Origin of the sequence: Streptomyces sp. NPDC058092, from assembly GCF_042884935.1 — a bacterium.
Taxonomy (GTDB): Bacteria; Actinomycetota; Actinomycetes; order Streptomycetales; family Streptomycetaceae; genus Streptomyces.
In genome coordinates, this window is the sequence record NZ_JBHVSY010000003.1 from 382,884 (window position 1) to 436,959 (window position 54,076).

Genomic DNA, 54,076 nt, shown 5'->3' on the forward strand with positions numbered 1-54,076 from the left:
GACGACCTCCTCCTGATCGCCTCCGAGTTGGTCACCAACGCCGTGACTGCAACAGGGACGCTCGAAAGCCACTCCCACTTGGGACGAGCTGGACCGGCTCCACCTCATTACGGTGCGCCTGGTTGGCCTGCGTGACAGCGTGGTCATCGAGGTGTGGGACGCATCGGGTGAATCGCCATCACTGAAAGACCCCGACGACGACGCGGAGACCGGACGCGGGCTGCATCTCGTCCAGCAGTTGGCGACGCACTGGGGCTCGTACGGCACGATGGGCGCCAAGGCAGTCTGGGCCGAGCTTCCGGTTTACTCAGTCGAACCGACACCCCTGCCCAAGCGTCGGAAGTCCGGACGATCCGCCGCTGGGCCGAGACCTGTACGGGGGCCGGATGCTGACCTCCTACGCCTCGTCCTGGCTGAGCTGCACACGCTGCAATACGCAACAGACCTGTTCGACATCGACCCAAGGGCCACGCCCGCCGGGGCTTCGGCCGTGAACGGGACGGATTCATGACGACTCACCAAGTACCGCCGGTGATCATGGAGTTCTACACCTCCACGATCATCGAGGCGGACCGGCTGTCCGTACCCGCCGACGGCGTCCTGGAGATGGTCCGCACCCAGGAACTCCTGCGCCGCTTCCGCGGCACTCTGCTCCAGACCGGCACCGAGTCCTACCGACTCCAGGCCACCTGCGACGAATGCGAAAACCACTGACTGATGGAGGACCCCTGTGACTTCGTGCCTGAGGGCGATCCCGACACTGTCACAACGACAGCGCCCGTGGTGAGTTACAGCCGCACGAAGCTCACCATGAGCACAGCCAAGGACAGCAGTAGCATGCCCAGGCAGTTGACCCAGAACACGGAGTTCAAGGCTCGCGCGCGAATGTGGGATGCGGCGGCCGCCAGGAAGTAGACAACGATCGCAGCAGTGGTCGTCATGGCGACGCCTGGCACCCAGAGCCCGACGATGAGCCCCACTACGGAGGCCGCCTTGAAGGTGATCAGCGCCCACCACCAGTCGCGCGGGAACCGTACGCCCTCCAGGCAGTCGACGATGAATCTCGGTGGACGGAGCATCATTGCGGCGTCGCCCGCCTGTATCCCGAGCAGGATCAGGATTGGCCAGACGGGAGACGGGAGTTCAGAGAGGGTCATCGGTCACTCTCTTCGTATACGGTGACGAATTCGGCGGTGCGCCGGATCCCGGTTGCCGTCTGCTGCCGGTCGGTGGATCCCGCGGCAAGCAGCATCAGCTCACCCAGGTAGCTGGTGAACATCACCTGCGCACCGTGCCGGGCGCGGGGGTCGGGTATTCCCGCCTTCACCATCGCGGCGGCGAGATTGTCCTCGGTCAGCGTGCGCAGCCCGCCGAGGGCCGCGTTCTCGGGTTGACCTCGGGTCAGGGTCCGGAAGTACGAGCGCGCGAGTTCGTCGTTCTCGGCGAACAAATCGAGGAACGGGTCGAAGTAATGGGCCAGGTAGTCGACTGCGGAGGCTGCGGACTCCGCCGCCGGTGGCGCGGGGATGCGGGCGGCGATGGCTTGGTCGTAGACAAGGCTCAACAGAGACTCCTTGTCCCCCACTGCCATGACGGCACCCACGGAAACACCCGCCTCCGCCGCGATCTGCCGCACCGTTGTGCCCTGGAAGCCACGCTCCTGGAAGAGTCTTTCGGCGGCCTCGATGATGCGGGTGGTGGTCCGCCGTTTTCGTTCGGCGCGAGTTGCCTGAACACGTTCAGTGAACATGTTCAGAAGATAGTCGGCGCGGCTACACCGACGCAATAGTGTCGGTCGGCACGGATTCAGAACGGAGGCCAGGGGCCGGGACGAACGCGGCGACGGCAGCACGGGGTGGTTCGCGAAGGCCCACTGTGCTACCCCACGGCTCTTTGTGGTTGGTGCCTGAACTGCGGATCCGGGCCTACCGCACGGACAACAGCCCCACCTGATCCACAAAGGAGCCGAGCCCTTCCGAACCGCGCCTGTCAGGGACGCGGGCCGACAGGGCCCGGTGACACACAAGCTATCGCCACCCACCCCACTTCATCGCGGACACTCCAACCAGCACGACCCCGATCAAGAAGTCACCCGATAGAGGTGGCTCTCATTCACTTTGACGATCACGGGCCTGTGTCGTTGTTCGTCCCCTTCACGGATGGAGCAACCCGGCCCCGGAACTGACCGATGCAGTGGCTCTCGTTCACCCCGATAAAAACACCCGCCGAGTGGTCCGGCCCGGCGGGCTCGTCGCCGCGGCGGGCATCAACCGGTACGCCTCACTGTTCGAGCACACCGCCTTCGCGCACCTCGACCGCCCGGCCCTTCAGGACGGCATCGGCCGCATCCTGGCCACCGGTTCGCACGACGGCAAGAAGGGCTTCACCGAGGCCTACTTCCACACCGGCCCCGAGCTGGAGGCCGAAATGCGCGAGGCGGGCCTCACCGACACCCGGGTGTACGGCGTCGAGGGCCCCGCCTGGGCCCTGCTGAAAGCGGCCGAGCAGCACACCGGGGAGTCCCTCACCGCATCGCGGATGTTCGCCTCCGCGCTGGCCGCGGCCCGCATGGCGGAGCCGTACCCCGACCTGCCGGCCGCCGGTTCCCACCTGCTCGCCGTGGGACGTCATTGACACCGGCTACTCTGGGCGCGTCACCGGGGCGGGACAAGCCCCGCCATCTCTCCGCGGGGGGACCTTTCCACCATGTTCCGGGCCCTGATCTATCTCCTGCCTCTGGCGCTGACGATCTACGCGTTCATCGACTGCCTGAACACCCCCGAGGACGAGGCCAAGCACCTGCCGAAGATCGCCTGGGTCTTCATCATCCTGCTGTTCTGGATCGTGGGCCCGCTCGTCTGGCTCGCCGCGGGCAAGCTGCGCCAGGCGCCCGCCGGGGGCCGTACGCCCTCCGAATGGCATCGCAATCACCGCTCGCAGTGGGTGGCGCCGGACGACAATCCGGAGTTCCTGAAGGCGCTGAAGGAAGAGAACAAGAAGGACGAGTCGCTCCTCAAGGACTGGGAGGCGGATCTGCGCCGCCGCGAGGAGGAGATCAAGCGCCGTGAGAGCGGGGCGGGGCCGGAGGAGTCGGCGCCACCCGCTTCGTAATCGCGAAGGGCCGGCCGGCCCTTGTCGGCGGCCCGTACATGTCGCTGGGCACGCTGCGGCCCTCGTGGGTGCCGGGAATCCGCTGTCCACACGGTGGAGAGTGGACGCGTGAACGACTACCGCGCCATGCTCGCCACCGCTCTCGCCGAGGCCCGGACCGGGCTCGCCGAGGGCGGCATCCCCATCGGCGCCGCGCTGTACGGGCCGGACGGCACGCTCCTCGGGCGAGGGCACAACCGCCGGGTGCAGGACGGCGATCCGTCCCTGCACGCGGAGACGGCGGCCTTCCGCGCGGCCGGGCGGCAGCGCTCGTACCGGGGCACGACGATGGTGACGACGCTCTCGCCGTGCTGGTACTGCTCCGGGCTGGTACGGCAGTTCGGGATCTCGCGGGTGGTGATCGGCGAGGCGCGGACGTTCCACGGCGGGCACGACTGGCTGGCCCGGCACGGGGTCGGGATCGTGGTGCTCGACGATCCCGAATGCATCGCGCTCATGCGGGACTTCGTACGGGATCGGCCCGGCCTGTGGAACGAGGACATCGGCGCCGGCTGATACACCCGGCCCCCATCCCGCGTCCCAATCGTTCGAAAATCTACACCTCGCTCCAACACCCTGCCGATATCCTGGTGTTGACGGTGTGACAGATCGGATGGGGCATCGGCGCTGGGGGTGCTGTGGAGAGAGATCTGTACGGGCGCGAGGCGATCTTCGGCGATGACGGACTTGCGGCGCGTCTGACCGGTCTCACTCCGTACGGCTCCGCCCGGGTCGCGTACGAGCATCGCGACGATCCGCCGGTCGCCGTGCTGACCGGTGGCCGCGGCATGGGCAAGACGGCCGTACTCAAGCAACTGCGCCATCTGTACCGGGAGATCACCCCGGTCGCCCTGGTCGACTGCGAGGCCGTCGTGCCGCCCGCGGACCCGGGGCCCGGCTGGACTCCGGTCACCGGGGCACTGCCGGAGCTCGCCACCCAGCTGACGGCGAAGGTGCATGCCGCGCGGCCGGTGCCGTTCCCCCGGCTGAGCCTGGGGCTCGTCGCCGTCGCCTCGATCTCCTGGACGCGGGAGGACGAGACGCAGGCGCAGCGGGATCTGCAGTCGCTCGGCCCGGTGCTGGCGACCGTCGACACCCGCGGCGACGCGGCGACGGGCTGGGTCACCAAGGTGCTGACGAAGCTGGCGGCCAGTGCCTTCGACTCGGTGGTGCCGCTGGCCGGGATGGTCGCGGAGGCGACGATCGAGACGGTGCTGGAGGAGTCGTTCAGCCGGTTCCAGCGGCGTGCGGCGGACTGGTACGGGAGCTATCCGCACGCGGGCGGCAACGGCAGGATCGGGCTGCGGCAGTTGGCGGTCGATTTCGAGCGCGGCGGTGATCCGCGCCGCCGGGCCGAGGATCATCTGGTGCTCGCGCTGGTCGCGGATCTGGTGCGGGCGTACGGGGGTCTGGCGCGGGGTGCGCGCCGGGGCCGTCCGGTGCTGCTGCTGGACAACGCGCACACGCTGCTGGGCCGGCAGCTCGTCGAGCCTGTGCTGCGGCAGCGGGCCACCGGGGTGCGCGATCAGATCGCCGTGTTCGCCTCCTCGCGGGCCCGTGGCCACGTGGGGCTGAGCCATGCGGTACGCAGGCGGCTGCCCGAGGTGGCGCACGGTTCGCACTGGGTGCGCGGTTCGGAGGTGACGTCCGGGATTCTGGCCGTGGAGCTCACCGCACTGAGCCCGGCGCATGTGCAGGCGGCGTTCGACCGGCACGATCCGGTGGGCCGCGCCCCGGCCGGGCTGGCCCGTGGGGTGCACCGGCTGACGGGCGGGCGCCCGCTGGGCGTGGCGCTGCTGGCGCAGGCGGCGGGCGAGGCGCTGCTGCCGGGGGCGGCGGGCGAGGCGCTGCTGCCGGGGGCGGCACAGTCGGGGGCGCCGCGGCCGGGGGCGCCGGCACCCGAGTCGCTGGTGCCGGGGGCATTGCTGGACCGGACGGTGGAGCTGCGTGAGGACCGGGCGCCGGTGCGGGTGGCGGACGAACTGCTGGCGCGGCTGCTGCCGGGGCAGCAGCTCGACGTGCTGAGCGTGCTGGCCGCCGCCCACGGTGAGGACTCGGCACGGCTGCTGGCCACGGCCCGGCTGCGCGGCCGGTCGCTGGACGGCGATGTCGCCCTGCGGGTACGGGATGTGCTGCGGGCGCAGGACTGGCCGGTCGGCCCCGAGTACTTCGTCGCCGACCCGCTGCTGCGGTCGCTGCTGCTGCACCGGCTGCGGTTCCAGGACAACGACCATCCGGACTACGCGGCGTGGCGTGCGGTGCATGGGACCCTGCGTGCGGAGTACGCGCCCGGGGGCCACTGCCGGAGCGTCCCGCATCAGCTGCACCAGGAGCTGGTGCTGGGCAGCACGGGGAACTGCGTGACGCATCTGCGGGAGCGGTTCACCGAGCGGAATGTGACGGCGTGGCTCGACTCGCTGCGGTTCATCGCCTCGGCACCGTATCCGCATCCGCCCGGCCATGCCGGTCCCGATCCGCGGCGGGCGGTCGCGCTCGGCCGGGAGGAGTCCGGTTCGCTGCCGGACGAGGAGACGGGGCTCCAGGGGCTCGGCGAGCAGGCCGTGGAGCTCCAGTTGCGGCTGCGCAGGCTGCTGCACGCCGTATGGCTGCTGTCCGATCCACTGGCTCTCCCGGACGAAGAGGTGATCGACAAGATGGCGCACGAACTGCGACAACTGTCCGGCAGGCATCCGACGGGCAACAGTGTGCTGTGGGACGCGGCGACGCACTGGCCGCGGGACATCAGGGCCTGGCACCCGCTGTCCATGCCGCCGGGCACGGGCGGAAGCCGGGACGGGCAGCGACGGGGGGACGGTGGCTCGGATGCGTAATCCGCTGCGGTATCGCGTCTGGTACACGGCGCGGCAGAAGGTCGTCACCACGGTGGTGGCCGGCGCCCTGCTCTTCACGTCCGGCTGGTACAGCATCGGCCGGCTCACCGAACCCGAGGACCGCTCCTGCGCGACGGGGGTCGAGCGGCCGCAGGGCAGCGACGAGTGCATCGGCATCTCCAGTGACGGCTACGACTTCGGGCGGTCGAAGCTGACCGAGGTCGCGGCGGCCATCGCCCGGGAGAACGCCACCCTGAAGCCGGGCCGGTACGCGACGGTCGCGCTGCTGCTGCCGCTGACGTCGACGGACGAGGCCATGCAGACGAAGATGCGGCGCGAACTGCAGGGCGCGTTCGCCGCCCAGTACCGGGCCAATCATCTGTCGAACGAGCAGGTGCCCAAGATCCGCATCGTGCTCGCGAACACGGGAAAGAACAACCTGCTGTGGAAGCCCGCGGTGGACCGGCTGAAGACGATGACCGGCGCCCCGGACCACCTGCGGGCCGTGTCGGGGGTCGCCACCAGCAGTACGCCGGTCAGAGCGGCGCTCAAGGAGCTGACCGCCGCGCACATCGCGGTCGTCGGCACCACCATCACCGCCGACGACATCGCCAACGGCCCGGGCGGCGACCCGTTCCCCGGGCTGGCCCGCGTATCGCCGACCAACCGGGACGAGGCGCGGGCGCTGGCGCACTTCGGGCAGGTGAAGGCCGACAAGGCGCTGCTGGTCCAGGACACCCGTACCGGGGACCACTACACGGACACGCTGCGGGCGGCGTTCACCTCGCTGGTGAAGGGCACGCAGTACGAGCCGGAACTGTTCACCTCGCGCGAGGACCCCAACGACGAGGGCACCACGGCCAATACGTTCCAGCAGATCACGCACATCATCTGTGACACGGACGCGGAGACGGTGTTCTTCGCCGGACGCCACACCCAGCTGCGGCAGTTCATCAACGCGCTGGGGGCCCGGGGCTGCCAGAGCCGCCCGTTCACCATCCTGACCGGCGACGAGGGCTCGTACCTCGGCAACGACAAGAAGCTCGACCGGGACGCGCTGCGCCGCAAGGTGACGGTCCGCTACGCCTCACTGGCACACCCGGACGCCTGGACGGCGGCGAAGGACAAGGGCGGCGCGGCGACCGGCGGCTCCGCGGCGGACTACCGGAGCTTCCTGGAACTGCTGGCCACGGTGGCGAAGAAGCCCGTGGGCCCGATCGGTCCGGCCCGTCACCAGGATCTGACCGACGGCCAGATCATCATCGCGCACGACGCGATGTCGCTGGCCGTGCACGCCGTCCGCCAGGCGACCCCGGAGGACAAGCGGCTGCCGCAGCCCGCGGACGTGGGTGAGCAGTGGCCGCGGGTGAAGGGTCCGTTGCGGGTGTCGGGGGCCGGCGGCTGGATCTGCCTGGACAACCACGGGAACCCGTACAACAAGGCGGTGCCGGTGGTGGAGCTGGCGCCCGAGGACGCCCGTCAGCGGTTCGTGGCGATCGCCTGGCCGGAGGGAACGCCGCCCGACCCGAGGTGCCTGCCGCCGTCCTCGGCGCCGTGACGCCGCGTCACGGCTCGGCCGCGTACTCCTCGCGCAGCTCCGCCCACCGGACCGGGGTCCATCTCGTCCAGTCGGCGGGGTAGCCGTCGAGCGCGTCCACGAGGTAGCGGAAGTGGTCGTGCCATTCGGCGAGGCGGTCCAGGCACAGCGCGTCGTCGCCCCGGAACTCGTGCCTGAAGCGCAGCAGCACATGGTCGCCGCGCGGTGGCTCCAGGTGGAAGCGGATGCGGCCGTGGGCCCCTTCGAGGGTGTATTCGGCGACCCGCTCGACGTCCCAGGCGGTGACGGTGCCGGAGGCGGCCGAGGCGTGCCCGTCCCGGTCGGTGGTCAGCCGGCGCAGTGTGATCGCGCCACCGATGCGCGGTTCGAACGGATCGGCGGCGCCGAGCCAGCCGGCCAGCCCCTCGGAACTGGCAACGGCTGCCCACACCCGTGGAACGGGGTGGGGCAGCCGGAGCAGGAACCGCAGAATGTTCAGGTCACCGTGGGTCTCGCTGGTGCCACGCTCGATGACGGGGGTCGCATCGGTCATGGTTCCAGCGTGGCCCGGTGGACCGGGATCCGCACCCGTACGGGGCGGGCGCCGGTCAGACCCCGGCGTAGGAGTGCTTGCCGGTGACGAAGATGTTCACGCCGTAGTAATTGAAGAGCCAGCAGCCGAAGGCGATGAGGGCCAGGTAGGCGGCCTTGCGGCCCTTCCAGCCGGCGGTGGCGCGGGCGTGCAGGTAGCAGGCGTACGCGACCCAGGTGATGAAGGACCAGACCTCCTTGGGGTCCCAGCCCCAGTAGCGGCCCCATGCGTCGCCCGCCCAGATGGCGCCCGCGATGATCGTGAACGTCCACAGCGGGAAGACGGCGGCGTTGATGCGGTACGAGAACTTGTCGAGCGTCGCGGCGGCGGGCAGCCGGGAGAGCACGGACTGCGCGAACGAACCGGGCTGCACGCCGTTGGCGAGCTTGCTCTCGTAGCTGTCACGGAAGAGGTAGAGCAGGGTGGCGACCGCGCCGATGTAGAAGACGGCGCCGCAGATGATGGCGGTGGAGACGTGGATCCACAGCCAGTACGAGTGCAGTGCGGGCACCAGCTGGTCGCTGGAGGTGTAGAGCACCGTGGTCGCGATGCCGAGGTCCAGCAGGACGGTGGTGACCAGGAGCAGCCCCATCCAGCGGACGTTCTTCTTCAGCGCGAGGAGGGTCAGGTACGCGCCGACCGCCACCGTGGAGAAGGTGATGGAGAACTCGTACATGTTGCCCCACGGGGCACGCTGCACGGACAGCGCGCGGGCGAGGACTCCGCCGGCCTGCACGAGGAAGGCGAGCACGGTCATGGAGACCGCCATGCGTCCGTACAGGTCGCCCTTGAACGTGCCACCGGCCGCGCCGGGCCCGTCCGGGACGTCGCGGGAACCGGCAGCGGAGCGCGTGATGATCTTCGGGCGGTCCAGTACGGCGGTGGCGCCGCCCTGCTGCGCGACCTGCACCTTCACCGAGGCCCCGGCGCCCTGGGCCTCGGCGTCGGTCAGGGCGGCGGCGGTGCGGCCGACCTTGCTGCGGCTGCCGAACACCCATTCCGCGATGTGCGCGAAGAAGGCCAGGGTGTAGACGGCCATCGACGAATAGATCAGCACATTGCTGGTGTGCGCCAGGTTCTCGTTGGTAGCGGCGGCGAGATTCACTTCTCAGCCCCTTCGGCAGGTTCTACGGAGGATTCTTCGACGGAGTCGGAGTCGGAAGCGGAGCCGGGGTCGGATCCGGGGTCGGTGTCGGGGCCGGGCGCGGTGGGCGCCACGGCGAATAGCGTGACCGCGAGATCGGCCAGCTCCTCGGGAAGCTTCGCGGACTCGCTGCGGCCGAGACCCGCCATTTCGACGACGGTGACGCCGTCCGCACCGCGTACGGCCCGCACCCAGACCCGGCGCCGCTGGATGAACAGGGAACCCGCGAGTCCGGCGATCGCGGCGACGGCCCCGGTGAGCGCCCAGCCGCTGGCGGGCTGCTCGGAGATCTGGAAGCTGGCCCACTCCTCGACGCCCTCGAAGGTGATCGAACCGGCGCCGTCGGGAAGCTTCATCGTGTCGCCGACCGCCAGCCGCTGCTTGAGCTGCTTGCCCTTGCTGTCCTTGAACTCCGTCATCTTGGACCTGTCCAGCTGGTACACGTTCTGCGGCAGTCCGGAGTCGACGCCGAGGCTGCCCTGGTAGCCGTTGAGGGCGAGCACCGGCATGTCGGCGGCCGGGAACTGCGAGAACATCGTGCCCTTGCCGTCGCCCGCGAAGGTCGGCACGAAGAAGGCCTGGAAGCCCAGCTGGGTCTTCTTGCCGTTCTTGTCGCGGTAGCCGTCCATGACCTTGATCGCGCCGGTCGAGGTGACGTTGTTGTCGATGGGCAGCAGCGGCACGGCGTTCCGGTAGACCTCCTTGCCGCTGCCGTCCTTGACAGAGACGACGGGCGCGTAGCCGTGCGCGTTCAGGTAGACCTTCGTGCCGTCGACGACCAGCGGTTCGTTGACCTTGATGACGGTCTTCCGCGGCTTGCCGTAGGCGCCCTTCGAGTACGTCACATGGGCCTCGTAGGTCCGGGGCGTACCGATCTGGGGGCCGTTGCGCTCGTACGTGCCGATGAACTTGTCGAGCTTGAAGCTGAACGGGGCGAGCTCGTCGGTGTCGAACAGCGAACCGGACTTGAAGTCGTCGTACTGGGGCAGCGTGTTGGAGAAGCCGTCGCCCTCGACGATCAGCTTGGCGCCCTCGAACTTGAAGAGCTGTCCGAAGGCGAAGGCCACCAGCATCACGATCAGCGCGATGTGGAAGATCAGGTTCCCGGCCTCGCGCAGATAGCCCTTCTCGGCGGCGACCGCGTCCCCCGCGGTGTGCGCGCGGTAGCGGCGCCTGCGCATCATGGCGAGCGCGGCCTCGCGGACCTGCTCGGGCTCGGCCTCGGTGCGCCACGTGGTGTACGCGGGCAGCCGGGTCAGGCGCTTGGGGGCGCCCGGCGGGCGGCTGCGCAGCTGGTCGATGAACTGGCCGGTGCGCGGCACGATGCAGCCGATGAGCGAGACGAACAGCAGGATGTAGATCGCGGAGAACCACACCGAGCTGTAGACGTCGAAGAACTGGAGCTTCTCGTAGATCGGCGTGACGGTGGTGTGGGCGTCCTTGAAGGTCTGCACCTTCGTTTCGTCCACGCTGTTCTGCGGGATCAGCGAGCCGGGGATGGCACCGAGCGACAGCAGGAAGAGCAGGATCAGCGCGACCCGCATCGAGGTGAGCTGCCGCCAGAACCAGCGGGCCCAGCCGATGACGCCCATGGCCGGCAGGGTGGCCGCGGCCTCCTCGCGCGGGGCGGTCGAGAGCTGGGAGCCGGCCGCGCCCAGTTCGCGGGCGTTCTCCCGGTCCTGCTCGTCCCGGATCTCCCGCTCGTCCCGGTGCTCGCGCTCCGGGGCCGGGTTGGACTTGGTGTCGCTCATGGAACTCAGATCCCCACAGTGAAGCCGTTGGACCAGCCCTGCAATTCCTGCATCATGGTGTCCCAGACGCCGGTCAGCAGGAGCAGCCCGGTCGCGATCATCATGACGCCGCCGATCCGCATGACCCATGCGTAGTGGCGCTTGACCCAGCCGAAGGCGCCGAGCGCCTTGCGGAAGGCGACCGCCGCGAGCACGAAGGGCAGACCGAGCCCGAGGCAGTACGCGACGGTCAGTATCGCCCCGCGTCCGGCGGTGCCCTGCTGCATCGCGAGGAAACTCACCGAGCTGAGCGTCGGGCCGAGGCACGGGGTCCAGCCGATCCCGAAGAGGGCGCCCAGCAGCGGTGCGCCCACCAGGCCGGTCACCGGTCTCTTGTGGATACGGAATTCGCGCTGCGTCATCCACGGCATCAGGCCCATGAAGAAGATCCCCATCAGGATCATCAGCACACCGAGGATTTTGGAGAGCGTCCCGCTGTGCTCCTGGAGGGTCTGGCCGAAGAAGCCGAAGAGCGCGCCGCCGGAGACGAACACGGCGGTGAAGCCGAGCACGAAGAGCGAGGCGCCCGCGACCATCCGCCCCCGCCTGGCCTGCGCCAGGTCCGTACCGGTGACGCCGGTGACGTACGAGAGATAGCCGGGCACGAGCGGCAGGACGCACGGCGAGAAGAACGAGACGAGTCCGCCGAGTACGGCGATGGGCAGGGCGACGACCAACGCCCCGTTCTGGACGGTCAGGTTCTCGCCCTGGAGCGCGGCAAGGGTGAGCACGGAATCACTTCTCCGCGATCAGCGGGTCGATCATCTTGTGCAGCTTGTCGGAGTCGAGCGCGGTCAGGGAACGAGCGGCGATCTTCCCGTCCCGGTCGAGCACCACGGTCGACGGAATGGCCTGCGGACGCAGCGTGCCCTTGGGGAAGCGGAGCATGAGCTTGCCGGTCGGATCGAAGAGGCTCGGGTAGGGGACCCCGTAATCCTTCTCGAAGCTCAGCGCGGGGCCCTTCTGGGCGTCGCGCGTGTTGATCCCGACGAACTGGACGCCCTTGTCCTTCGTCTCCTTCGCCACCCTCGCGAAGTACTGGGCCTCCAGACGGCAGGGCCCGCACCACGAGCCCCACATGTTCAGTACGACGACCTTGCCCTTGTAGTCGGCGACGTCGAGCTGCTTGCCGTCGAGGGTCTCACCGTCGAGCTTCGGGGCGGCCTTGCGGTCGCCCTTGGCCACGGTGGAGATTCCGCCACTGCCCGTGACGAAGTTCGTATTGCCGCCGCCACCCACCTTGTTGTCGTCGCCACCGCACGCCGTCAGCGTGAGTGCGAGTGCGACGACCGCTGCGGGGGCGGCGAGCAGGGTGAAGCGGCGTCGAGGTGCGCGGCCATAGCTCATGTGAAAAGTTTCGCATGGCGGTTGCGGCGATCTCGGGCACCCCCCTCGGTGCCCGTAAAGCCCGTTGTCAGGCCCGTTTAAAGAAAGCGTTCCAGCCGCCTTCGGGCGCCTGTCCGACGCTCAGCGTACGGAGCTTGTCGAGCACGGCCGGGGTCTGGACGTCGAGCCAGTCGACGAACTGTTTGAAGGAGACGAGCCGCACATCCGGCTTCCCCGCGATTTTCTTGAGCGCTTCCTCGACCGCATCCATATAGATGCCGCCGTTCCACTCCTCGAAGTGGTTTCCGACGTAGAAGGGCGCGCGATTCGTCGTGTACGCACGGCTGAAACCGGCGAGATACGACTGGGTGGCCTGCTTGCGCCAGCCCGGATAACGCGAGGGCATGCCCTTGGTCGAATTCAGCGACTGGTTGGCGAGGATGTTGTAGTCCATCGAAAGGACTTCGAAGGAGTGCCCCGGGAACGGCATGCCCTGCAGCGGCAGGTCCCAGAGGCCCTGACGCTTCTGGGGCCACACCTGAGTGCCACCGGGCGAGCTGGCGTCGTAGCGCCAGCCGAGCTTGCGCGCCGTGGGCAGCAGATTGTCCTGGCCGAGCAGGCAGGGAGTGCGGCCGCCGACCAGTTCCTTACGGTAGTCGAAAGGCAGCGGATCGAGGTCGGTCCAGCCGGTGTTGGTGCGCCATTCGGTGACGAAGGAGACCGCCTGATCGATTTCGCTCCGCCACTGGGAGGGCGACCAGTTCGCGACCGATCCGGAACCGCCGCAGAAATGTCCGTTGAAGTGGGTGCCGATCTCGTGCCCGTCGAGCCAGGCCTGCCGGACGTACTTCAGCGTCTGCTTGATGTGGTCATCGGTGAGATATCCGATGTCGGAAGCGCCGACCGGGTTGTTGGGCGGCCGGTAGACGGTCTTCTTGGACTCGGGCAGCAGATAGATGCCGGAGAGGAAGAAGGTCATCGCCGCGTTGTGATCCTTGGCGAGTTCCAGAAAGCGCGGGAAGAGCCCGTTGCCGACCTCGCCCGCCCCGTCCCAGGAAAAGATCACGAACTGCGGCGGCTTCTGCCCGGGTTCGAGCGGAACCGGCGCGGCGGGCTGGTGCGGCTGCTTCCCGGTGTCCGCGGTGGAACCGTCGCCGATCTCCCGGACGTCCTTCTTGGCGGGCCCGGTCCCCCGGGTGTGCCCGTCGGCGCCCTTCTCCCCCGTATCAGCGCCCGGCCGGCCCGTGCCGGAGGAACCGCACCCCGTCAGACCGATGGCGGCCGCGGCCCCAAGCCCGGCTCCGAGCAGACCCCTTCGGCTGATGTCGCGCATGAGTTCCCCATCTGCGGTCGCCTTGCCTCAAGTCCATACAAACTGACAAAGGCTTAGATGAGGGAAGCAGCGCAGAGGTTCCTCTGATTAGCATATTTTTCTTTGCGCGACCAGACCTCGGCCGTGACCGAACGTATGGCTGAGCGAGCCGGCCGCGGCGGGAGCAGGGCTCAACCGCCGACGAAGTGATCAACCGCTGAAGGGGACTCGGTCCCCGGTCCCGAGGCGGCAGCAGAATCGCCTGCCTCGGGACGGCAGCAAAAATCGCCGGACGGGCGGAAAATCAAGCCCGTCCGGCGATTGAGGACAGAACGGCAACCGGACGACCGGGAAGACCGGCAGGCCGGGGCCCGGCGCACCCCCACCGCCGGCCCCGGGCCGGCTACGCGCCGAACGCCTTCGACTTCCCCTTCACCGGCTTCGCCCCGGCCCGCAGATGAGCCGGCACCAGATCCCGCGCCGGCTCCGCGTACCCGACCGACACGATCTTGTCGCCCTGGTACGTGAAGCTGGTCAGCGACGCGAGCGTGCACTGCCGCTTGCGCGGGTCGTGCCACAGCCGCCGCCGCTCCACGAAGCTCCGCACGATCCAGATCGGCAGCTGATGGCTGACACACACCGCCTCGTGACCGCGCGCCGCGTCACGCGCGGCGTCCAGGGCGCCCATCATCCGTACGACCTGCTCGATGTACGGCTCGCCCCACGACGGCCGGAACGGATTCGTCAGGTGCTTCCAGTTGTCCGGCTTGCGCAGCGCCCCGTCACCGACCCCGAAGGTCTTGCCCTCGAAGACGTTGGCGGCCTCGATGAGCCGCTCGTCGGTGGCCAGGTCGAGGCCGTGCGTCTTGGCGATCGGCGTGGCGGTCTCCTGGGCCCGCTCCAGCGGGGAGGCGACGACATGGGTGATGTCGCGGTCCTTCAGGTGCTCGGCGACCCGGTCCGCCATCTGCCGGCCCAGCTCGGAGAGGTGGTAGCCGGGGCGGCGCCCGTACAGCACGCCCTCCGGGTTGTGCACCTCTCCGTGGCGCATCAGATGGACGACGGTGACGTCCTTGCGGGGTCCGTTCCCGCTCATGCGGTGGCCTCCGATGCGGCGCGGGCAGCGGCGGGCAGGGCGGCGGCGATGCGCTCGACGGCCTGCGTGTCGTGGGCCGTGGAGACGAACCAGGACTCGAAGGCGGACGGCGGCAGGTAGACGCCCTGCGACAGCAGCGAGTGGAAGAAGGCGGTGAAGCGGAAAGCTTCCTGCTGCTTCGCGTCCTCGTAGTTCCGCACCGGCCCGTCGGTGAAGAAGACGGAGAACATGTTGCTCGCCGTCTGCACGGTGTGCGCCACGCCTTCCTTGGCGAGCGCCTCGCTGACCAGGCCGCGGATCTCCGCGGAGACCGCGTCCACCTTGGCGTACGCCGCGTCGTCGAGCAGCCGCAGCTGCGCGAGACCGGCGGCGGTGGCGACCGGGTTCCCGGAGAGGGTGCCCGCCTGGTAGACGGGGCCGGCCGGGGCGAGGTGCGCCATCACGTCCGCACGCCCGCCGAAGGCCGCGGCCGGGAAGCCGCCGCCCATGACCTTGCCGAAGGTCATCAGGTCGGGCCGCACCCCGTCGACGCCGAACCAGCCGGCCTTCGAGGTACGGAATCCGGTCATGACCTCGTCGGAGATGTAGAGCGCACCGTTGGCGGCGCAGATCTCCTTGAGCCCGGCGTTGAAACCGTCCAGCGGCGGTACGACACCCATGTTGCCCGGCGACGCCTCGGTGATGACGCAGGCGATCTCGCCGGGCTGCGCGGCGAACGCCTCCCGCACGGCGTCCAGGTCGTTGTACGGCAGCACGATCGTGTCGCCGGCCTGGGCGCCGGTGACCCCCGGGGTGTCCGGAAGGCCGAAGGTCGCGACCCCGGACCCGGCGGCGGCGAGCAGCGCGTCGACGTGGCCGTGGTAGCAGCCGGCGAACTTCACCACCTTGGCCCGGCCGGTGAACCCGCGGGCGAGACGGATCGCGGACATGGTCGCCTCGGTGCCGGACGACACCAGCCGCAGCTGCTCCACGGGCTCGACCCGGGCCACGATCTCCTCGGCGAGCGCGACCTCGCCCTCCCCGGGCGTACCGAACGAGGTGCCGCGGCCGACCGCCTCCTGGACCGCGGCGATGACCTCGGGGTGGGCATGGCCGAGGATCATCGGCCCCCACGAGCACACGAGGTCGACATACTCACGGCCGTCGGCGTCGGTGAGGTACGGACCGGTACCGGACACCATGAAGCGGGGCGTACCGCCCACGGCCCGGAAGGCACGGACGGGAGAGTTGACGCCGCCGGGCGTCACGAGGGACGCGCGGTCGAAAAGCGTCTGCGAAACTGGGGCTTCATATTGATAAGGCAGTTCGGTCATGACCTGCGACTTCTCCGACTCCGGGGGGCTAGTGACCTCCCCAGGGTAGGACAGCGCCCGTACACGGCCGGGCGCGAAAGATTCCGGCCACCGAAAGCCCGGCGAGCACATCCGTCGCGCGACGACCGGGCATCGGCCCCCTCGCGTCTGCGAAACTGGGCGACACAGGGAAAGCTCACACAAGCCATGGTGTCCGAGCCACGGACGGTCTTGCGGACAGGTGTTTCACCGCGCGCCCGTGGGGGAGGTCACTGACACGATGATCGGGTTGCGCGGCGGGGGCTGCGTCTCCTAAGTAGTAGTCGGGTGGATGAGATATGCATCGCGGTGGCGGAGTGGGCGAAGGGACCGACGACTTGGGGCCCGAGCCTGCCCGGCGGGGTCGGCACCGGCGTGAGGCAGAGCGCAGACAGGGCATACAGGCCGGTGGTGCGCAGGGTGGCGGAGCCGGAAGCAGGAGTAGTGGCCGGGTGGGGGTGACCTACAAGTACTTCGGTGCCCCCGACGGGGCCACTGCGGCACGCGTGCCCATTTCGATGCGCCCCGAGGAGCTCGGGGGCGACGAACTGGGCATGGGCGGCATGTTCACGAAGATCAAGCCGGAGACGGTGGCGGCGATGATCCTCACCGGCATCCAGGGCGTACCCCTGCACAAGGTCCCCCCGCTGGAACTGGTCGTACTCCACCCCGATTACGCGGTGGTCAAGCTTCCGATGACGGTCGTCGACCCGCTGCGCGGCGTCGGCGACGAGTCGGTGGGCGCCGCAGCCTTCATCTGGTCCACGGTCCCGGACCGGGGCGGCCCGCGCGACGCGTTCAACGTCTATCAACTGCTGCACGAATGGCAGGACTTCAGCCACCGCCTGCACGATGCGGGGCATCAGGCGTACTGCCTGGTGTGGCCCTGAACCAGGAGTTCCTCGCGGGCCGGGGCGGGCGTTCGGGACGGAGTGGCCGATGAGCCGGGCCCGCCCGCGCTTGCGCGGTACGGCTTCGTGCGGCGGCGGCGCGGCATCCTCGGCGGGCCGCCGCCGCACGTGGCGGGATCAGGCAGCGGCGGACGCGGCCTGCTCGGTCACCTGGCGGATGACCTCGGTGAGCGCGGTGACGACCTCGGCGTCATCGGCGGGGTGCGTGTCCGCGAAGCGCGTCACGGAGCCGGGGATGGACAGCTTGACGTCCTCCAGGACCACACCGCCCGCGATCCCGGCGGACTTGCGGGCATCGTCCTGCGCCCACACGCCGCCGTACTGACCGAAGGCGGTGCCGACCACGGCGACCGGCTTGCCGGAGATGGCGCCGGCACCGAACGGGCGGGACAGCCAGTCGATGGCGTTCTTCAGGACGGCCGGCATGGTGCCGTTGTACTCGGGCGAGAACAGCAGGAAGGCGTCGGCCCGGCCGGCCACCTCGCGCAGCTGGACGGCAGCGGCCGGGACGCCTGCCTCGACATCGGTGTCCTCGTTGTAGAAGGGCACGTCGGCCAGGCCCTCGTACAGCTCGATGTCGACGCCCTCGGGGGCGTGCTTGGCGGCGGCTTCGGCGAGCTGGCGGTTGTGCGAGCCGGCGCGGAGGCTGCCGACGAGCGCGAGGATGCGTACAGACATGAGGAACTCCCAGAGGGCGGAGACTTCGGAACGGTTTCAAGCGGACCAGGGTCCGTTGAAATTTGTACCACTTAACCGGACCGCGGTCCACTTTTCCCCTCCGGGCGCTACTCTGAGTCCATGACCGGTCCCGATATCCCGCCGCTCAGACCGTCCGACCCCGGCGAGGCACGGGCGACTCTCCCCCTCGCCCCGACCGATGAACCGCCGCAGCTACGGGCGGACGCCGCACGCAATCGCACCCGCCTGCTGGACGCGGCCTCCCGGCTGATGACCCAGTGCGGAGCGGCGAACCTGACCATGGAGTCGGTGGCTGCCGCCGCGGGAGTCGGCAAAGGCACCGTCTTCCGGCGCTTCGGCGACCGCGCGGGGCTCCTGATCGCACTCCTGGACCACCGGGAGGTGCAGTTGCAGGCCGCCTTCCTCTCGGGGCCGCCGCCCCTGGGCCCCGACGCGCCCGCGGCGGAGCGGCTGCACGCCTTCGGGCCCGCCGTCCTGCGCCACGAACGCGATCACCACCCCCTGATCCTGGCCGGCCGGACCGACCCGCTGCGCACCTACACCGTCCCGGCGAGCCGTCTGCGGCTCAGCCACATCACGATGCTGCTGCGTGGGGCGCAGGTGGCGGGCGACCCGGACCTGCTCGCGCACACCCTGCTCGCGTCCATCGACACCGCTCTCGTCCACCACCTCACGCAGGAGCGCGGCATACCGCTGGAGCGCCTGGAGGAAGGCTGGCACCACCTGGTCACACGGCTCGGGGTGACCCGGCCGTCGGACCGGGGGGACTGTGCGGACTCGTCCGGCCGGGCGGTCTGTGCGGACTCGCCCGACGCCGAGGGCCGGGCGGCTAAGGGCCCGGCGGTGGAGGGCTGTGCCGGGTCGGGGGCAGATCGAGCCATCGGGCCGTACCGGGTGTGATCACATGGGTGTGGCCTCCCAGGACGACCCGGACGGCCGGGTGGTGCGAGTCCGGTACGGCGATCCGGAGCCGCTGGGAACGGAGGCGCAGGTCCACGTCCCAGTGGCGGCGGAACCGGATCCGTACCCCGAATTTCGAAAGCTGCGGCAGCGGGGCCGGCGCGAGCCACAGTGCGTCGTCGCGGGTCTCCAGTCCCGTCATTCCGCGCTGTACGAAGTCGAGGGTGCCCGCCATCGCCCCCAGGTGGATGCCTTCTTCGGTGGTGCCGCCCTGGATGTCGGCCACGTCCCCGGTCAGGGCCTCCTCGCAGTACTTCCACGCCGCCTCGCGGCGTACCCGGGCCAGCACCCAGGCATGGACCAGGGAGCTGAGCGTGGAGCCGTGGCTCGTACGAGCGAGGTAGTAGTCGACGGTGGCGCGCCAGGTGTCCTCGTCCAGCGGGTACCCGAGCCGCCGGAAGAGGCCCGCGAGTTCTTCCGGCGAGAAGAGGTAGCCGAGCATCAGCACGTCGGCCTGCTTGGACGCCTGGTAGCGGTTGACCGTGTCGCCCTCCGCCTCCAGGATCCGGTCCAGCCGCCGGATGTCCCCGTACCGCCTCCGGTACCCCTCCCAGTCGAACTCCTCCAGCTCCCCGTAACCGGCGAACTGGCTGATGACGCCCCGGTGATACGGCACATGCAGCCGGCGGGAGATGTCCTCCCAGCGTTCCGGTTCGGCGGCATCGAGACGCATCCGGTCGCACAGCCGCCGACGCCGTGTCTCGGGCAGGGCCCGGTACAGCTCCGTCGAACGTGACAGAACCCAGGCCGCTGTCACGTTCGTGTACGTGTTGTCGTCGAGGCCCGCCGCCTCCGTTCCCGGATAGGCGTCGTGGTACTCGTCCGGCCCGACGACACCACGGATGCGATACCGGGCCAGGGACTCGTCCCATGCGGCGCTGTCCGCCCAGAACCTGGCGATCTGCAGCAACATCTCCGCACCCCTGGAGTACAGGTACTCGGTGTCCCCGGTGGCCTGGCAGTACTGCCACACGTTGTACGCGACGGCGGAGCCGACGTGGTGCTGCAGCCGGGAGCGGTCGGGCAGCCAGCGCCCCGAGTGCGGGTTGAGATGGAGTTCCTGGGTCTCCTCGCGTCCGTCGGCGGCGCTCTGCCAGGGATACATCGCCCCCGCCCGGCCGGCCTCGCGCGCCGCTCGGCAGGCTGCGGGCAGCCTCCGGTAGCGGTAGTCGAGGAGGCCCCGGGAGACTTCCGGGAGATGCAGATTCAGGAACGGCAGTACGAACAGCTCGTCCCAGAAGACATGGCCGCGATACGCCTCGCCGTGCAGCCCTCGGGCCGGTACGCCGACATCGAGTCCGGCGGTGTGCGGGGAGAGCGTCTGCAGTACGTGGAAGAGGTGCAGCCGGAGAACGCGTCCCGCTTCGCCCGGGACGTCCAGCCGGACCTGCCCCCACAGATCGGCCCAGGCCTGCCGGTGCGAGGACAGCAGCTGCGCGAAGTCCGGGGCCCTTCGCACCGCGGCCACGGCTGCCCGCAGCGGGCTGCCGATCGCGAGGTCGCGGGTGGTGTGGAGGGCCACCGTCTTGTCGACGGCGACGGTGGCGGTGATGTCGGAGTCCGGGTTCAGCGGCAGCACCAGCCGTTGGAAGACCGTCTTCTCCGTCTGCCGGGGGCGGGGGTGCGAATCGGGTCCAGGGCCGGGGCCGGCGTCGGGGCCGGGTTCACCGCCGTACACCGCCAGCGTGCGGGCCGCCAGCGCGACACCGATGTCCGACTCCACCGTGCGGCACTTCAGCGACACCACACCGTCCTCGTCCGCGCCGGTCACCCAGCCGGTGAGGTGCTGGTCCGACAGATCCCGGTACCGCGCGACGCCGCAGTTGCGGACGCCGCCGTCGATCCCCGCCTCCACCTCGATCACGCCCGCCCACCCCTCCGCCCAGAACACCGTGTGCAGGGCGGCGAGATGCGGATCGCCCATGTGCACCAGACGGCACTGCTCCACGTGCAGCCGCCGGCCCGCCGCGTCCTCGTAGACGGACCGGCGGGTCAGCGTGCCGTCGCGCAGATCGAGTGACCGACCGTGTTCCACGAGGTGTTCGTGGTCCGGGGTGAGCCACGGTCCCGGCGTGGCACCGGCAGGGTGGATGCGATAGTGCAGCGGCAGCCAGTTCGGGAGGTTGACCAGGTCCTCGTTCTCGACCCGGCGACCCCGCACCGTGGAGGTCAGCCGGTTGTAGCAGCCCGCCACGTAGGTGCCGGGGTAGTGCGGCCACGGCTCGGACGACGTCTCGGGCGTCGAAGGTGTCACAGGTGTCTCGGATGCGGCTCCGCGGGTGGCGAAGTACCCGTTGCCGAGCGTGCACAGCGCCTCCCGCAGCCGTTCCTCCCTCGGGTCGTATCCCTCGTACAACCAGGTCCAGGCCGACGTCATCAGCCGTCACCGGCCGTCAGCAGGTCCCCCGGATCGGACACCACGAGGTCGGCACCGTGGCCGCGCAGTTCGGCGGCGCTGGTGGGGCCGCCCGTACGGTCCACGCCGACCACGAGTCCGAAGCCGCCCCGGCGCCCGGCCTCGACCCCGGCCAGCGCGTCCTCCACCACGGCCGTGTCCCGGACCGGGACCCGCAGGCGCCTCGCCGCTTCGACGAAGAGCGCGGGGTCCGGCTTTCCCGGCAGCCGCAGCCGATGCGCCTCGTTCCCGTCGACCACGGCGTCGAACCGGTCGATGAGGCCGGCCCGCGACAGCAGTTCCGTCGCGTGCCGGGACGCGGATACGGCGGCGCACGGCATCCGTTCGCCGCGCAGCACGTCGAGGAGGCGGACCGTGCCGGGCCAGACGTCGATGGGGTCGGTACGCAGGCTCTGCGTGAACAGCTCGTCCTTGCGGGCCGCGATCGCCCACACGGTCGCGGTTCCGGGCGGGTCGTCGGGGCTTCCTTCGGGGAGGTCCAGCCCCCTCGATGCCAGGAACGCCGCCGCACCGTCCCTCCGCGAGCGGCCGTCGACGTGCCGCAGGTAGTCGTCGACGGCATCGAAGGGCCGCTGCCCCCCGACGGCCGACAGACAGGCGTCGAACGCCTTCTTCCAGGCTGCGGCGTGGCTCCGGGCGGAGTCGGTGATCACTCCGTCCGTGTCGAAGACCACGGCCCGCACGGAACGCAGGCACGGTGCCGGGGACAGTGCGGCTGCCATGATCGGGGGTCCCTTCGTCAGGGGCTCCTTTTCATGGCATCACGGTTCCGGCGCAGGGGCGCGGCGTGACACCGTACGACGTTGCAGCGTCACGACGTCCCAGCAGTCCCAGTGGTCCCGGCGTTGCGACGCGTCGCAACGAGTCGGCTGCGCGGTTGCGCGGCCGTACGGGGCGCGAGGGCCGTCCGGAGCCCGCGGCGGGACGAACGGCCCATCCCACCGGGACGAGATCTGTTCCATGCTGGAGAGACACATCGACCGTTCCCGATCTCCCGGGGGTCCCGATGCTCAGCCAGTCACTCGAGGACACGACGCTGACCGGCCTGGTCGCCGATGCCACCGCCGCCCCCTCCATGCACAACGCCCAGCCCTGGCAGTTCCGCTACACCCGCGCCGGCCGGACCCTCACGCTCCTGGCAGATCTCCGCCGTGCACTGCCGGAGGCCGACCCCGCCACCCGTGCACTGCACGTGGGGTGCGGCGCGGCCCTGCTGAATCTGCGGGTGTCCGCCGCCCACCACGGCCTGGAGGCGGTCACCGCGCTGCTGCCCGCACCGTCGGACCCGGCCGTACTGGCCACCGTCCGGTTCGGCGTCCGCCCCCACGTTCCGCGCAAGCCCGAGGACGAAGCGCTCGCCGCTCTCCACCCCGCGATTCCGGACCGGCACACCAGCCGCTACCCGTTCGACGAGCAGCCGATCCCCGAGGACGTCCGCGCGCGCCTGACCGAAGCGGCCCGGGTCGAGGGCGCGGACTTCACCTTCCTGGTCTCGCCGCATCTGGAGACCGTGCTCGAACTGATCCGGGACGCCGAGGGGTACAACCGCGGGGACCCGGCACGGAAGGCGGAGCAGGAGCACTGGACCCGGAACACGAAGACCGAGGCGCCCGTCGACGGAATCCCCGACTACGCCCTCGGCCCCCGCGACGCCTCCGAACGAGCCACCACCCGCGACTTCGCGAACACCGGCGTACTCCCGGGCCGGCCACGCGTCCCGTTCGAGAAGCGGCCGCAACTGGCCCTGCTGACCACCCCGGGCGACCACGCCATGGACTGGCTGCGCGCCGGTCAGGCGCTGGAGCGCGTCCTGCTCACGGCCACGCTCCACCGGGTGTCCACCTCGTTCTCGGCCCAGCCCGTCGAATGGCCGGACCTGCGATGGCTGCTGCGCGACCCGGTCTTCGGCACGGGACAGGCCCAGATGATCGTCCGCCTGGGATATGGACCGAGGGGGCCACGTACGCCGCGCCGCCCCCTGGGCCAGGTACTGACCATCGAACCGTAGAACATCCGTACGAAAGGCGGTGGGAGCGATGCTGCTCCCCGTAGTCGTCGGAGTGGACGGATCAGAGGGCAGTCTCCGCGCCCTGGACTGGGCGGCGGCGGAAGCGGCCCGCTCGCAGCATCCCCTGCGCGTCGTCCACGCCTCGCTGTGGGAACGCTACGAGGGCATGCACCCCGCCTCCGACAGCGAGCGTCCCACCGAAAAGGCCCTCGCCGAGCATCTCGTCGCCACCGCCCGTGAACGCGCCCAGCGGCTCGGGCCCGAGGTGGCCGTGGCGGCCTCCGTGGAACCCGAGGACCCGGTGGCCGCACTCGTCAGGGAGAGCCACGAGGCGGCCATGGTCGTCCTCGGCTCCCGCGGCCGCGGCCGGATCGCCGGGATGCTCCTGGGGTCCGTCAGCCTCGCGCTCGCCGGCCGGTCCCACTGCCCGGTCGTGGTGATCCCGGCGAGGACACCGGACACCCCGCCGCGGTCCGGCCGCGTCGTGGTCGGGATCAGCGACGCCGCGGAACCGTCGGCGGCCGCCGTCTTCGCCCTCGCCCAGGCCGCTTCGCGCCACGGCGAACTGGTCGCCGTACGGGCCTGGCGCCGCCCCGCCCACCACGCGGTGGTCCATCCGCTCATCTCGGGTTCCCCGGCCTCCGCGCACCACCGGCAGGCCGAGGAGCACCTCGAAGAGGTACTGGCGGGGCTGGACCGGACCGGTGCCCCGGACGTCACCATCCACAGGTCGGTGGTGCAGGGGCCGGTCCACCAGGAATTGATCGAAGCCGCCGAGGGTGCGGAACTGCTGGTCGTCGGCGCGCGGCGGCCCGGCGGATGGCACGGCACCCACTTGGGCCCGGTGAACCACGCGATGCTGCACTACGCGCCCTGCCCGGTCGCCGTCGTCCCCGACGCATACCGCCGCCCCGAGCCCGAGCCCGATACGGACTGAGCCGAATGTTCAGCAACAGCCGCTGGGGGCGCCGATCTGCAAGGTGCGCGAAGCCGCCGGAGCCGTAACCGGAGCCGGAGTCGTAGCCGGAGCCGTACAGCAGCCGCCCCCGCCGCTCTCGCCGCTCTCACCCGCGGCCGCGTCCGGGTCGTCGAAGAGTCCCGCGCCGCCGCAGACACCGGTCTCCGGCAGGGTCAGTTCGACGCGCTCGGCCGCTTCCCTGTCGCCCGCGAGGGCGGCCGCGACCGAGCGGACCTGCTCGTAGCCGGTCATGGCGAGGAAGGTCGGGGCGCGGCCGTAGGACTTCATGCCGACGACGTAGACGTCCTGCTCCGGGTGGGCCAGTTCCTTGGCGCCGTGCGGGTAGACGGTGCCGCAGGAGTGCTGATTGGGGTCGATGAGCGGGGCGAGCTCCACCGGGGCCTGGAGGCGCTCGTCGAGGTTGAGGCGCAGTTCGGACAGGACTCCGGTGTCGGGGCGGAAGCCGGTCAGGGCGATGACCTCGTCCACGGGGTCGAGGCGGCGGCCGTCCTCCGCGACGAGGACCAGTTGGTCGCCGAACCCCTCGACGGCGGTGGTGCGGAACCCGGTGACGGCGTCGGCGTGTCCGTCGTCGACGGCCTCCTTGGCAGCGAGGCCGAGGGCGCCGCGGGCCGGGAGCTGGTCGGCGGTGCCGCCGCCGAAGGTGGAGCCGCTGATGCCGCGCCGCAGAATCCATACGACGTGGGTGCCGGGAACGTCCTCGGCGAGGCCGGCCAGATACGCGAGGGCGGTGAACGCGGAGGCGCCGGAGCCGATGACAGCGGTGCGCCGGCCCGCGTACCGGCTGCGCACGGCCGGGTCGTCGAGGTCGGGCACCCGGTACGAGATGCGCTCCGTGGCCGCGCGCTCGCCGAGTGCGGGGAGGCCGTCGGCGCCGATCGGGCCGGGGCCGGTCCACGTACCGGACGCGTCGATGACGGCGCGGGCGGTGATCCGCTCCTCGGTGCCGTCGGCGAGCGCGAGGTGGACGGTGAAGGGCTGTGCCGCACGGTCGGCGTCGACGACGCGGTCGCGGCCGAGGCGGGAGACGCCGGTGACCCGGGCCCCGTAACGGACCCTGCTGCCCAGCGCGTCGGCGAGCGGCTGAAGGCAGCGCTCGGCCCAGTCGCCGCCGGAGGGATACGCGGCACCGTCGGGCGCCGTCCAGCCCGTGGGGGCGAGGAGCTTCTCGGCGGCCGGGTCGACGAGCTCGGACCAGGTGGAGAACAGCCGTACGTGGCTCCACTCGCGCACGGCGGACGCGGCGCGCGGACCGGCCTCCAGGACCAGGGGTTCGATGCCGCGCTCGACGAGGTGGGCCGCGGCGGCGAGACCGATCGGGCCCGCCCCGATCACCACGGTGGGCAGGGCGGTTGCGGACACGTCAGCGGTCGGCACAGTCACGTCGACTCCCCTTGTTGTTTCGACTTCCATCGATGGATTGCCCGGCCAGCATCCCCCTTGCTTCGATGAACGTCAACATAGACATCCATCGAACCGGATCCATCAGCCGCCGTTGGTTCGACGCATGTCAACATAGACGTATGTCGAATGCCAAGGTGTTGCCGCTGCTGGAGCCGGAGGCCGCTCCGTGCTGCCCGCCGCTGACCGAGCGTCCGCTGACCGCCGAGGAGGCCGTACGCACGGCCGGGATGTTCAAGGCGCTCGGCGATCCGGTCCGGCTGAGGCTGTTCTCACTGGTCGCCTCGCACGAGGGTGGCGAGGCGTGCGTCTGCGACATCTCCGACGTGGGGGTCTCGCAGCCGACCGTCTCCCACCACCTGAAGAAGCTGAAGGAAGCCGGCCTGCTCACCTCCGAGCGGCGCGGCACCTGGGTCTACTACCGCGTCGAGCCGTCCGTGCTCGCCGCCATGGGCCAGATGCTGCGGACCTCCCGGCCGTAGAGCGTCGGCCGCCCGCCTTCTCCCGTACGCACGCCCCACACGCTCAGGAGCGCGGCGCGAACCTCTTGCGCCAGGCCAGCGACACGTACACCAGGGCGATCAGGACCGGAACCTCGATCAGCGGCCCGACCACACCGGACAGCGCCTGCCCCGACGTCACCCCGAACGTGGCGATGGCGACCGCGATGGCCAGCTCGAAATTGTTGCCGGCGGCCGTGAAGGCCAGCGTCGCGGTGCGGTCGTAGCCGAGACCGATGGTCCTGCCGAGCAGAAACGTGCCGAACCACATCACCGCGAAGTAGACCAGCAGCGGCACCGCGATGCGGACGACGTCCAGCGGCCGGGAGGTGATGGTTCCGCCCTGGAGCGCGAAGAGGATGACGATCGTGAAGAGCAGCCCGTACAGGGCCCATGGGCCGATCCGCGGCAGGAACTTCGCCTCGTAGCCGTCACGCCCCATCCTCTTCTCGCCGACGCGGCGCGTCAGTAAGCCGGCCAGCAGCGGGACGCCGAGGAAGACGACGACATTGAGGGCGATCTTCCCCATGGAGATGTCGAGCTCCTGGCCGTCGCCGAGGCCGAGCCAACCGGGCAGCAGGTCGAGGTAGAACCAGCCCAGCACCCCGAACGCGACGACCTGGAAGACCGAGTTGAGCGCCACGAGCACGGCGGCGGCTTCCCGGTCGCCGCAGGCCAGGTCGTTCCAGATGATGACCATGGCGATGCAGCGGGCCAGGCCGACGATGATCAGACCGGTGCGGTACTCGGGCAGATCGGGAAGGAAGATCCAGGCCAGCGCGAACATGACGGCGGGCCCGACGATCCAGTTGATGACCAGGGACGACACCATGAGTCTGCGGTCGCCGGTGACGGCGTCGAGCCTGTCGTAACGGACCTTGGCCAGGACCGGATACATCATGACCAGCAGGCCGACGGCGATCGGCAGCGAGATGCCGCCGATCTCGACCTCGGCGAGAGCGTCGTCGAGCCCCGGGATCAGCCGGCCGAGCCCCAGCCCGAGACCCATGGCGATCAGGATCCACACGGCGAGGAACCGGTCGAGCGTGGACAGCTTGGCGACGATCGAGCCGTCGCCGCCGCTCTGTGGCGGCGCGGCGGCGGCGCCCGGTTCGGTCGCGGTCATCAGCAGGCCCGCTTCCGGCCGGTCTCGACGGTCGTACGGGCGGCCGCGGCCAGCTCACCGAAGGAGCCGGCGAGCGCCTCGACGACCTCGGGCCGCAGCCTGTAGTACGTGAACCGGCCGCACGGCTCCGTCTCCACCACACCGGCCTCGCGCAGGACCTTCAGATGGTTGGAGAGGTTCGTCTGCCGCGCCCCCGTCTCCTGTACGAGGTGGGTGGTGCACAGGGTCTCGTGCGCGAGCAGGGTCACGATCTGCAGCCTGAGCGGGTCGGCGAGAACCCGGATCAGGTCAGTGGTGGCTGACGTCATCATGGACTGATATTTTCACATCAGCGACGACTGACACCACTACATGCTGATGTCACTCGCTCCCGACGCCGCTCACCCGCTCACCCGCTCACCGCCCAAGTCCAGCGCCAGCACCACCGCCACCGCCACCGCTGATGCCACCGCGCGACGCGCGACAGGAGAGTCCCCCCGATGCCCGACAAGCCCTCCGTGCTGTTCGTCTGTGTCCACAACGCCGGCCGCTCCCAGATGGCCGCCGCCTGGCTGACCCACCTGTCCGGGGACCGCGTCGAGGTCCGCTCGGCGGGATCGGACCCCGGCGACGCCGTGAACCCGGCCGCTGTCGAGGCGATGCGCGAGGTGGGCATCGACATCTCCGCCGAGATCCCGAAGATCCTCACGGTCGACGCGGTCCGCGAGTCGGACGTCTGCATCACCATGGGCTGCGGCGACACCTGCCCGGTCTTCCCCGGCAAGCGCTACCTGGACTGGAAGCTCGAAGACCCGGCAGGCCAGGGCGTCGAGGCCGTCCGCCCGATCCGCGACGAGATCAGGACCCTGGTCGAGGGCCTGATCGAGGAGATCGCCCCGGCGGCATCGAAGTAACGCCCACGGACCCGCCCCACCGCTTCACGGCCGCACTGCTTCACGGCCCCGACGGGTCTTCCGCACTCGACTCCCCCGCACCCGGCGTGGGGTAGACATCAGGGACATACGTCGTAGCCGGCCAAGGATCCCCGTACGCCGGAACGGTGCTCCACGGCGTGGGTTCGGGGGGTGCGAAGGGGCCGACGCGCTGCTCCATGAGGATCAGCATCACCACGGCGAAGAGCAGGCTGGACAGGATCAGCGCGAGACCGACGGGGTTCCGCGGGTTGTAGACGTAGCGACTTGTCCCCCACTTGCTGCGTATGAATACTGGCTCATCGTCACGATCCACAAACGGGATCCTATGTCGAACACTTGAGCAGCCGAGGAGTTCGGGCGCGGCATGATCGGCCCGTGGGCGCGGGCGGCTGTCAGTACCTGGCCGTACGGTTCTCCTCGTATCGGTTCGATGCGCTCATGCACGAGGGGGAGGGCCGACCCATGGCCAACGCTGCCGCCGCCGCACGTCTTGTCACCACGCTCACCGCACCGCTGGACCGCAAGCAGGACGCGGCGGACGCCCCGCGCCTCCTGTGGTGGCCCGCGCCACGGCCGGACGGACTGCCCGGCCAACGGCCGGACGGACGCCCCGCCCCCGCCCGGAACCTGCTTCTCCAGCGCGGCGACACCGAGTTGGCCGTCGCCGGAACGGACACCGAAAGCGCCCCGGCGATCCGCTTCCCCGCGCCCTGGCCCCGCCGTTTCGGCACCTGCACGGTAGCGCCGAGCGGCGATCTCGCGGTCTTCGCCGGAGTGCACGCGCTGCGCGCGGTGGACCCGACGGGCGCGGTGCGCTGGGAGATCCGGCACGGCTGCTGGGACGGCGGCTGCCGCACGCTCCACACCACGTACGAGGAGTACGCGACCGACCGTTCACATCTGTACGCGGACAGCGGCTCGGCCGTGTTCTCAGCGGACGGGACTCTCGTATGGGCCCACATCCGCGGCCCCGTCGCGGCGGCCGGACCGGACCCGGAGGCGCTGGACGAGTGGCTGGTCATCGACGCCGCCGAAGGACGGGTGCTCGGCCGGGCGGACGCGGAGACGGCGGCCGCGGGCTCGGACCACGTACCGCATCCCGACCCGGCCCTCATGGGGCTGTCCGTCGGCGAGGGCCAGGACGGCGCACCGATGCTGTGGGGCAGGTGGGACGGCAAGAAGCTCTCCGTCGAGCGGTTCTGCGACGACGAGCGGGTCCTGATGTCGGTGAGCCCGTCGGGCGAACGCTTCCTGACGGTGACTCATTACGAGGACACGCTCGGCATGCACGGGGTCGACGACGGTTCCGTACTGTGCGAACTCGACAGCGAAACCACCATTCCCCGCCACCCCGAGGCCGATCCCGACGACCGGGACGCCGACGAGACGCTCTGGGACTACGAGTGCGGTTTCCTGGACGAGGAGACCGTCATCGCCGGTACGTCGGAGAGCGACGAGGACTACGGCGAGCAGCGGCACTGGCTGGTGGGCACGGACGCGGCACGGATGCGGGTGGCCGCGCGGATCACGTACCCGTTCCCGATATCCGGCGGGGTCACAGCCCTCGGCGACGGCACCTGGTACACGGTGTCGGAGGCCGGCGACGCGCTGCACGTATGGAGCCGTTGAAGCGGCACCCCGGGCCCGCCACCTCCGCCCTCCACCCCTCCGTCCACCAATCACCCGCATTCGGCCATTCATTGACCGAAGAGTGATCTTCAGCTGACCTGCCGAATCTGCCGATGCAGAAGACATCTGCGTTGTTCGGCATTGTTCTGCGTTGTTCTGCGCCGCGAGGAGACCTGCCGTGGGCGACATCCTGCTGGCCCTGTCCATCCTCGTGCTGGTCTTCGCCGTCGGCATCTACGCGGCGTGCGAGAGCTGGTGGCGACGCCGGCACCCCACGCCACCGCCCTGTGCACCCATCGGGCGGCCCGGCTGGACGATCGACGGCGTTCGTCCCACGCTGACCCTGCCCGGCTGTCAGTGCCCCGCTCTACAGTTTTGGCATGGACCGCACCGCTTCATCTTCCGTACGGATCGAGCCCTGGTCGGAGACCGACCTGGCGCTGCTCCGCCGTGCCAACGCACCGGAGTTGATGGACCATCTGGGCGGGCCCGAGTCGGAGGAACAGCTCATAGCGCGTCACGAGCGCTATGTGGAGATGAGTGCGGACCGGACGGGCCGGGGCAGGATGTTCCGCATCGCCCTGGCCGGCGGGGACGAGGCCGTGGGCACGATCGGCTTCTGGGAGCGGACCTGGCAGGGCCGGGAGGTGTACGAGACGGGATGGGCCGTCCTCCCCGGATACCAGGGCCTGGGCATCGCGACGGCCGCCACGACAGCCGTGGCCGAACAGGCCCGCGCCGAGCACAGGCACCGCTGCCTGCACGCCTATCCGTCGGTCGACAACGGCGCGTCGAACGCGGTGTGCCGCAAGGCGGGCTTCACCCTGATCGGCCCGTGCGACTTCGAGTACCCGCCCGGCCATGCGCTGCTGACGAACGACTGGCGACTGGACCTCACCGTTCCTAGCCAGTGTGCATGAGCGGGTCTTGGACCCACTGATGTGTACTGGGCGCATCCCGAACGGTGTTGGATGCACTGGGTCCCCGCTTTCGCGTCCCGTTCGGTGGCACGTCTCTGGGGGCGTGGTCCCTGGCGGGTGGGCGGTTTCCGTCACGTCCTCGGGTGCCTGGCCTGGCCTGGGCGGTCCGATGCCCCGCGCAGCGAGACGGCGGGACTTGCGGAACCACTCACCCTTGGAGCGGTAGCCACCGGCGGCCCGCTTCGTGCCCCGCGCGCCGATGGGGAGGGACAGGCGGTGCCGCAGCGTCCCGATCCCGGCCTCCAGATTCCGGATGTGCGCCGCCTGACAACGGCGGGCGAGCGCCCACTGATCGTGCGTGGCCTTGATGATCGCACCGGCGATCCGCGACGACGACTGTGCAGTCAGGCCCCGCTTACGCGACGCCCAGGTCTCCGCGCTGTGCTCCAGACCATCCGCACAGCGAACCTTGAGATCACGGAAAGCGAGCGCGCCCTGATACGCACCGACCGCGCGCAGAACCTTCTCGTCCTGGGGCGTGAGGTGCTTAAGTCGGTCTCGGATCGCCACCCCGCAAGGCCCGGGCGCCACGAAGGGTGCCGCCAGCTCCCGCAAGCCACCCACCACAACACCCCCTCCCATGAGCCGGACACCCGCTACTCAGTCCAACGAGCACCAGCCGCCGAGGTCACCCATTCGGCCCCAGAACTTCTGTTCCCGCCCCATGAAACCGCCGACAAGACTCACTCCTGCTCACCACAACGCACTTCAACGCAGCAAACCGGCAGCAGCTCACAACCCCGGACGAGGAGGGCTGACCTCAGTCCAGATCGAGGGCCTTGTCGAAATTGAACGCGCCGATGCTCAGCCGCTCCCGCATATAGAAGCGGTGGGCGTCGGTGCGCTGCGTGCCCGAGTCCAGATTGAGGTGCAGGCAGCCCGCCGCACTGGCCCGCCCTTCGAGGTGCCTGAGCAGCCGACGGCCGACACCGGTGGAGCGGGACCCTTCGGCGGTCACCAGATCGTCGACGTACAGCATCCGGATCCGGCTGGTGTTGTGGACGACGCGCCAGCCGGCCGCGCCCACGCAGACGCCCTCGTCGTCATAGGCGGCGCTGAACCGCAGTCCCTGCGGGTGCCCCTTCTCGTACACCTCCCGGAAGAGGTCCTCGGTGAGGTGCGGGCGGAGTTCACGCAGCACGGGAAGCAGGTCGGCGGCCAGTCGGGCATCACCGGGTTCGAGATCGAGGATCTTCATGCGGGAACTGTAGGCACGCGAGGAGAAAGCCCTCGCCGACACACCCCACCCGATGACATCCTGACGGGGTGAACGGACCGGAGATCCACCTCGCAGTCGCCCCCGAGCTGCGGCTCTTCGTCGCGCATGAACGCCGCCGGGGACGCTCGACCGTGACCACCGACGGCGCGTCCACCCTCGGTCATGTCGTGGAGTCGCTCGGCATCCCGCTCACCGAGGCCGGGCAGCTCCTGGTCGACGGCCGGCCCGTGTCCGTCTCCCACATCCCGGGGGCGGGCGAACTGGTCGAGGTGCGCGCCGTGGAACGCCCTCAGCGCGTCCCGGGCGCACCCCTGAGGTTCCTGCTCGACGTCCATCTCGGCACGCTCGCCCGGCGGCTTCGGCTGCTGGGTGTCGACGCGGCGTACGAGAGCGAGGACATCGGCGACGCCGCACTGGCCGCCCGGTCCGCGGACGAGCGCCGCGTGCTGCTCTCCCGGGACCGCGGGCTGCTGCACCGGCGGGAGATCTGGGCCGGGGCGTACGTCTACAGCGACCGGCCGGAGGACCAACTGCGGGACGTGCTGGAACGGTTCACCCCGCATCTGGCCCCCTGGACCAGGTGCACCGCCTGCAACGGCCCGCTGAAGGCTGCCGACAAGGAGTCCGTCAGCGGCCGGCTGGAACACGGCACCCGGCGCTCGTACGACGTCTTCGCGCAGTGCTCGGAGTGCGACCGGGTCTACTGGCGGGGCGCCCACCACACCCACCTGGACGCGATCGTCACGAAGGCGCTCCACGACTTCGCGTCCACTCCCCCGGACGACGCCCCGGACAACGCCCAGGAGAACGGCCACGACAGGGTCCGTAAAGCCCGTCCACCTTCGACCCCGGAGCCCTGAGAGCCCTGAGAGCCCTGAGAGCCCGAGGAATCCCACGAACCTCAGGAACCTCAGGGACCGAACGCTGACGGGCCGCCCTCCCGCAACACCGCGACCTGTCGTGCGCTCAGCTCGACAGTCCGCCGCATAGGGGCGATGAGCAGCGCCACCTCGTCATCGTCGTACGCCTCGAACATCGCCGCCGACGCACCGCTCAGCCGCTCCCACACCGCGCCGATCTCCACCATCCGCTCCGGAACGGTCGTGACGAGCACGCGCCGCCGGTCGACCGCGTCACGCTCGCGCGTCACGTAACCGTCCCGCTCCAGCCGGTCGACGAGCCGGGTCGCCGACCCTGTGGTGAGCCCGGTCAGCTCCGCGATACGGCCCGTCGTGACTGGCCCCGCCTCCAGACCGAGGAGGTTGAGGCACTGCAGATCGGTCCGGTGAAGCCGCAGGTGGTCCGCTACGGCCTGGTTGAAGAGGGCGTACGCCGCCTGTAGCGGCGCGACTCGACGGTCAGCTCGGCCGTCAGCGCACTGCGGCGCCCCCGGGATTTCTGCGGCATGCAGAAAGTGTGCGAATCACTTGGCGCCGGCCGACACGTTGCTCTACGGCCGCTCGGCGGTCAGGTAGCGCTGAACGGTGGGTGCGAGCCAGGCGATCACCTCCTCGCGCGACATCGAGGCAGCGGGCGCGATCCGCAGGACGTAGCGCGCGAGCGCCATCCCCAGGATCTGCGAGGCGACGAGGGCCGCACGGCGCGGGGCGTCGGCCGGGTCGGGGCAGACGCCGGCCGCTATCGGACCGAGCTGCTCGGCGAAGACCGCCCTCACCCGCTCGGCGCCCGCGTCGTTGGTGACGCCGACCCTGAGCAGGCCCGTGAGCACGTCGTCGCCCTCCCAGCGGTCCAGGAAGTGCGCGACGAGGACAGCGCCGATGTGCTTGCCCGGTATCGCCCCCAGCTCGGGCATCCGCAGATCGATCACGGACGCGGCGGCGAACAGCCCCTCCTTGTTGCCGTAGTAGCGCATGACCATCGACGGGTCGATGTTCGCGTCACGGGCGATGGCCCGGATGGTGGCGCGCTCGTACCCGTCGGCAGCGAACCGCTCGCGCGCGGCTTCGAGAATCGCGGCCTTGGTGGCATCCGAGCGGCGGTTGGCGGTAGCGGGCTTCGTCTCCATGCCAACAACTGTAGGCCAACAAGCGTTGACACGCCAGCCACGGCAGAGCTACCGTTGCCAACAAGCGTTGACCAACGGTTGTTGGCACGAAGGCGACAGCTGACCGAACGGGCCCAGGAGGCAGCCATGACCACCACCCCGAGCAGCGCACCCGACACCGTCGACGTCCTCGTCGTGGGCGCGGGCCCCACCGGCCTGCTGCTCGCGGGCGACCTGGCCGCCCAGGGCCTCTCGGTCGCACTCGCGGAGCGCCGCCCGCACGAGACCAGCAACATGACACGCGCCTTCGCCGTACACGCCCGCACACTCGAACTGCTCGACACCCGCGGCGTGGCCGACGAGCTCGTCAAGACGGGCACCCCCCTCTCCGCCCTCCGCTTCTTCGGCAAGCTCTCGCTCGACCTCTCCCGGCTGCACACCCGCTTCTCCTTCGTGCTGATCACCCCGCAGTACGAGGTGGAGCGCCTGCTGGAGCGCCGCGCCCGCACCACGGGCGTCCATTTCCGTTACGCCACGGAGCTGACCTCGCTCCATCAGGACGCCTCATCGGACACCGTCACCGCCGAACTGCGCCAGGCGGACGGCAGCGTGACCACGCTCAGGGCCCGCTACCTCGTCGGTACCGACGGCGTGCGCAGCCGGGTGCGTCAGGCGCTCGGCCTCCCCTTCCCCGGAGAATCCGTGATCCGGTCGATCGTCCTCGCCGACGTCCGGCTCGCCGAGGAGCCCCCCGACCTCCTGACGGTCAACGGCGTGGGGGACGCCTTCGCCTTCATCGCCCCCTTCGGCGACGGCTGGTACCGCGTGATGGGCTGGAACCGCGCCCACCAGGCCGCCGACAGCGACCCCGTCGACCTCGACGAACTGCGCGAGATCACCCGCCGCGCCTTCGGCACCGACTACGACATGCACGACGCGCGCTGGATCTCCCGCTTCCACAGCGACGAACGCCAGGTGCCCGCCTACCGCACCGGCCGGGTCTTCCTCGCCGGGGACGCCGCGCATGTCCACTCCCCCGCAGGCGGCCAGGGCATGAACACCGGCCTCCAGGACGCCGCCAACCTCTCCTGGAAGCTCGCCGCCGTACTGCGCGGACAGACGGCCGCCCCGGAGGCGCTGCTCGACAGCTATCACGCCGAACGGCACCCGGTCGGCGCAATGGTGCTCCGGTCCAGCGGCGCACTCATCCGCCTCGCCATGGCCTGCACGCCGCTCCAGCGGACGGTCCGAGCCCTCGCCGCCACAGTGCTGTCCACGATCCGGCCCGCCGCCGACAAGGCCATCGGCCAGGTCTCCGGCATCTCGATCGCCTACACGGCCCCGCGCGGCGCCCACCCCCTCACCGCGAAGCGCGCCCCGGACCTGAGCCTGCAGGAAGGCCGCCTCCACCAACTCCTGCGCGACGGCACGTTCGTCCTCGTCACCGCCGCCGACGCCACCACTCCGGCATCACCCATCCCCTTGGTGCACGCCCACTGGAGGAGCGAGCGCACCACCACGCTGCTCATCCGCCCCGACGGCTACATCGCCTGGGCGAGCGACCACGGCGACCCGGCGGCCCTGCAGGCCGCGCTCACGCTATGAGCACGCACCCCGCACCCACAGCGCCCGTCGCGCCGGCCTCCGACGGTCAGAACACGTACTCGTCCCCAGTGGCCGGGGCCAGCACCTCGTGGTCATTGTTCCGCGGGTTCCGGTCGGTCGCCCCGCCGTTCCACAGCGTGTCGACCCGCACGACGACCTCGTCCGGCCGCCCCGCAAGCTGCAGTTCGAGGGCGAGCTGCCGCCCCTCGGCCTCGTCCGTGCGCAGCGCACCCGTCCGGCACAGCACGGTCAGCCGGTCCGCCTGCAGACAGCTTTCCGGAAGCTCCTGCCGCCCGGAGAGCGACACCGATACACGCACCCGTACGGTCACACCGGCCAGGTTCGACGGACCGCGGTTCACGCTCTGCACCCAGACACCGAGCCCCGAACCCCACAGCGAGACATGCCCGTGGTGCGACACATCCGCCTCGGGCGCGATGCCCCCGGCCCCGGCCCCTGCCGCAGTCCCGGCCCCGCTCACGGCCGCAGCCGCGCCACCCATCCCCAGCACCACAACCATGGCCATAGCTGCCGCCGCGGCCGCAGCAGACTCCACAGGCACACCTCTACGTGTCGCTACCATGCCCCGAAGATACAGATTGCCCCGAATTATCAATATTTACCGACCAGTTCGGCGCGCCTTCCCCTCGACTCCCCCTCGACCTCGCCCGGCCTCCCCGGCCTCCCCTGGATTCGGCTCCCTCCCCTCCCATGACACGCTGGGTTCATGGTCGTCGCCCGCTCTGTAGCCCTGTTCGTCGTCGCCGCGCTTTTCGAGATCGGCGGCGCCTGGCTCGTCTGGCAGGGCATACGTGAACACCGGGGCTGGATCTGGATCGGCGCGGGCGTCATCGCGCTCGGCGTCTACGGTCTTGTCGCCACGCTCCAGCCGGACGGCGAGTTCGGCCGCATCCTCGCCGCGTACGGCGGTGTCTTCGTCGCGGGCTCGATCGCCTGGGGCGTCGTCGCCGACGGCTACCGACCCGACCGCTGGGACGTGATCGGCGCGCTGATCTGCCTGGCCGGCATGGCCGTCATCATGTACGCCCCCCGCAACCACTGACCGCACGCCTGCCTATTCTGACCCCGTACCGATCAGCCGCCCGAGGAGTCCGCCATGGCCGCCACCCCGATCGCCGTCATCACCGGAGCGAGCAGCGGCATCGGCGCCGCGACCGCCCGGCAGCTGGCGGCCGCCGGCTACCGCGTAGTCCTGACCGCCCGCCGCAAGGACCGCATCGAGGCGCTCGCCGCCGAGATCAACGAGGCGGGCCACCAGGCAACGGCCTACGCCCTGGACGTCACCGACCGCAACGCGGTGGACGAGTTCGCCACGGCGTTCCGTAGCCTCGCCGTCCTCGTCAACAACGCGGGCGGCGCACTCGGCGCCGACCCCGTCGCCACCGGCGACCCCGCCGACTGGCGCCAGATGTACGAGACGAACGTCATCGGCACACTCAACGTCACCCAGGCCCTGCTCCCCGCGCTCACCGAGGGCGGCGACGGCACGGTCGTGATCCTCTCCTCCACCGCGGGCCTCTCCACGTACGAGGGCGGCGGCGGCTACGTGGCCGCCAAGCACGGCGAACACGTCCTGGCCGAGACGCTTCGACTGGAGATCGTCGGCACCCCGGTCCGCGTCATCGAGGTGGCCCCCGGCATGGTCAAGACGGAGGAGTTCGCCACCACCCGCTTCCGCGGCGACACCGAGAAGGCGGCAAAGGTCTACGCGGGCGTCGAGGCCCCCCTCACCGCCGACGACGTGGCCGACACCATCACCTGGGCCGTCACCCGCCCCAGCCACGTCAACATCGACCTCCTGGTGGTCCGCCCCCGCGCCCAGGCCTCCAACACCAAGGTCCACCGCACCGCCTGAGCCCTCCGGAGCCCCGCAGGGAGCAGCCGGACGGGCCCGGACGCCAGCGGGCCCCGGACGCGCAAACCCGCGCCCAGGGCCCTCGTTTCGCATGCGTAAGGGGCCTCAGCCCTTCACGCACACCACCTGCTTGAGCTTGGCGACGACCTCCACCAGGTCCCGCTGCTGCTCGATGACCTGCTCGATCGGCTTGTACGCGGCCGGAATCTCATCCACGACGCCGGAGTCCTTACGGCACTCCACGCCCCGCGTCTGATCCTCCAGGTCCCGCGCCGAGAAGCGCCGCTTCGCGGCGTTCCGGCTCATCTTCCGGCCGGCCCCGTGCGAGGCCGAGTTGAAGGACTTCTCGTTCCCGAGGCCCTTCACGATGTACGAGCCGGTGCCCATCGAGCCCGGGATGATTCCGTACTCACCGGACCCGGCACGGATCGCGCCCTTCCGAGTGACCAGCAGGTCCATGCCCTCGTAGCGCTCTTCACTGACGTAGTTGTGGTGACAACTGATCTCCGGTTCGAAGGTGACCTTGGCCTTCCTGAATTCCTTGCGGACAACTTCCTTCAGGAGCCCCATCATGAGCGCGCGGTTGCGCTTGGCGTATTCCTGCGCCCAGAACAGGTCGTTCCGGTAGGCCGCCATCGGCGGGGTGTCGGCGATGAACACGGCCAGGTCGCGGTCGATCAGGTTCTGGTTGTGCGGCAGCTTCTGCGCCTGCCCGATGTGGAAGTCGGCCAGTTCCTTGCCGATGTTCCGCGATCCGGAGTGCAGCATCAGCCAGACGGAACCCGACTCGTCGAGGCAGAACTCGATGAAATGATTTCCCGATCCGAGCGTTCCCATCTGCTTCGTGGCTCGTTCCCGACGGAATTTGACCGCATCGGCCACCCCGTCGAACCCTCCCCAGAAGTCGTCCCACCCCTTCGCCGAGAGGCCGTACACACGGTCCGGGTCCACGGCGTCGTCGTGCATGCCGCGGCCCACCGGAATGGCCTGCTCGATCTTCGACCGCAGCCGGGACAGGTCGCCCGGCAGGTCGTTGGCCGTCAGGGACGTCTTCACCGCGGACATCCCGCAGCCGATGTCCACGCCGACCGCCGCCGGACACACCGCACCGCGCATCGCGATCACCGAACCGACCGTCGCTCCCTTGCCGAAGTGGACGTCCGGCATGACGGCCAGCCCCTGGATCCAGGGCAGGGTGGCCACATTGCGCAGCTGCCGCATCGCAACGTCCTCGACCGAAGCCGGGTCGGCCCACATGCGGATCGGAACCTTCGCGCCCGGCACCTCTACATACGACATAGTTCCTCGATTCCCCCGAAAAGTCTGAAAGCGCAAAACCGGTACCAAGGTCGACAAACAAGTCGGTCGACCGGCAATCACAGCTGCGCGTGCGATACACATTGTGTCCACCGGTCGCCACCGAGCGACAACCGTTTTTCGCACGAAGGGAGCCCAGGACCGTGCGACGAATGGCGTACGTACCCGGCACCGCGCTATTGGCAGCGCTTGTCGTCGGCTGCAGTGCCGGCACCGGAACGGGTGGCTCCGCCCCCGACAGCAAGCCTGGCGAGGCAACCGCCACGACCGCTGCCCCGGGCAAGTACCGCACCCTCCTCGATCCCTGCCGCGCCGTTGCGTCGTCCGCCCTGAAGGACCTGCTCCCGGGCGCCGCCGATCTTCCCGAGGACCAGCAGAAGAAGGTGTACGACGGCACGGCCACCGTCACCTACGACACCGACCGCCGGGTCGGCTGCCGCTGGAAGTCCGAGGCCGCCGACTCCTCGCGCACCCTCTTCGTCGACTTCGAGCGGGTCGTGTCCTACGACCCCTCGGTGAGCGACGACGACCGGGCACGCGAGGTGTACACAAAGAAGGCGGCCGCCGCCGGACTGTCCGCGGACGCGAACACCGACGCCGCCACGCCCGGCAGCACGAAGAAGCAGACGTCCCCCTCCTCGGACTCCGCATCGGCCTCCGCCTCGCATGCCCTCTCCGGTCCGGTCTCCGAGGGCAAGAACGCGGACGATCCCGAAGGCGACAACGCCGACGGGAACAACAGCGGAATCACCGACGGCAGTACAGCTGGCAGCTCCGGAAGTTCCGGAACTTCCGACGAGAGCCTCGTCCCGCGCACCCTCGACGGCCTCGGAGACAGCGCATTTCTGGGTGAACTGCTCACCCGAACAGGTTCCACCGCACAGAACCGCACGGTGAGCGTGGTATTCCGCACATCGAACGTCATCGTGACCGTCCAGTACGCCGAGCAGCCGACCGTCTCCACGGTGGTCCCCGACAGCAAGGAACTGCAGGAGAAGGCCCAGTCGCTGGCCCGGAAGCTGGTCGAGAAGTTCAGCGAATAGCCCCGCCCGGGGCGCCCCGGACCGGCGCCGTCCCCGCACGCCGTGCACCCGGCCGAGGCGGCATCCGATCGCCGTCCGTCGTACCGTGGCCCTCCGGAACACCAGCCGCAACACCCCCGGACCCCTCCCGGAACGTCCGCCGACCACCTGGCAGCCCACCCGCCGCGCCACCCGAGTGAAGGAACCATGCACCGTTCAGCCCCGCGACTCTCCCGCATACTCGCCTGCGCCGCCGTTCCGGTGATGCTCGTCGTCGCCGGCTGCTCGTCGGACTCCGGCGACAAGGACAAGAAGGACTCGTCGGGTTCATCCTCGTCGTCCGCAGCGCCGAGCGCGAAGAAGTCGAAACCGAGCGTCGCCCCCGCCAAGTTCGCCGCGCTGCCCGACCCGTGCAAGTCGATCGCCAAGAAGACGGTCACCTCCCTGGTCCCCGAGGCGAAGTCCAAGGGCGGCACGCCCGCCAACTCCAGCGACACCTCGTACCGCGCCGGCTGCTCCTGGAACGGCCTCGCCGACAAGGGCGTGAACGGTTCCCAGTACCGCTGGCTCGACGTCGGCTTCACCCGCTTCGACTCGGACCAGGCCCTGGGCAGCGGCGCTGAGCGGGCGCAGCAGGACTACGCGAAGCAGGTCGCCAAGGCCAAGGCGACCGAGGGTGCGAAGAAGGTCGCCGAGGGGCCCGTCAGCGGCATCGGCGAGCAGGCCACCAAGCTCACGTACGACCTCGCCAAGACGAGCGAGGACTTCAAGTACGCGACGATCGTGACCCGTACGGAGAACGTCGTCGTCACCCTCACCTACAACGGCGCGGGTTACGCGGGCGCGAAGACGCCGTCCGCCGACGACATCCTGAAGGGCGCCGAGAAGGCGGCCAAGGAGGCGGTCGCCACCGCCACCGCCACCGCCGACACGAAGCCGGACGCACCGAGCAAGCCCGCCGAGCCCAGTAAGTCCGCCAAGACGAGCTAGCCGACGCGGCAGGGCGCGGGGCTCCCTCGGGACGCACCCCAACGCCCCTGTACAGAAGCAGTTCTACGAAGCCCGGTCCTCCCCCGAGTACCGGGCTTCGCCCCTCCCCGCGCAACAGGCCGCACCCTCATGTGCCAGGCTGTGCCCGCCAGAAGTCGAAGCAGGACGTCGAAGCAGAGCATCAGCGCAGGGCGTCGGACACGGGAAACGGGGAGGGGAACGCGGGTGGCCGCGATGCAGCTGACACGCACCCACCGGATACTCATCGGGCTCGTGGTCGCCGGTGCGGTGCTCATCGCCGCGATCGGTTTCGCGGGTTCGTACGCGGCGGTGCGCGAGCTCGCGCTGCAGAAGGGCTTCGGGGACTTCTCGCTGGTCTTCCCGATCGGCATCGACGCGGGCATCTGTGTCCTGCTCGCCCTGGACCTGCTGCTGACCTGGCTGCGCATCCCGTTCCCGCTGCTGCGCCAGACGGCCTGGCTGCTGACCGCCGCGACGATCGCCTTCAACGGCGCCGCTGCCTGGCCCGACCCGCTCGGCGTCGGCATGCACGCGGTCATCCCGGTGCTGTTCGTCGTGTCCGTCGAGGCCGCCCGGCACGCCGTGGGCCGGATTGCCGACATCACCGCCGACAAGCACATGGAGGGAGTGCGGCTCACCCGCTGGCTGCTCTCCCCCGTGCCGACGTTCCGGCTCTGGCGGCGGATGAAGCTCTGGGAACTCCGGTCGTACGAGCAGGTCATCAAGCTCGAACAGGACCGGCTCATCTACCAGGCCCGCCTCCAGGCCCGCTTCGGCCGCAACTGGCGCCGCAAGGCACCCGTCGAGTCCCTGATGCCGCTGCGCCTGGCGAAGTACGGGGTCCCGCTGGCCGACACCGGTCCGTCCGGCCTCGCCGCCGCGGGCATCGAACCGGCCCTGCTGCCCCCCGCCCCGGTATCGGCCCTGGCCTCGTCCGGACCGGACGAGTTCCCGCCCGAGCTGCCGTACGCAGAGCCCCACCCGGAGCAGCAATCCCAGCAGCAGCACCCGCAACAACAGCACCTCGGACAGCAACAGCACACCCACCCCTCCGAGCCGGCCGCCTCCTTCGAGGGGTTGCCCCAGGAGGGCCCCGGCTCGCACGAGAGCCCCTGGTTCGCGGCGCCCCATGTCCCGGACGACGCATACGAGAGTGACTACAACCCGACGTACGCCGAGGGCATGGAGCCCGCCCCGGTCATGGTCCCGTCGGGCGCCGGCGGCCGCACCCGCCCCCTGGGCAACGTGGGCACCATCGGCGCCGTCCCGGGCCCCCGCACCGCGGAACACCAGCCGCAGCCCAGGCCTGAGGAGCCCCGGCCCGAGGAGCCGGAGCCGGAACCCCGGCCCGTGCAGCAACAAGAGCCCGACCCGTCCGAGTGGGCCGAGGCCGAAGTCGAGTTCAGCAAGATCGCGTACGAGGTGTTCAACGCGTACACGCACGCGCACCAGGACTACCCGAGTGCGGAGGTCCTCGACATACACCTCTCCGACGGCCACAACGTCCGCCATCCCCGCAGCGCGGCCCTGCTCCGCCGCCTCCTGCCGGGATTCAAGCAGCGCTTCGACAACGAGATGGCGGAGAACCACATCGCGTAGGACCCCCCGCCCCGCCCGTCCGGCGTTCGAGGGCGGAACCGGCAACGACGGAGGGCCGTCACCCGAATCACCGGGTGACGGCCCTCCGTACAAAAGGCGCCTACGCGCCCAGCAGCCTACTCACCGAGTAGTCTGCGCACCCGCTCAGCGCCCACGGCCAGCAGCAGCGTCGGCAGCCGCGGCCCCGTGTCCCGGCTGACCAGCAGCCGGTACAGCAGCGCGAAGAACGACCGCTGCGCGGCCTTCAGCTCGGGCGTCGGCTTGGCGTCCCGCTCCAGGCCCGCCAGGATCTTCGGCACGCCGTAGACGAGCGTGGTGAGCCCGTCCAGCGACCAGTGCGTGTCCAGCCCTTCCAGGAGCAGCCGCAACGACTCACGGCCCTGCTCGTCCAGCGAGCCGAGCAGTTCCTTGTCCGGCTCGTCGCGGACGATCGTGCGGGCCTCGGCCGGGACCTGGCTGCTGATCCAGTTCTCGGCGCGGTCGAGGCGGGGCCGGGCCTCGTCCAGCGAGGTCAGCGGGTTCTCCGGGTCCAGCTCGCTCAGGATGCGCAGCGTCTGCTCGTCGTGCCCGCCCGTGATGTCGACGACCGACGCGAGCGTGCGGTACGGCAGCGGGCGGGGCGTGCGCGGCAGCTCACCGGCGGCCGTGCCGATGGCCCGCGCGTACGCGGCCGCGTCGGCCGACAGCACCGAGCCGTCGGCGACCTTGCGCCCCAGCGAGTCCCACTCGTCGTAGAGCCGCTGGATCTCCTGGTCGAAGGCGATCTTGAAGGACTGGTTGGGCCTGCGGCGCGCGTACAGCCAGCGCAGCAGCGGCGCCTCCATGATCTTCAGCGCGTCGGCCGGGGTCGGCACGCCGCCCTTGCTGGAGGACATCTTCGCCATGCCGGAGATGCCGACGAACGCGTACATCGGGCCGATCGGCTGCACGCCGTCGAAGATCTCGCGGACGATCTGGCCGCCGACGACGAACGAGGAGCCGGGCGAGGAGTGGTCCACGCCGCTCGGCTCGAAGATCACGCCCTCGTACGCCCAGCGCATCGGCCAGTCGACCTTCCAGACCAGCTTGCCGCGGTTGAACTCGCTCAGCCGGACGGTCTCGGCGAAGCCGCAGGCCGTGCAGGTGTAGTTCAGCTCGGTGCTGTCGTCGTCGTACGACGTGACGGTCGTGAGGTCCTTCTCGCAGTTGCCGCAGTAGGGCTTGTACGGGAAGTAGCCGGCCGAGCCGCCGCTGCCGTCGTCCTCGCCGGCCGCGCCGGAGCCGGCCTCGGCCTCCAGCTCGGCCTCGTCGACCTTCTTCTGCTGCTGCGGCTTCTTGCCGCCCTTGGCGCCTGCCGCACCTGCCGCCGCCGGGTCCTTCTTCGTCCGGTACCGGTCGAGGACGGCGTCGATGTCGGCGCGGTGCTTCATCGCGTGCAGGATCTGCTCGCGGTACGCGCCCGCCATGTACTGCTCGGTCTGGCTGATGCCGTCGTACTCGACGCCCAGCTCGTCCAGCGCGGCGGTCATGGCGGCCTTGAAGTGCTCCGCCCAGTTCGGATACGCGGACCCGGCCGGGGCGGGCACCGAGGTCAGCGGCTTGCCGATGTGCTCGGCCCAGGACTCGTCGACCCCCGGGACGCCGCCCGGAACCTTGCGGTAGCGGTCGTAGTCGTCCCAGGAGATCAGGTGCCGGACGGTGTACCCGCGGCGGCGGATCTCGTCGGCGACGAGGTGCGGGGTCATGACCTCGCGGAGGTTGCCCAGGTGGATCGGGCCCGACGGGGAGAGGCCGGACGCGACGACGACCGGTTTGCCAGGCGCACGACGCTCCGATTCGGCGATGACATCGTCCGCGAAGCGGGAGACCCAGTCGGTCTCGGTGCTGCTCTGACTCTGAGCCACGGTCTGCACGTCCTTCTCTCTTGTGGGGCTCGCAGGGACAAAACCCCTGGCAGGGCCAAAACCCTTGGGAGGGGTAAAACCCTTGGCCGGGACAAACCCTTGCGGGACTCGTAGGGCATTGCCCATTGTCCCAGGTCCCACCGACAGCGCGAAAACGGCTTTACTCGCCGTGGAATACTGGGCGTGATCCCTTGTACTCCTACGGAAACGGCAGCCAGCCCATGGCCTCGGTCAATTCCCTCGCTTCCACGCTCCAGCAGCAGCTGGCGGACGCCCTGACGGCAGCTCTGCCGGATGCCGGCACCGCGGACCCGCTGCTGCGACGAAGCGACCGGGCCGACTTCCAGGCCAACGGCATCCTGGCCCTCGCCAAGAAGCTCAAGGGCAACCCGCGCGAGCTGGCGTCCCAGGTCACGGCCGCGATCCCGGCCGGCGGTCTGATCAAGGAGATCGAGGTCTCCGGCCCCGGCTTCCTGAATGTGACGCTCGCCGACCGGGCGATCATCGAGACCCTCGCCGCGCGTGACGCGGACGACGAGGGCCGCCTCGGCGTCCCGTACAACAGCGCCGCGGGCACCACGGTCATCGACTACGCGCAGCCGAACGTGGCCAAGGAGATGCACGTCGGTCACCTCCGTTCCGCGGTGATCGGTGACGCGATGGCGCAGATCCTGGAGTTCACCGGCGAGACCGTGGTCCGGCGCCACCACATCGGCGACTGGGGCACCCAGTTCGGCATGCTCATCCAGTACCTGATCGAGCACCCGGGCGAGCTGAACCACGAGGCCGACGGCAGCGCGGCGGATGGCGAGGCCGCCATGTCCTCGCTGAACCGGCTCTACAAGGCCTCGCGGGTGCTGTTCGACTCCGACGAGGAGTTCAAGGCCCGCTCCCGGGACCGGGTCGTGGCGCTCCAGGCCGGTGACGAGGAAACCCTCTCCCTGTGGCAGCGCTTCGTCGACGAGTCGAAGATCTACTTCTACTCGGTCTTCAACAAGCTCGACATGGAGATCCGCGACGCCGACATCGTCGGCGAGTCCGGCTACAACGACATGCTGGCGGAGACCTGCCGCATCCTGGAGGAGTCGGGCGTCGCCGTCCGCTCCGAGGGCGCGCTCTGCGTGTTCTTCGACGACGTGAAGGGCCCGGACGGCAACCCGGTGCCGCTGATCGTCAAGAAGTCGAACGGCGGTTACGGCTACGCGGCGACGGACCTCTCCGCGATCCGCGACCGGGTCCAGAACCTCAAGGCGAACACCCTGCTGTACGTGGTGGACGCGCGGCAGTCCCTGCACTTCAAGATGGTCTTCGAGACGGCCCGCCGGGCCGGCTGGCTGAACGACGACGTCAAGGCCGTGCAGCTCGCCTTCGGCACCGTGCTCGGCAAGGACGGCAAGCCGTTCAAGACCCGTGAGGGCGAGACGGTCCGGCTGCAGGACCTGCTGGACGAGGCGATCGACCGGGCGTCTGCGGTCGTGCGCGAGAAGGCACAGGACCTCACCGACGAGGAGATCACCGAGCGGGCCACGCAGGTCGGTACCGGCGCGGTGAAGTACGCGGACCTGTCGACGTCGGCCGCCCGCGACTACAAGTTCGACCTGGACCAGATGGTGTCGCTGACCGGCGACACGAGCGTGTACATCCAGTACGCGCACGCCCGTTCCCGCTCCATCAAGCGCAAGGCGGGCGAGCTGAAGCCCCAGCCGCACCCCGAGCTGGAGCTGGCCCCGGCCGAGCGCGCGCTGGGCCTGCACCTGGACCAGTTCGGCGAGGTCGTGGCCGACGTCGCCGCCGCGTACGAGCCGCACAAGCTGGCCTCGTACCTCTACCAGCTGTCGTCGCTGTTCACGACGTTCTACGACCAGTGCCCGGTGCTGAAGTCCGACGTCCCGGCCGATGTGGCCGGGAACCGCCTCTTCCTCTCGGACCTCACCGCCCGCACCCTGCACCAGGGCATGGAGCTGCTTGGCATCAGGACGCCCGAGCGCCTCTGACCCTGTTCGGGCACGCACGACCGCACGACCGCGCGACCCGCGCAATCGTCACCCGATCCCCGCTGACCGGCCTCCGGACGTCGGGCGATGGTGACGCGGCCGACCCCCTGTCGGCCGCGTCACCAGGGGCGGGGTTCTCCAGGCAAACGCCGGAACGGACTGCCCCCTGGCCCGTCCGGTCGACCAACCCCTGGAAGACCCGCCGCACCCCTTCGCCCGGGGCGAAGGGGTGCGGCGCCTGCCCACGCCCTCGATGCCGACCTGCCGGATCAGCCTCACCCCCCACGGCAACGCCGCCTGAACGGTCCCGGACCAGCGAAATCCGGTGGCTCCGCCACGAACGCGCCCCTAGCATCCGCCCATGACCGAAGACACCGGCATCGCGACCGACGAGCATGACGCAGAGGCCGAAAGGGAGATCTCCTGGCGTGCCCAGTCCATCGGTCTCGCGGCCGTCGACACCGCTGACGCCGAGCTCCTCCACAGTTGGCGGTCAGACCCGGCCGCCACCTACGAGATCGGCATCTGGCCACGCCCCCTCACCGCGCTGCGCGAGCGCATCGAGCGCAACACCGACGACGACAGTCGCGACGACTTTCTCGTCCTGCTCCCGGACGGCACCCCTGTCGGCTACGCGGCACTGACCAACCAGAGCATGGTCAACGGCACGGCGGAGGCCGAACTGATGCTGGCCCCCGAACATCGCGGAAGCGGCCACGGCACCGACACCCTCGACGCCCTGGTGGACCTGGCGTTCGGGGAGCTCCCGATGTACCGCGTCACGGCGGAGACGCACACCGGCAACACCTCCGCCCTCGCTGTCCTCGCCAAGTCCGGCTTCGTACGCGAAGGCACCAGCCGCTCCGCCTGCCTCCACCGGGGCCGCCGCCACGACCTCGCCGTGTTCTCACTGCTCCGCCCCGAGTGGGAGGCCCTGAAGCGCCCCCGAGCCTGGGACGCCTGACCGACCCCGGGGCTCAGGGGGTTTCGAGGAGGTCACGGGTCCGGCGTCGAGCGCGGTGACATCCCGCTCGACGGGCGGCTCGGGGAGCGGACCGGCCGATCGTCAGTTCCCCTGCCCCGCCAGCGATTCCGAGATGTCCTCCCACACGGACGTATCGGACCGGTACTCGTACACGGGCCGGTTCCTCATGGCGGCCGTGCGGAACGGCTTGCCGTTGTCATCGATGCGCAACGTCCCGCTCCGGCCCTTGCTGGACCAGTCCAGCTCCAGGTACCAGGTGACGTCGTGGTCCTCGGTGTGCGCGTTGACGTGGAACACCTCCACGTCGGTTGAGCTCACCCGGTACGGGAAGTTCTTCGCCGGTACGGCCTTGCCGCCGTCCTCACCGGCGACCGGCCGCGATACGGGCTGGTTGTCGTCCAGGTCGATATTGAACGACTGCGGCATGATGCCGCCCCCGCAGCCCTCCCCCATCGAGTACGCGGGCCAGTTGTTGGCCGCCTCCTGCTTCACCACCCGCACATGGAGCGCCTTCAGGACGACCGCATCCTGCGAAGCTCCCTGCAGTGTGAGCTCGATCAGCATCTTTCCCCCGTCCACCCCGCCCAGCTGCGCCGCCCAGTTGCGCCTGGCCCTGTCAGCGACGTCCGGCGCCGGCGGCATGCCCTTGGGGTCCCGGTCGAGCAGGAAGTACTGCCCGCAGGGCCAGTCCCAGTTGTACGAACTGAGAGTGGAGGTCACCGGCACCCCCTGGGACCCGGTGCCCTTCCCTCCCTTCCCGCCCTCGCTCTGGGGGACGGTGGACTTCGTGGCCGTGGCGGAGGGTGACGCGGAGCCGCTGGTCGCGGACGGCGAGGGCTTCGAAGGACTCGGCGACGGAGACGCGCTGCCGCTCCGGCTCGGAGTGACCGGTGCGCTGCTGCGGGGCGTGTCCATACCCTCCTCGTGGGTGCGGTCACCCGAGTAGTGATTGATCGCCAACGCGGTGGGCACGGTAAGCGCCACGACCGCGACGGCCGCGAGCAGGACACGCAGCCGCTTGCCGGACAAGCGGCCCGGGGCCGGGGCGGCACCGGCGGGCCGCGCATCCGGCGTCACATCCTCGGCAGCCGCTGAACCGGGGGCCGTCTCTGACTCCGCTTCTGACTCCGGTCCTGATTCCGTTTCTGATTCAGGTCCCGGTTCTGCTCCCGGTCCCGGCCGTGATCCCGGTCCCGTTTCTGATCCCGGTCCCGGGGCCGGCTCCGGCAGGTTCACCGGCTCCGGCGACGGCGAGGCCGCGAGCTCCGACGTCACCATGGACGGCTCGAACCTCCCGGCAGCCTCCGTCTTCCAGGCCCCTCGCCGCTTCGCCTCGTCGGCGAGGATCCACATCCGGTGCAACGCCACCAGCTCGCCCGACGGCGCACGGCACGCGCGAGCGAAGCGTTCGACGGGCGCGTAGTCGTGCGGGACCGCCTCCCCGTTGCAGTACCGGTGAATCGTGGAGGTACTCATGTGCAACTTCTGGGCCAGCGCTCCGTAGCTCAGCCCCGAGCGCTCCTTCAGCCCCCTGAGCAATGCGGCGAAGTCCTGGATCTCCGTGCCCACTCTGACCGTTCCCCTCTACTGCCCTCCCGGAACGGCGTCCCAGGCAGGTGATGTCATCGCAGGTCAGAGGCCATGTTTCCGTTCCAGCGTCCCGTACCCACCGGCAATCGTTGCCACCGGATCCGAGGACCGGACACGATGGTGGAACACACCGCAGCAGCACCCCGGCAAGGGCGAGCAGCGCGACTCGTACATCCACCACCTGCCCGTCCCCGGGAGCCGCCGTGCGTACTCGTCCTCAACTCAGCCTGACCGATGCAGTGGCCACAGGAGTTCTGATCGCCTCTGTCGCGACCGTCATCGCACTCCTGTGGAGCCTCTGACCACACGTCATTGTCCAGTACATCTGTCACGTCGCGGTGCGCCAAAGCGGCGCCCCACACTCGACAACACTCAACGAACGGAAAAACATCTCATGCGTACCCTCAACTTCCGCCGCGCCGCCCGCACCTCCGCCCTCGGTGCCGTCGCATTGGTCGCCTCCCTGTCCCTGACCGCCTGCCAGGGCGACGACCCTGCGCCGTACGACGCCCTCGCTTCCGCTTCGCCCGGCTCGACCTCCCAGACCCCGCCGAAGAGCGCCGGCGCCTCCGGCGACAAGGACGCGACGAACCCGGCCGGCGACCAGGGCAAGGAATCCGCCGGTTCGAGCACCGGCTCGGGTTCGGGTTCGGGTTCCGGTTCGGGCTCCGGCGGCGGCACGTCCACGGCCAAGCCGAAGGGCGACAGCGGCAACAGCGGCGACGCGGTCACGGAGACCTGCACCGGAGCGAACACCAAGCTGTCGATCACCGAGGTGAGCCGCCCCGTCAACCACCTGCTGCTCACGATGACCAACACCGGCTCGAAGGCCTGCAACGCCTACTACTACCCGTACCTGCAGTTCGGCGAGGCCCAGTCCGCGCCGAACACCTTCGAGGACAGCAAGCCGCAGGCTGTCACGACCATCAACCCGGGTGAGTCCGCCTACACCGGCGTCATGACCTCGATGGCCGACGGCAGCGGCTCGAACGGGTACTCCACCAAGGACCTGAGCGTCAGCTTCCAGAACCGCGACGGCAACTCCGACAACACCGGCTCGTCGGTCAGTGTGCCGCTCTCCAAGAGCACGTACGTGGACAGCAGCCTGAGCGTCTCCTACTGGCAGATGAGCATGGACGACGCCCTCCAGTACTGAGCACGGCCGACCACCACCACTGCACTTCACGGGGAGTACCACCATGCGCAGGAACAGCATCCGCACCACCGTCCTCGCCGCCACCGCCCTCCTGGCCGCCCTCTCCCTCACCGCGTGCGGCAGCGAGGACGGCAGCAGCGCAAGCGCCAAGGCGGGCTCGGCGGCTCCGGCGGCACACACGGCCGTCAAGCAGTCCCCGCCCCCGGCGGCGACCGCCTCTCCGGAGGAGAAGACCACCGACACCAGCACCAGCACCGGCACCGGCACCGGCACCGGCACAAGCAACACGCCCAAGAACACCGCTCCCCCCGCCAAGAGCGACGCGAAGAACACCACCCGCTCGACGGACGGCTCGACGGACCGGGCAGGCGACACCCCCGTCCGCACCCCCGTCACCTGCCACGGCGGGAACACCAAAACCACCGTCAGCACGGTGAGCCGCCCCCTCAACCACCTGCTGCTGACCCTGACCAACACGGGCGACCGCCCTTGCTACGCGTACTACGCACCCAAGCTCCGCTTCGACGACGCGCAGGCCGTCTTCCCGATCCTGGACGACAGCCGGCCGCAGGCCGTCGTGACGCTCGACCCGGGCCAGTCCGCGTACGCCGCCATCGGCCTGACCGGAGAGCCCGGCGCCGGCCCGGCCCCACGCGAGGCCACGCACCTTCAGGTGAACTTCTCCGGCCGGAACTTCGAAGGCTCCTCGGGCACCCCGGTCAACCTGGCGCTCCCGTCCGACACCTTCTGGGACGACAACGGCTTCGTCACCTACTGGCAGAGCGACATGGCCGACGCCCTCACCTACTGAGCCACTGAGCGCGCTTCACCCACTGGACCACCAATTCGCCGTCCCCCGCAGGCAGCAGATCGTAGAATTCGGAGATCGAGACCTGAGGGGGGCGGCGTGCGGACGACGCGTGGTGACAGACCGACGGCATCGGGCATACGGGCCACGGCGGCAGCCACCGCGGCCGTCGCCGCAGCCGTTTCGCTGGTGCTGATCACCGGCTGCGGCAAGGTGGCGGATCACCGCGCGTCGGGCACCGAATCCAGCAGCCCGACCGCCTCGCCGACCCCGAGCGTGAACCCGTCCTACGGCACGGAGTACCTCGCCGAGAACGAGTGCGCGGAACCCGTGCGCGGCCGGCCGGAGGCCTACCGTGAGGTTCCCTGCAAGGATCCCGAGGCCGTCGCCGAGGTCACCGACCGGGCGGACATCGGCATCTCCGAGCCCTTTTCGGCCACCGTGTGTTCGCAGCACACCGACTTCGCGATCAATGTGCCGGTCAGTCTCGCCCTTCTGGAGGGCACGCCGGTGACGGGTGAGGGCTACGCCTGCATGCGCAACCTGAAGCCTCCGCACCCCGGCGACCCCGGCGGGGGCGGCGGCCCCAGGATCGAGGTCGGCGACTGCGTGCGCGGCGGATCGAAGACCGGTGACGCGGTCGGGGAGGTCGCCTGCCGGACCAAGGGCAGGAAGGGCGGTGCGACCTACAAGATCACGAAGATCCTTGAGGACATCCCCCTCGGCGGCTTCAGCGATCCGTGCGACTACAAGGCCGATGCCGTCTTCACCGAGAATCCGCTCTTCGACTCCCACAAGGCCACGAACGACCGCGTCCTGTGCGGCAAGAAGCTCTGACCCGGCCCCTCTGCCCGAAGCCCTCAAGGACCCTCGGAGATCCTCCCTCTCAGTCCCGGTAGTCCGGAGCCACCCGGTCCGGCAGCCGCAGCATGGCCGCCCATGCCAGGTCGTAGGCGACATCGTCCTGAAGGTCGGTGTCCGCGTCCGCGTCGCCCGCGAGCTGTCGGGCGGTGTACTCGCAGGTCTCGGCCGGGGGAATGGTCAGCGGTCCGCCGCCCCCCTCGCCCCGGTCTCCCTCGCGCCAGCCGCGGGCGGTCACTACTGGCCGCCGGCCGCGATGCTGGTGGTCATCTCGGCAATCGGCATCGCGTGCACGGCCCGCCTCCACTGCCTCGGCAGGGCACAGACCCTGGCCCAGGGACGGACACAGGCCCCGGCGGCACACGAGGCGGTACCGACCGCCTCGTAACGCCACGGCTACGGATGCGCGTTCCCCTGCCCGCCTCACGGACAGGGGAACGCGCATCTCGGCCGGAACATGGCCTGACTAGGCTGCCGGCCATGAATCCGAACACGACCAGCGACGTCACCACCGAACACACCATCCTTGACGCCGCGGAGCTGAACGCCGATCCTGCGCTGAAGGCCCGGTTCGCGGAGTCGGCCCACCGGATCCTGGCGGACCTGGTCGGTGGAGGTGCCGCGCTCGGCTGGCTCGAACCACCCTCGCGGGACGAGGTGGCGGAACTTCTCGGCCACGTCGTCTCCGCCTCGCAGTCCGGGGATGCGGCCCTGCGTGCCGCCTACCTCGACCGTCGGCTTGTCGGGTTGGGGTACTGGCTCCGCTACACCCGGCCGACCCATCGGCCGCACGCCGATCTGGAAAAGCTCGCGGTGGACGCCACTGCCCATGGTCACGGCATCGGCCGGGCGCTGACCGCCGCCCTGATCTCCGACGCCCGGGAGGCAGGAATCGAGGTCCTCACCCTGGACGCCCGTGGCGACAACGCCAACGCCCTGCACCTCTACCGGTCGCTGGGCTTCACCGAATACGGCCGCCTCCCCGAGTTCGTGGCCGTCGGCGAACGCCGCTACGACAAGGTCTTCTACATGCTGGACTTCCGCCGGCAAGGCTGACCGCGCCCTACCCGAACTCGCACCACACCACCTTGCCCGGGTTCCGCTCCCCCACCCCCCACAGATCCGCCAGCGCCGCCACGATCACCAGCCCGCGCCCCGACTCCCCGTCCGGCTCCCGTACTCCCGGCCGCCCGTCACCGCTGTCGTGGACCTCGACCCGCAGCAACTTCCCCTCCTCGCGCAGCAGCAGCCGCACCCGATACCCCCGCCCCGGCGGCACCCCGTGCACCAGCGCGTTGGTGGACAGCTCGCTCACACACAGCAGTACGTCGTCCAGCCGCGCCCCGAACCCCCAGTCGGTGACCGCTCCCCGTACGAACTCCCTTGCCGCAGGAACCGATCGGCGCTCACGCCGGTAGAACCGCTCACGCAGCAGCGAGAGTTGCATCGTCTCGTTCATGAGACGAGAGTCACCCTCCGTGATTATTCTGTCACAGTATGCGCACCCGTACACATTTCTTGTACGGGCCGTGCGCGCGTGAAGTACGCACGTAGGTGGGAGTTCGAACCGTATGCACCCCAGGAAGCGGCAGCGCAAGAACGCGTCGGCAATGAAACTCGTGGGCAAACTGGTCGCCGTGTTCCGCATCGCGGCCAACCTCACCCAGGCCCAACTCGCGGACCGGGTGGGCCACCAGGTGGAGACGATCGCCTCCATCGAACAGGGCAGACGCACGCTACTGCCCGCTCTGGCCCGCCAGTTGGACGACCTGCTGGAGACAAAGGGGGCGCTGGAGACAGCGGTGGACAACATGCCGGAGGTCGACCTGATTCCGGCGTGGGTCGAGCAGTACCTGGACCTGGAGCGGGAGGCCCTGGCGCTGTCCTGGTACGACAACCAGGTGATGCCCGGACTTCTCCAGACGGAGCGCTACGCCCGGGCGGTGTTCCGCAACCGAGTCCCGGTGTTCAGCAAGGACGAGGTGGCGATCCAGACAACGTCCCGGCTGGAGCGCCACGAGATTCTGCACCGTCCGGAGCCTCCGACGATCAGCTTCGTCGTCTGGGAACCGGTCCTGATGCTTCAACTCCTCGACGACGAGGGACATGCGGAGCAACTGAAACACCTGCGGACATGTACCGCGCTCCCCGGCGTCTGCCTCCAGGTCCTCCCACTGAATCGCCGAACCCATGCCGGGCTCAACGGCCCTTTCATCCTGCTGGAGACACCGGACTACCAGCACGTCGCCTACTCCGAGACACAGCGTGGCAGTCTGCTCGTCTCAGACCCCGATGAGGTCAGCATCCTCGCCCAGAAATATGCGATGCTGCGAGCTCAGGCCCTCAGCCCTGAAGACACCGTGGGCCTGTTGGACCGTCTGCTGGGAGAGCAATGAGCACTGAACGTAAGTGGTTCAAGTCCAGCTACAGCGGCGACGAGGGCGGCGCGTGCCTCGAAGTCGCCTACGACTGGCAGAAGTCGAGCTACAGCGGCAGCGAAGGTGGCGAGTGCG

General features: G+C 69.9%; 54 protein-coding genes and 5 pseudogenes (1 of these 59 running past the window's edge). 31 read left to right on the top strand and 28 right to left on the bottom strand.

The window, feature by feature from the left end; all coding sequences use genetic code 11:
• Positions 1-112: 112 nt before the first annotated feature.
• The gene (locus tag ACFVV1_RS07960; protein ID WP_389986113.1) at positions 113-511 is read left to right on the top strand and encodes an ATP-binding protein; all 399 of its coding nucleotides are present in this window, start codon (positions 113-115) and stop codon (positions 509-511) included.
• Positions 508-714, top strand: coding sequence for a hypothetical protein (locus ACFVV1_RS07965; protein ID WP_389986116.1), 207 nt, complete (start codon positions 508-510; stop codon positions 712-714). Before ACFVV1_RS07960 ends, ACFVV1_RS07965 begins: the two co-directional genes overlap by 4 nt.
• A gap of 74 nt (positions 715-788) precedes the next feature.
• Here ACFVV1_RS07965 and ACFVV1_RS07970 read toward each other — a convergent pair whose 3' ends face one another.
• Together ACFVV1_RS07970 and ACFVV1_RS07975 are read right to left on the bottom strand one after the other, a co-directional pair.
• Positions 789-1,157 (bottom strand): DoxX family protein, encoded by a 369-nt coding sequence (locus ACFVV1_RS07970; protein ID WP_389986119.1) that lies wholly within the window; start codon positions 1,155-1,157, stop codon positions 789-791.
• Positions 1,154-1,750: a TetR/AcrR family transcriptional regulator gene (locus tag ACFVV1_RS07975; RefSeq protein WP_389986122.1), complete on the bottom strand. Its 597-nt coding sequence runs from the start codon at positions 1,748-1,750 to the stop codon at positions 1,154-1,156. The genes ACFVV1_RS07970 and ACFVV1_RS07975 overlap by 4 nt, the downstream gene beginning before the upstream one ends.
• A 476-nt stretch (positions 1,751-2,226) precedes the next feature.
• Here ACFVV1_RS07975 and ACFVV1_RS07980 point away from each other — a divergent pair.
• The 5 genes and pseudogenes from ACFVV1_RS07980 to ACFVV1_RS08000 form a co-directional block, all read left to right on the top strand.
• A pseudogene (locus tag ACFVV1_RS07980) lies at positions 2,227-2,634 on the top strand (SAM-dependent methyltransferase); the annotation flags it as partial.
• A gap of 72 nt (positions 2,635-2,706) precedes the next feature.
• Positions 2,707-3,111, top strand: coding sequence for a PLD nuclease N-terminal domain-containing protein (locus ACFVV1_RS07985; RefSeq protein ID WP_389986125.1), 405 nt, complete (start codon positions 2,707-2,709; stop codon positions 3,109-3,111).
• 126 nt (positions 3,112-3,237) lie between these two features.
• Positions 3,238-3,666, top strand: a complete 429-nt coding sequence (locus ACFVV1_RS07990; RefSeq protein WP_383759724.1) for a nucleoside deaminase — start codon at positions 3,238-3,240, stop codon at positions 3,664-3,666.
• Between the two features lie 122 nt (positions 3,667-3,788).
• Positions 3,789-5,981 carry a hypothetical protein gene (locus ACFVV1_RS07995; protein WP_389986128.1) on the top strand — a complete coding sequence of 731 codons (2,193 nt, stop codon included), beginning with the start codon at positions 3,789-3,791 and terminating at the stop codon, positions 5,979-5,981.
• Positions 5,974-7,539 (top strand): hypothetical protein, encoded by a 1,566-nt coding sequence (locus ACFVV1_RS08000; RefSeq protein WP_389986131.1) that lies wholly within the window; start codon positions 5,974-5,976, stop codon positions 7,537-7,539. Before ACFVV1_RS07995 ends, ACFVV1_RS08000 begins: the two co-directional genes overlap by 8 nt.
• A 7-nt stretch (positions 7,540-7,546) precedes the next feature.
• On the opposite strand, the gene ACFVV1_RS08005 is transcribed toward ACFVV1_RS08000, so the two are convergent.
• The 8 genes from ACFVV1_RS08005 to hemL form a co-directional block, all read right to left on the bottom strand.
• On the bottom strand, positions 7,547-8,071 hold the full coding sequence (locus ACFVV1_RS08005) for an SRPBCC domain-containing protein (RefSeq protein WP_389986134.1): 525 nt from the start codon (positions 8,069-8,071) through the stop codon (positions 7,547-7,549).
• 55 nt (positions 8,072-8,126) lie between these two features.
• Positions 8,127-9,215 (bottom strand): c-type cytochrome biogenesis protein CcsB, encoded by a 1,089-nt coding sequence (gene ccsB, locus ACFVV1_RS08010; protein ID WP_389986137.1) that lies wholly within the window; start codon positions 9,213-9,215, stop codon positions 8,127-8,129.
• Positions 9,212-11,005 carry a cytochrome c biogenesis protein ResB gene (locus ACFVV1_RS08015; RefSeq protein ID WP_389986140.1) on the bottom strand — a complete coding sequence of 598 codons (1,794 nt, stop codon included), beginning with the start codon at positions 11,003-11,005 and terminating at the stop codon, positions 9,212-9,214. The genes ccsB and ACFVV1_RS08015 overlap by 4 nt, the downstream gene beginning before the upstream one ends.
• Positions 11,006-11,010: 5 nt before the next feature.
• Positions 11,011-11,775, bottom strand: a complete 765-nt coding sequence (locus ACFVV1_RS08020) for a cytochrome c biogenesis CcdA family protein (protein ID WP_389986143.1) — start codon at positions 11,773-11,775, stop codon at positions 11,011-11,013.
• A gap of 4 nt (positions 11,776-11,779) precedes the next feature.
• Positions 11,780-12,391, bottom strand: a complete 612-nt coding sequence (locus ACFVV1_RS08025; RefSeq protein ID WP_389986146.1) for a TlpA family protein disulfide reductase — start codon at positions 12,389-12,391, stop codon at positions 11,780-11,782.
• 67 nt (positions 12,392-12,458) lie between these two features.
• Positions 12,459-13,703: a hypothetical protein gene (locus tag ACFVV1_RS08030; protein ID WP_389986149.1), complete on the bottom strand. Its 1,245-nt coding sequence runs from the start codon at positions 13,701-13,703 to the stop codon at positions 12,459-12,461.
• Positions 13,704-14,085: 382 nt separating this feature from the next.
• Positions 14,086-14,778 carry a histidine phosphatase family protein gene (locus ACFVV1_RS08035; RefSeq protein WP_389986152.1) on the bottom strand — a complete coding sequence of 231 codons (693 nt, stop codon included), beginning with the start codon at positions 14,776-14,778 and terminating at the stop codon, positions 14,086-14,088.
• Positions 14,775-16,082, bottom strand: coding sequence for a glutamate-1-semialdehyde 2,1-aminomutase (hemL, locus tag ACFVV1_RS08040; protein WP_389986394.1), 1,308 nt, complete (start codon positions 16,080-16,082; stop codon positions 14,775-14,777). The genes ACFVV1_RS08035 and hemL overlap by 4 nt, the downstream gene beginning before the upstream one ends.
• Positions 16,083-16,408: 326 nt before the next feature.
• Between hemL and ACFVV1_RS08045 the strand changes: the two genes are divergently transcribed.
• Complete coding sequence (locus tag ACFVV1_RS08045; protein WP_389986155.1) at positions 16,409-16,999, top strand: hypothetical protein; 591 nt, start codon at positions 16,409-16,411, stop codon at positions 16,997-16,999.
• Between the two features lie 138 nt (positions 17,000-17,137).
• Here ACFVV1_RS08045 and ACFVV1_RS08050 read toward each other — a convergent pair whose 3' ends face one another.
• Positions 17,138-17,698 (bottom strand): NADPH-dependent FMN reductase, encoded by a 561-nt coding sequence (locus ACFVV1_RS08050; protein WP_389986158.1) that lies wholly within the window; start codon positions 17,696-17,698, stop codon positions 17,138-17,140.
• 120 nt (positions 17,699-17,818) lie between these two features.
• Between ACFVV1_RS08050 and ACFVV1_RS08055 the strand changes: the two are divergent.
• A pseudogene (locus tag ACFVV1_RS08055) lies at positions 17,819-18,460 on the top strand (TetR/AcrR family transcriptional regulator); the annotation flags it as partial.
• 88 nt (positions 18,461-18,548) lie between these two features.
• Here ACFVV1_RS08055 and ACFVV1_RS08060 read toward each other — a convergent pair.
• A complete protein-coding gene (locus tag ACFVV1_RS08060) occupies positions 18,549-21,056 on the bottom strand; it encodes a glycoside hydrolase family 65 protein (RefSeq protein WP_389986161.1) in 2,508 nt (835 codons plus the stop codon).
• Entirely contained in the window at positions 21,056-21,817 is a 762-nt protein-coding gene (locus ACFVV1_RS08065; RefSeq protein WP_389986164.1) for an HAD family hydrolase, read from the bottom strand. Before ACFVV1_RS08065 ends, ACFVV1_RS08060 begins: the two co-directional genes overlap by 1 nt.
• 284 nt (positions 21,818-22,101) lie before the next feature.
• Here ACFVV1_RS08065 and ACFVV1_RS08070 point away from each other — a divergent pair, with 284 nt between their 5' ends.
• Both ACFVV1_RS08070 and ACFVV1_RS08075 read left to right on the top strand, forming a co-directional pair.
• Complete coding sequence (locus ACFVV1_RS08070) at positions 22,102-23,103, top strand: Acg family FMN-binding oxidoreductase (protein ID WP_389986167.1); 1,002 nt, start codon at positions 22,102-22,104, stop codon at positions 23,101-23,103.
• 28 nt (positions 23,104-23,131) lie between these two features.
• Positions 23,132-24,040, top strand: coding sequence for a universal stress protein (locus ACFVV1_RS08075; RefSeq protein WP_389986170.1), 909 nt, complete (start codon positions 23,132-23,134; stop codon positions 24,038-24,040).
• A 9-nt stretch (positions 24,041-24,049) separates the two neighbouring features.
• Here the strand turns inward: ACFVV1_RS08075 and ACFVV1_RS08080 are convergent, their stop codons facing one another.
• On the bottom strand, positions 24,050-25,465 hold the full coding sequence (locus tag ACFVV1_RS08080; protein ID WP_389986173.1) for an NAD(P)-binding domain-containing protein: 1,416 nt from the start codon (positions 25,463-25,465) through the stop codon (positions 24,050-24,052).
• A 140-nt stretch (positions 25,466-25,605) separates the two neighbouring features.
• On the opposite strand from ACFVV1_RS08080, the gene ACFVV1_RS08085 reads away from it, so the two are divergent.
• On the top strand, positions 25,606-25,965 hold the full coding sequence (locus tag ACFVV1_RS08085; protein ID WP_389986176.1) for an ArsR/SmtB family transcription factor: 360 nt from the start codon (positions 25,606-25,608) through the stop codon (positions 25,963-25,965).
• A 43-nt stretch (positions 25,966-26,008) separates the two neighbouring features.
• Here the strand turns inward: ACFVV1_RS08085 and arsB are convergent, their stop codons facing one another.
• On the bottom strand, positions 26,009-27,109 hold the full coding sequence (gene arsB / locus ACFVV1_RS08090) for an ACR3 family arsenite efflux transporter (RefSeq protein WP_389986178.1): 1,101 nt from the start codon (positions 27,107-27,109) through the stop codon (positions 26,009-26,011).
• Positions 27,109-27,420 (bottom strand): ArsR/SmtB family transcription factor, encoded by a 312-nt coding sequence (locus tag ACFVV1_RS08095; protein ID WP_389986181.1) that lies wholly within the window; start codon positions 27,418-27,420, stop codon positions 27,109-27,111. Before ACFVV1_RS08095 ends, arsB begins: the two co-directional genes overlap by 1 nt.
• Positions 27,421-27,588: 168 nt before the next feature.
• Between ACFVV1_RS08095 and ACFVV1_RS08100 the strand changes: the two genes are divergently transcribed.
• Positions 27,589-28,002, top strand: coding sequence for an arsenate reductase ArsC (locus ACFVV1_RS08100; RefSeq protein WP_389986183.1), 414 nt, complete (start codon positions 27,589-27,591; stop codon positions 28,000-28,002).
• A 40-nt stretch (positions 28,003-28,042) separates the two neighbouring features.
• Here the strand turns inward: ACFVV1_RS08100 and ACFVV1_RS08105 are convergent, their stop codons facing one another.
• A complete protein-coding gene (locus ACFVV1_RS08105) occupies positions 28,043-28,336 on the bottom strand; it encodes a hypothetical protein (RefSeq protein ID WP_389986186.1) in 294 nt (97 codons plus the stop codon).
• A 149-nt stretch (positions 28,337-28,485) separates the two neighbouring features.
• Here ACFVV1_RS08105 and ACFVV1_RS08110 point away from each other — a divergent pair, with 149 nt between their 5' ends.
• Entirely contained in the window at positions 28,486-29,652 is a 1,167-nt protein-coding gene (locus ACFVV1_RS08110; RefSeq protein WP_389986189.1) for a hypothetical protein, read from the top strand.
• A gap of 380 nt (positions 29,653-30,032) precedes the next feature.
• A complete protein-coding gene (locus ACFVV1_RS08115) occupies positions 30,033-30,572 on the top strand; it encodes a GNAT family N-acetyltransferase (RefSeq protein ID WP_389986192.1) in 540 nt (179 codons plus the stop codon).
• Between the two features lie 183 nt (positions 30,573-30,755).
• On the opposite strand, the pseudogene ACFVV1_RS08120 reads toward ACFVV1_RS08115, so the two are convergent.
• Together ACFVV1_RS08120 and ACFVV1_RS08125 are read right to left on the bottom strand one after the other, a co-directional pair.
• Positions 30,756-31,214, bottom strand: a pseudogene (locus ACFVV1_RS08120) (IS200/IS605 family accessory protein TnpB-related protein); the annotation flags it as partial.
• Between the two features lie 178 nt (positions 31,215-31,392).
• Positions 31,393-31,830, bottom strand: a complete 438-nt coding sequence (locus ACFVV1_RS08125) for a GNAT family N-acetyltransferase (protein ID WP_389986195.1) — start codon at positions 31,828-31,830, stop codon at positions 31,393-31,395.
• Between the two features lie 68 nt (positions 31,831-31,898).
• Here ACFVV1_RS08125 and ACFVV1_RS08130 point away from each other — a divergent pair, with 68 nt between their 5' ends.
• Positions 31,899-32,711 (top strand): Mut7-C RNAse domain-containing protein, encoded by an 813-nt coding sequence (locus tag ACFVV1_RS08130; protein WP_389986198.1) that lies wholly within the window; start codon positions 31,899-31,901, stop codon positions 32,709-32,711.
• A 50-nt stretch (positions 32,712-32,761) separates the two neighbouring features.
• Here the strand turns inward: ACFVV1_RS08130 and ACFVV1_RS08135 are convergent.
• A pseudogene (locus tag ACFVV1_RS08135) lies at positions 32,762-33,258 on the bottom strand (MarR family winged helix-turn-helix transcriptional regulator).
• Positions 33,259-33,301: 43 nt separating this feature from the next.
• Positions 33,302-33,877 (bottom strand): TetR family transcriptional regulator, encoded by a 576-nt coding sequence (locus tag ACFVV1_RS08140; RefSeq protein ID WP_389986201.1) that lies wholly within the window; start codon positions 33,875-33,877, stop codon positions 33,302-33,304.
• Positions 33,878-34,003: 126 nt separating this feature from the next.
• Between ACFVV1_RS08140 and ACFVV1_RS08145 the strand changes: the two genes are divergently transcribed.
• Entirely contained in the window at positions 34,004-35,461 is a 1,458-nt protein-coding gene (locus tag ACFVV1_RS08145) for an FAD-dependent monooxygenase (protein WP_389986204.1), read from the top strand.
• A gap of 46 nt (positions 35,462-35,507) precedes the next feature.
• On the opposite strand, the gene ACFVV1_RS08150 is transcribed toward ACFVV1_RS08145, so the two are convergent.
• Positions 35,508-36,017 carry a hypothetical protein gene (locus tag ACFVV1_RS08150; protein WP_389986207.1) on the bottom strand — a complete coding sequence of 170 codons (510 nt, stop codon included), beginning with the start codon at positions 36,015-36,017 and terminating at the stop codon, positions 35,508-35,510.
• Positions 36,018-36,188: 171 nt separating this feature from the next.
• On the opposite strand from ACFVV1_RS08150, the gene ACFVV1_RS08155 reads away from it, so the two are divergent.
• The gene (locus ACFVV1_RS08155) at positions 36,189-36,524 is read left to right on the top strand and encodes a YnfA family protein (RefSeq protein ID WP_266746886.1); all 336 of its coding nucleotides are present in this window, start codon (positions 36,189-36,191) and stop codon (positions 36,522-36,524) included.
• A gap of 54 nt (positions 36,525-36,578) precedes the next feature.
• On the top strand, positions 36,579-37,337 hold the full coding sequence (locus ACFVV1_RS08160) for an SDR family NAD(P)-dependent oxidoreductase (protein WP_389986211.1): 759 nt from the start codon (positions 36,579-36,581) through the stop codon (positions 37,335-37,337).
• A 105-nt stretch (positions 37,338-37,442) separates the two neighbouring features.
• Here the strand turns inward: ACFVV1_RS08160 and ACFVV1_RS08165 are convergent, their stop codons facing one another.
• Positions 37,443-38,636, bottom strand: a complete 1,194-nt coding sequence (locus tag ACFVV1_RS08165) for an RtcB family protein (protein ID WP_389986214.1) — start codon at positions 38,634-38,636, stop codon at positions 37,443-37,445.
• Between the two features lie 170 nt (positions 38,637-38,806).
• On the opposite strand from ACFVV1_RS08165, the gene ACFVV1_RS08170 reads away from it, so the two are divergent.
• From ACFVV1_RS08170 to ACFVV1_RS08180, 3 genes are all read left to right on the top strand, one after another.
• A complete protein-coding gene (locus tag ACFVV1_RS08170) occupies positions 38,807-39,697 on the top strand; it encodes a DUF3558 domain-containing protein (RefSeq protein ID WP_389986217.1) in 891 nt (296 codons plus the stop codon).
• Positions 39,698-39,883: 186 nt separating this feature from the next.
• A complete protein-coding gene (locus tag ACFVV1_RS08175; protein ID WP_389986220.1) occupies positions 39,884-40,666 on the top strand; it encodes a DUF3558 family protein in 783 nt (260 codons plus the stop codon).
• 225 nt (positions 40,667-40,891) lie between these two features.
• Entirely contained in the window at positions 40,892-42,286 is a 1,395-nt protein-coding gene (locus tag ACFVV1_RS08180; RefSeq protein WP_389986223.1) for a DUF2637 domain-containing protein, read from the top strand.
• 116 nt (positions 42,287-42,402) lie between these two features.
• Here ACFVV1_RS08180 and lysS read toward each other — a convergent pair whose 3' ends face one another.
• Entirely contained in the window at positions 42,403-44,178 is a 1,776-nt protein-coding gene (gene lysS, locus ACFVV1_RS08185; RefSeq protein ID WP_389986226.1) for a lysine--tRNA ligase, read from the bottom strand.
• Between the two features lie 212 nt (positions 44,179-44,390).
• On the opposite strand from lysS, the gene argS reads away from it, so the two are divergent.
• A complete protein-coding gene (argS, locus tag ACFVV1_RS08190) occupies positions 44,391-46,163 on the top strand; it encodes an arginine--tRNA ligase (RefSeq protein ID WP_389986229.1) in 1,773 nt (590 codons plus the stop codon).
• A gap of 361 nt (positions 46,164-46,524) precedes the next feature.
• Positions 46,525-47,127, top strand: a complete 603-nt coding sequence (locus tag ACFVV1_RS08195; protein WP_389986232.1) for a GNAT family N-acetyltransferase — start codon at positions 46,525-46,527, stop codon at positions 47,125-47,127.
• 102 nt (positions 47,128-47,229) lie between these two features.
• Here the strand turns inward: ACFVV1_RS08195 and ACFVV1_RS08200 are convergent, their stop codons facing one another.
• Positions 47,230-47,868 (bottom strand): hypothetical protein, encoded by a 639-nt coding sequence (locus ACFVV1_RS08200; RefSeq protein ID WP_389986408.1) that lies wholly within the window; start codon positions 47,866-47,868, stop codon positions 47,230-47,232.
• Here ACFVV1_RS08200 and ACFVV1_RS08205 point away from each other — a divergent pair.
• Positions 47,858-48,094 carry a hypothetical protein gene (locus ACFVV1_RS08205; protein WP_389986412.1) on the top strand — a complete coding sequence of 79 codons (237 nt, stop codon included), beginning with the start codon at positions 47,858-47,860 and terminating at the stop codon, positions 48,092-48,094. The genes ACFVV1_RS08200 and ACFVV1_RS08205 overlap by 11 nt on opposite strands.
• A gap of 476 nt (positions 48,095-48,570) precedes the next feature.
• On the opposite strand, the pseudogene ACFVV1_RS08210 reads toward ACFVV1_RS08205, so the two are convergent.
• A pseudogene (locus tag ACFVV1_RS08210) lies at positions 48,571-48,717 on the bottom strand (helix-turn-helix domain-containing protein); the annotation flags it as partial.
• Positions 48,718-49,132: 415 nt separating this feature from the next.
• Here ACFVV1_RS08210 and ACFVV1_RS08215 point away from each other — a divergent pair.
• The 3 genes from ACFVV1_RS08215 (at position 49,133) to ACFVV1_RS08225 (ending at position 51,539) form a co-directional block, all read left to right on the top strand.
• On the top strand, positions 49,133-49,894 hold the full coding sequence (locus tag ACFVV1_RS08215) for a DUF4232 domain-containing protein (protein WP_389986235.1): 762 nt from the start codon (positions 49,133-49,135) through the stop codon (positions 49,892-49,894).
• Positions 49,895-49,937: 43 nt separating this feature from the next.
• The gene (locus ACFVV1_RS08220) at positions 49,938-50,705 is read left to right on the top strand and encodes a DUF4232 domain-containing protein (protein WP_389986238.1); all 768 of its coding nucleotides are present in this window, start codon (positions 49,938-49,940) and stop codon (positions 50,703-50,705) included.
• Between the two features lie 96 nt (positions 50,706-50,801).
• A complete protein-coding gene (locus ACFVV1_RS08225) occupies positions 50,802-51,539 on the top strand; it encodes a hypothetical protein (RefSeq protein WP_389986241.1) in 738 nt (245 codons plus the stop codon).
• 49 nt (positions 51,540-51,588) lie between these two features.
• Here ACFVV1_RS08225 and ACFVV1_RS08230 read toward each other — a convergent pair whose 3' ends face one another.
• A complete protein-coding gene (locus ACFVV1_RS08230) occupies positions 51,589-51,801 on the bottom strand; it encodes a hypothetical protein (protein ID WP_389986244.1) in 213 nt (70 codons plus the stop codon).
• A 242-nt stretch (positions 51,802-52,043) separates the two neighbouring features.
• Here ACFVV1_RS08230 and ACFVV1_RS08235 point away from each other — a divergent pair, with 242 nt between their 5' ends.
• A complete protein-coding gene (locus ACFVV1_RS08235; RefSeq protein ID WP_389986247.1) occupies positions 52,044-52,619 on the top strand; it encodes a GNAT family N-acetyltransferase in 576 nt (191 codons plus the stop codon).
• Positions 52,620-52,626: 7 nt separating this feature from the next.
• On the opposite strand, the gene ACFVV1_RS08240 is transcribed toward ACFVV1_RS08235, so the two are convergent.
• Entirely contained in the window at positions 52,627-53,022 is a 396-nt protein-coding gene (locus ACFVV1_RS08240) for an ATP-binding protein (protein ID WP_389986250.1), read from the bottom strand.
• A gap of 151 nt (positions 53,023-53,173) precedes the next feature.
• On the opposite strand from ACFVV1_RS08240, the gene ACFVV1_RS08245 reads away from it, so the two are divergent.
• Positions 53,174-53,959, top strand: coding sequence for a Scr1 family TA system antitoxin-like transcriptional regulator (locus tag ACFVV1_RS08245; protein ID WP_389986396.1), 786 nt, complete (start codon positions 53,174-53,176; stop codon positions 53,957-53,959).
• Positions 53,956-54,076 carry the 5' portion of a DUF397 domain-containing protein gene (locus ACFVV1_RS08250; RefSeq protein WP_389986252.1) on the top strand. The gene runs 131 nt beyond the window's last position, so 121 of the gene's 252 nt are visible here — the first part of the coding sequence; its start codon is at positions 53,956-53,958; its stop codon lies off the right edge, out of view. Before ACFVV1_RS08245 ends, ACFVV1_RS08250 begins: the two co-directional genes overlap by 4 nt.

What these genes read in the sequence shown, in the direction of transcription:
- ACFVV1_RS07965 (WP_389986116.1), top strand. Translation starts at nt 508, where the DNA reads ATGACGACTCACCAAGTACCGCCGGTGATCATGGAGTTCTACACCTCC.
- ACFVV1_RS07970 (WP_389986119.1), bottom strand. Translation starts at nt 1,157, where the DNA reads ATGACCCTCTCTGAACTCCCGTCTCCCGTCTGGCCAATCCTGATCCTG.
- ACFVV1_RS07975 (WP_389986122.1), bottom strand. Translation starts at nt 1,750, where the DNA reads ATGTTCACTGAACGTGTTCAGGCAACTCGCGCCGAACGAAAACGGCGG.
- ACFVV1_RS07985 (WP_389986125.1), top strand. Translation starts at nt 2,707, where the DNA reads ATGTTCCGGGCCCTGATCTATCTCCTGCCTCTGGCGCTGACGATCTAC.
- ACFVV1_RS07990 (WP_383759724.1), top strand. Translation starts at nt 3,238, where the DNA reads ATGCTCGCCACCGCTCTCGCCGAGGCCCGGACCGGGCTCGCCGAGGGC.
- ACFVV1_RS08000 (WP_389986131.1), top strand. Translation starts at nt 5,974, where the DNA reads ATGCGTAATCCGCTGCGGTATCGCGTCTGGTACACGGCGCGGCAGAAG.
- ACFVV1_RS08005 (WP_389986134.1), bottom strand. Translation starts at nt 8,071, where the DNA reads ATGACCGATGCGACCCCCGTCATCGAGCGTGGCACCAGCGAGACCCAC.
- ACFVV1_RS08015 (WP_389986140.1), bottom strand. Translation starts at nt 11,005, where the DNA reads ATGAGCGACACCAAGTCCAACCCGGCCCCGGAGCGCGAGCACCGGGAC.
- ACFVV1_RS08025 (WP_389986146.1), bottom strand. Translation starts at nt 12,391, where the DNA reads ATGAGCTATGGCCGCGCACCTCGACGCCGCTTCACCCTGCTCGCCGCC.
- ACFVV1_RS08030 (WP_389986149.1), bottom strand. Translation starts at nt 13,703, where the DNA reads ATGCGCGACATCAGCCGAAGGGGTCTGCTCGGAGCCGGGCTTGGGGCC.
- ACFVV1_RS08035 (WP_389986152.1), bottom strand. Translation starts at nt 14,778, where the DNA reads ATGAGCGGGAACGGACCCCGCAAGGACGTCACCGTCGTCCATCTGATG.
- ACFVV1_RS08045 (WP_389986155.1), top strand. Translation starts at nt 16,409, where the DNA reads ATGCATCGCGGTGGCGGAGTGGGCGAAGGGACCGACGACTTGGGGCCC.
- ACFVV1_RS08050 (WP_389986158.1), bottom strand. Translation starts at nt 17,698, where the DNA reads ATGTCTGTACGCATCCTCGCGCTCGTCGGCAGCCTCCGCGCCGGCTCG.
- ACFVV1_RS08060 (WP_389986161.1), bottom strand. Translation starts at nt 21,056, where the DNA reads ATGACGTCGGCCTGGACCTGGTTGTACGAGGGATACGACCCGAGGGAG.
- ACFVV1_RS08065 (WP_389986164.1), bottom strand. Translation starts at nt 21,817, where the DNA reads ATGGCAGCCGCACTGTCCCCGGCACCGTGCCTGCGTTCCGTGCGGGCC.
- ACFVV1_RS08070 (WP_389986167.1), top strand. Translation starts at nt 22,102, where the DNA reads ATGCTCAGCCAGTCACTCGAGGACACGACGCTGACCGGCCTGGTCGCC.
- ACFVV1_RS08075 (WP_389986170.1), top strand. Translation starts at nt 23,132, where the DNA reads ATGCTGCTCCCCGTAGTCGTCGGAGTGGACGGATCAGAGGGCAGTCTC.
- ACFVV1_RS08085 (WP_389986176.1), top strand. Translation starts at nt 25,606, where the DNA reads ATGTCGAATGCCAAGGTGTTGCCGCTGCTGGAGCCGGAGGCCGCTCCG.
- arsB (WP_389986178.1), bottom strand. Translation starts at nt 27,109, where the DNA reads ATGACCGCGACCGAACCGGGCGCCGCCGCCGCGCCGCCACAGAGCGGC.
- ACFVV1_RS08095 (WP_389986181.1), bottom strand. Translation starts at nt 27,420, where the DNA reads ATGATGACGTCAGCCACCACTGACCTGATCCGGGTTCTCGCCGACCCG.
- ACFVV1_RS08100 (WP_389986183.1), top strand. Translation starts at nt 27,589, where the DNA reads ATGCCCGACAAGCCCTCCGTGCTGTTCGTCTGTGTCCACAACGCCGGC.
- ACFVV1_RS08110 (WP_389986189.1), top strand. Translation starts at nt 28,486, where the DNA reads ATGGCCAACGCTGCCGCCGCCGCACGTCTTGTCACCACGCTCACCGCA.
- ACFVV1_RS08115 (WP_389986192.1), top strand. Translation starts at nt 30,033, where the DNA reads ATGGACCGCACCGCTTCATCTTCCGTACGGATCGAGCCCTGGTCGGAG.
- ACFVV1_RS08125 (WP_389986195.1), bottom strand. Translation starts at nt 31,830, where the DNA reads ATGAAGATCCTCGATCTCGAACCCGGTGATGCCCGACTGGCCGCCGAC.
- ACFVV1_RS08140 (WP_389986201.1), bottom strand. Translation starts at nt 33,877, where the DNA reads ATGGAGACGAAGCCCGCTACCGCCAACCGCCGCTCGGATGCCACCAAG.
- ACFVV1_RS08145 (WP_389986204.1), top strand. Translation starts at nt 34,004, where the DNA reads ATGACCACCACCCCGAGCAGCGCACCCGACACCGTCGACGTCCTCGTC.
- ACFVV1_RS08155 (WP_266746886.1), top strand. Translation starts at nt 36,189, where the DNA reads ATGGTCGTCGCCCGCTCTGTAGCCCTGTTCGTCGTCGCCGCGCTTTTC.
- ACFVV1_RS08160 (WP_389986211.1), top strand. Translation starts at nt 36,579, where the DNA reads ATGGCCGCCACCCCGATCGCCGTCATCACCGGAGCGAGCAGCGGCATC.
- ACFVV1_RS08165 (WP_389986214.1), bottom strand. Translation starts at nt 38,636, where the DNA reads ATGTCGTATGTAGAGGTGCCGGGCGCGAAGGTTCCGATCCGCATGTGG.
- ACFVV1_RS08170 (WP_389986217.1), top strand. Translation starts at nt 38,807, where the DNA reads ATGGCGTACGTACCCGGCACCGCGCTATTGGCAGCGCTTGTCGTCGGC.
- ACFVV1_RS08175 (WP_389986220.1), top strand. Translation starts at nt 39,884, where the DNA reads ATGCACCGTTCAGCCCCGCGACTCTCCCGCATACTCGCCTGCGCCGCC.
- argS (WP_389986229.1), top strand. Translation starts at nt 44,391, where the DNA reads ATGGCCTCGGTCAATTCCCTCGCTTCCACGCTCCAGCAGCAGCTGGCG.
- ACFVV1_RS08195 (WP_389986232.1), top strand. Translation starts at nt 46,525, where the DNA reads ATGACCGAAGACACCGGCATCGCGACCGACGAGCATGACGCAGAGGCC.
- ACFVV1_RS08215 (WP_389986235.1), top strand. Translation starts at nt 49,133, where the DNA reads ATGCGTACCCTCAACTTCCGCCGCGCCGCCCGCACCTCCGCCCTCGGT.
- ACFVV1_RS08220 (WP_389986238.1), top strand. Translation starts at nt 49,938, where the DNA reads ATGCGCAGGAACAGCATCCGCACCACCGTCCTCGCCGCCACCGCCCTC.
- ACFVV1_RS08235 (WP_389986247.1), top strand. Translation starts at nt 52,044, where the DNA reads ATGAATCCGAACACGACCAGCGACGTCACCACCGAACACACCATCCTT.
- ACFVV1_RS08240 (WP_389986250.1), bottom strand. Translation starts at nt 53,022, where the DNA reads ATGAACGAGACGATGCAACTCTCGCTGCTGCGTGAGCGGTTCTACCGG.
- ACFVV1_RS08245 (WP_389986396.1), top strand. Translation starts at nt 53,174, where the DNA reads ATGAAACTCGTGGGCAAACTGGTCGCCGTGTTCCGCATCGCGGCCAAC.